This is a genomic window from Streptomyces sp. NPDC012935, assembly GCF_042900345.1.
Classification (GTDB): domain Bacteria; phylum Actinomycetota; class Actinomycetes; order Streptomycetales; family Streptomycetaceae; genus Streptomyces.
The window spans coordinates 976050-1032393 of sequence record NZ_JBIBBC010000001.1 but is presented as its reverse complement, the minus strand read 5'-3'; the positions used below and the strand labels follow the sequence as shown (position 1 = coordinate 1032393).

Genomic DNA, 56344 nt, shown 5'->3' with positions numbered 1-56344 from the left:
GGTCGGCGCCGGGCACGCGCGTGTGCCGCCCCCAGGCCAGCACGCGTGCGTGCTCCTCGTTCTCCGGTTGCTCCCCGCGGGCCAGCCGCTCGGCGAGCGCGTGGTCCCCGGTGGCGTGCAGGAGCACGGTGTGCGCGTCCACGCAGAACGGGCACTTGTTGGCGAGCGACACCCCGAGAGCCGCCAGTTCCTTGCCGGTCCGGCTGCCGGCCCCCGCGATCAGCGACTCGCGCATCAACGCCCAGGTGGGGGCGAGAAGTTCGGGCGCGGAGGACAGGACCACGAAGGTGACGGGTTCGGTGATGCCGAAGTCCAGGGCGATCTGCGCGTACACCTCGGCGACGGCGCCGGTGGCCGACTTGGGCGGGAGGGGCTCGGTGTGACGGAAAGGTGTGGGCATGGGCAGTAGCCTGCGCCGCCGGGCTGGGCCGGGTCGTCGTACCGGCGGTGGCAGTCGGCGCTGCGACGCTGGGGCGGGCCGGTGGCGGGCACTACTGCGTGGGGAGTAGTCACAGAGCCGTCCACAGGGGTGACGTCGCTGTCGGTGGCGCCGTCTAGTGTGCGTGCATGAGCGAGCACCGGGTCACACGTGAGCGGCTCGTCGACGGGGCCGTCGGGGTCGTGGTCGGCGTGATCGTGCTGCTCGTCGCCGTGGCGGACGACCGTGCGGGGCTCCTCGACTGCGCGCTGATCGCGGTCGGTTCACTGGCCCTGGCCGCGCACCGCATCGCCCCGCGCGTGGTCCTCGCCGTCACCACCGGTGCTCTGCTCGCCGAAGTGCTCCATGCCGGGCCCGCCGCCACGCTGGCCATCCCCGTCGTGGGCGCGGTGCACACGGCGTCGCGGACCGGACACCGGGGCACAGCGGCGGCGACCGCCGCGCTGTTCCTCGGCGGCTATGTGGCGGCGGGCTCGGCGGGCTCAGCCATCGCTCAGGAAGCGCTGCTGCTGGCCGGCTGGTTCCTGTGCGCGGTGGTGACGGGCCTCGCCGACCGCAACTGGCAGGCCTATCTGCGCCAGACGGAACAGCGCGCCCTGGAGGCCGAACGCACCCGGGAGGAGGCGGCGTTGCGCAGGGCGGGTGAGGAACGCCTGCGGATCGCGAGGGAGTTGCACGACTCGCTCACGCACAGCATCTCGATCGTCAAGCTCCAGGCCGGTGTGGCCGTGCACCTCGCCCGCAAGCGTCGCGAGGAGGTGCCGCCCGCGCTGCTCGCCATCCAGGAGGCGAGCGGCGAGGCCATGCGCGAGTTGCGCGCCACGCTGGAGGTGCTGCGCACCGACGAGTCGACCGGCACACCGGCGCTCCTCGTGGAGCGGGCGCGGGCGGCGGGGCTCGCGGTCGACCTGACGGTGACCGGAGCGGAACGGCCACTGCCGGCGACGGTCGACCGGGCCATGTACCGCATCGTCCAGGAGGCGCTGACGAACGCCGCCCGGCACGCGGGACCGGCGAAGGTGAGCGTACAACTTGTCTACGCGGACGGCGACTTGACGATATGCGTCGAGGACGACGGCGCCGCCGACCCGTCCCGTCCACCCACCCCCGGCATCGGCCTGACCGGAATGCGCGAACGAGTCACGGCTCTCGGCGGCACTCTGGATGCCGCCCCGCGCGAGGAGGGCGGATTCGCGGTGCGGGCACGGCTGCCAGTGGGGGAGACGGGATGACGGACGGTGTGATCAGGGTGGTGCTCGTCGACGACCAGGCGCTGATGCGGGCCGGTTTCCGGGCCCTGCTGGACGCCGAGGACGGCATCGAGGTGGTCGGCGAGGCGGCGGACGGTGAGCTGGGTCTGGCGCTGATTCGCGCGCAGGTGCCCGACATCGCGCTGATCGACGTACAGATGCCGGTGATGACGGGCATCGAGGCGACCCGCCACATCGCCGCCGACCCGGCGCTGCGGGGAGTCCGAGTCGTGATCCTCACCAACTACGGCCACGACGAGTACGTCTTCGAGGCGCTGCGTGCCGGTGCGAGCGGGTTCCTGCTGAAGGACACCGAACCCGCCGACCTGCTCCAGGCGATCGAGGTGGTGGCGGGCGGGGAGGCACTGCTGTCGCCGTCCGTGACCCGCGCCCTGATCGGTGAGTTCGTCTCGCGTCCTCCCGACCGGGCCACGGCGCCCGGCCTGGAGTGCCTGACCCGCCGCGAGCGTGAAGTGACGGCGTTGGCGGCGCGTGGGCTCACCAACGAGGAGATCGCCGCGCACATGGTGATCAGTCCGTTCACGGCGAAGACCCACATCAGCAGGGCGATGACGAAGCTCGGGGCGCGGGACCGGGCCCAACTCGTCGTGTTCGCCTACGAGTCGGGGCTGGTGACTCCGCGGGGTTCCGACGCCTCGGCCTGCTGAGCCGCCGGGCCCGCCGGGCGGTCCGCCGGTGCGGCCTCGAACGCCGCGAGGATCCGCTCGGCGGCCAGCGTTGCCGTCAACTCGCCGTTTCTGACCTGCTGCTCCAGCGTCGGCGCGAGCGCCCGGACCGCCGGGTCGGCGTGCAGGCGGCCGAGGAGTTCGTCGCGGACCATGGTCCACGTCCAGTCGACCTGCTGGTCACGGCGCTTGGCGGCGAGGCGGCCCGTGGAGTCGAGCAGGGTACGGTGCTGTTCGAGGCGGTCCCACACGCCGTCCAGGCCTATCGACTCGCGTCCGCTGCAGTGCAGGACGGGCGGTGTCCAGGCGGCGTCCTTGCCGTGCATCAGCCTGAGGGCGCCCGCCAGTTCGCGCGCGGCGGCCCGGGCGTCGCGCTCGTGCGGGCCGTCCGCCTTGTTGACGGCGAGCACGTCGGCCAGTTCCAGGACGCCCTTCTTGATGCCCTGCAGCTGGTCGCCCGTGCGGGCCAGCGTGAGCAGCAGGAAGGAGTCGACCATGTTCGCGACCGCGGTCTCGGACTGGCCGACCCCGACCGTCTCGACCAGCACCACGTCGTAGCCCGCGGCCTCCATCACCACGATCGACTCACGGGTGGCCTTGGCGACGCCGCCCAGCGTGCCCGCCGTGGGGGAGGGGCGGATGAAGGCGGCAGGGTCGACCGACAGACGCTCCATCCTCGTCTTGTCGCCCAGGATCGACCCGCCCGTGCGACTGGACGACGGGTCGACGGCCAGCACCGCGACCCGGTGGCCGAGCGCGGTGAGCATCGTGCCGAACGCGTCGATGAACGTCGACTTCCCGACCCCCGGCACCCCGCTGACCCCGATCCGCCGGGCCCGCCCGCTGTGCGGCAGCAGCTCGGTCAGCAACTGCTGGGCCAGCACCCGGTGCTGGGGGCGGGTGGACTCGACGAGCGTGATGGCGCGCGCGACGATCGCCCGCTTCCCGTCGAGGACACCCTTCACATACGTGTCGAGATCGATCACAGCTCGTGCCCGAGGTCGGCCGCCAGCCGCCGCACCAGGTCGTAGGCCGCGTCCGGAATCACCGTCCCGGGCGGGAAGACGGCCGCCGCGCCCATCTCCAGCAGCGTCGCGACGTCCTGCGGCGGGATCACCCCGCCGACCACGATCATGATGTCCTCGCGGCCCTCCTCCGCCAGCGCCTCCTTGAGCGCCGGTACGAGGGTGAGGTGACCGGCGGCCAGGGACGACACCCCGACGATGTGCACGTCCGCCTCGACGGCCTGGCGGGCCACCTCGGCCGGGGTCTGGAACAGCGGGCCGACGTCGACGTCGAAGCCGAGGTCGGCGAAGGCGGTGGCGATCACCTTCTGGCCGCGGTCGTGGCCGTCCTGGCCCATCTTGGCGACCAGGATGCGCGGGCGGCGGCCCTCGGCCTCCTCGAAGTCGGACACGAGGGTGCGGGTGCGGTCCACGGACGGCGACTCCCCGGCTTCGTTGCGGTACACGCCGGTGATGGTACGGATCTGGCTCGCGTGCCGGCCGTACACCTTCTCCAGCGCGTCCGAGATCTCCCCGACGGTGGCCTTCGCGCGGGCCGCGTTCACCGCCAGCTCCAACAGGTTGCCCTCGCCGCCGGCGGCCCGGGTGAGCGCGTCCAGGGCGCCCTGGCAGGCCGTCTCGTCCCGCTCAGCCCGCAGCCGCCGCAGCTTCTCGATCTGCTGGGCGCGCACGGAGGAGTTGTCGACCTTGAGCACGTCGATCTGCTCGTCGCTGTCGACGCGGTACTTGTTGACACCGATGACCGGCTGGCGCCCGGAGTCGATACGGGCCTGCGTACGCGCCGCGGCCTCCTCGATGCGCAGCTTCGGGATGCCGGCGTCGATCGCCTTGGCCATGCCGCCCGCCTGCTCGACCTCCTGGATGTGCTGCCAGGCACGACGGGCGAGGTCGTACGTCAGCTTCTCCACATAGGCACTGCCGCCCCACGGATCGATGACCCGGGTCGTGCCCGACTCCTGCTGGATCATCAGCTGCGTGTTGCGCGCGATGCGGGCCGAGAAGTCGGTCGGCAGCGCCAGCGCCTCGTCGAGGGCGTTGGTGTGCAGCGACTGCGTGTGGCCCTGCGTCGCGGCCATCGCCTCGACACATGTGCGCGTGACGTTGTTGAACACGTCCTGCGCGGTCAGCGACCAGCCCGAGGTCTGCGAATGGGTGCGCAGGGACAGCGACTTGGAGTTCTGCGGGTCGAACTGCTTCACCAGCTTCGCCCACAGCAGCCGCGCCGCACGCAGCTTGGCGACCTCCATGAAGAAGTTCATGCCGATCGCCCAGAAGAACGACAGCCGGGGCGCGAACGCGTCCACGTCCAGGCCGGCCTCACGGCCCGCGCGGATGTACTCGACGCCGTCCGCGAGCGTGTACGCCAGCTCCAGGTCGGCCGTGGCACCGGCCTCCTGGATGTGGTAGCCGGAGATGGAGATGGAGTTGTAGCGCGGCATCCGCTGCGAGGTGAAGGCGAAGATGTCGGAGATGATCCGCATCGACGGCTTCGGCGGATAGATGTAGGTGTTGCGGACCATGAACTCCTTGAGGATGTCGTTCTGAATGGTCCCGGCCAGCTTCTCGGGCGGTACGCCCTGCTCCTCGGCTGCGACGATGTACAGCGCCAGCACCGGCAGCACGGCGCCGTTCATCGTCATCGACACGGTCATCCTGTCGAGCGGGATGCCGTCGAAGAGCTGCCGCATGTCGTAGATCGAGTCGATCGCCACGCCCGCCATGCCGACGTCACCCGTCACGCGCGGGTGGTCGCTGTCGTAGCCGCGGTGGGTCGGCAGGTCGAAGGCGACCGACAGGCCCTTCTGACCGGCGGCGAGGTTGCGTCGGTAGAACGCGTTGGACTCCTCGGCGGTGGAGAAGCCCGCGTACTGGCGGATCGTCCAGGGCTGGTTGACGTACATCGTCGGGTACGGGCCGCGCAGATACGGCGCCATGCCCGGGTAGGTGCCCAGGAAGTCCAGCCCCTCCAGGTCACGGCCGGTGTACAGCGGCTTGACCGCGATCCCTTCCGGGGTCTCCCACAGGGGTTCGTCCCCGCCTGTGGCCTGCTTGACGGCCGTGCGCCACTCGTCGGCGCCGCCCGCGGCGGCCGGGGTCCCCAGCTCGATCCCGGAGAAGTCGGGGATTCCCATCAGGACACTCCCATGCGGTCGAGGGCGGCGGACAGCACGGCGACCGCGTCGCAGCCCGCGAAGACGTAACTGTCGACATCGGTGTACTGCCCGGGGCGGCCCGCGAGGAACACGTGCGCGGCGCCCGCCGACCTGAACTCGGCGGCCACCGTCTCGGCCCGCTCCTCGTAGAGGGCGTCACTGGAGCACAGGCACACCTCCGTGGCACCGCTCTCCTCGAAGGTGCCCTCGGTGACCGGCTCGACGCCGCCCGCCTGGAAGAGGTTCGAGGCGAAGGTGAGGCGCGCGGTGTGGGCGGCGGCCGGGCCGAGCGCGGCCAGGAAGATCCGCGGCCGGGAGCCGGTGGCGGCCAGGTGGGCGTCGGAGCGGGCGCGCAGGGCCTCGTACGCCTCGTCGCGGCGGACCCGCGGGAGGCCCCCCGACCTGGGCTCGGGCGCGGGCGCACGCTCCACGGGCGGCTCGGTGAGGTTCGGGAACTCGCTGACGCCGGTGATCGGTTCGCGCCGCTTGGCGAGCTTGCCGGTACGCGCCTGCCACGTCTCGGCCAGGTCCTGGCCCAGCTGCCCGGAGCGCAACGCGGCCGCCTGGCCGCCCGCCTGCTCGATCCGCTGGAAGAACGCCCAGCCCGCCCGGGCCAGTTCGTCGGTGAGGGTCTCCACGTACCAGGAGCCGCCCGCCGGGTCGATCACCCGGGCGAGGTGCGACTCCTCGATGAGGATGGTCGAGGTGTTGCGGGCGATGCGGCGCGCGAACGCGTCCGGCAGGCCGAGCGCGTGGTCGAAGGGCAGCACGGTCACCGCGTCGGCGCCGCCGACCCCGGCGGCCAGCGTGGCGACCGTCGTGCGCAGCATGTTCACCCAGGGGTCCCGGCGCGTCATCATCACCGGCGAGGTGACGGCATGCTGCACCTGCGCGCTGGGCGCCCCGCAGACCTCGGTCACCCGCGCCCACAGCCGACGCGCGGCCCGCAGCTTGGCGATCGTCAGGAACTGGTCGGCGGTGGCCGCGTAGCGGAACTCCAGCTGGGCGCATGCCGCTTCCGCCGTCAGCCCCGCCTCGGTGAGCTCACGCAGATACGCGACGCCGGTCGCAAGCGAGGAGCCCAGCTCCTGCGCGGCCGAGCCGCCGGCCTCGTGGTACGGCAGCGCGTCCACGGTCAGCGCCCGTAGCCCCGGGTACTCCCCGGCGCACAGCCGCGCCAGCGAGGCGACCGGCGCGAACTGCGAGGACGTGCCCGTACGGGCTTCATGGCCGAGCGGATCGGCGCCGAGATTGCCGCGCGCGGCCTCCTTGGCGACGCCCCGCTCCTCGTACTGCCGCAGCAGCTCCCGCGCGGCGGGCTCCACGTCGGCTCCGGCGTCGAGGACGACAGGGGCCAGGTCGAGGTAGACGCCCTCCAGAGCCCGGCCGAGCGACGACACCGGGAGGCCGCCCTCGCCGAGGACCAGCCAGAGCGAGGTGACGCCGTTCTCCAGATCCGCGAGCACCAGGCCGTCCGTGAGGGCCGTGTGCCGCTGCCGCAGGTCCCAGCCGCCGGCCGTGTTGCCCTCGGCGCGACCGCCACGGACGAACGGGGCGAATCCGGGCAGACCGGGATCGGGTGCGGCTTCGCGCGAGGTGTACAGGGGGCGGGTGCGCAGCCCGTCCTCCAACGCAGTGGACAGGGCGTCTTCCGCCGCCGGGCCCGAGACGTCCTTGCCCGACTTGCGCAGCACGCCTTCCACCAGGCGTTGCCATTGCTCATGGGTTGCGTCAGGGAACTCGGCGGCCAGCGAGAGCCCGTCGTCAGGCAGGACCGTCATGCTCGGATGCTAGGTCAGATCATCAAAGGAGCAGCAGAGGGCACGGCTGTGACCTTGCCCTCTTCCAAGTTGTGACGTGGGTCTCCGCGCCCTGCCGGGCCCCCGGGATGCCCGCTCGAACGCCCCCGCCGCAAGCTGGGCTTGATAGCCTCCGAGGGCCAGTCGAGCCACACCCGAGGCCAGGGAATCCGGTGCGAATCCGGAACTGACGCGCAGCGGTGAGGGGGACCGGCGGGGCACAGACGCACGCCACTGGGAGACCGGGAAGGCGCCCCGTCGGGACGAACCCGAGTCCGAAGACCTGCTGGCACTCCACGCCCGCGCGTGGAGGACGTCCGTAGGCCAGGCTCCGCGTACGAGCCCCGACAACCGAGGCACGCCTGTGTACCGTTTTGCCCTCCGTCCCGCCGCCCTGCTGCTGGCGCCCGCCCTCCTGCTCACCGCGTGCGGCGGCTCGGGAAGCGGCAGTACCGACGACACCGGGAAGTCCGCCGCCGCGGGCTACCCGCTCACCCTCGACAACTGCGGCCACCAGGTCACCCTGAAGTCGCCCCCGAAGCGGGCCGTCTCCCTCAACCAGGGCACCACGGAGATCCTGCTCTCCCTCGGCCTCGCCGACCGGGTGGCCGGCACGGCGACCTGGACCGACCCGGTCATGAAGGGACTGCAGAAGGCGAACGCCTCCGTGCCGCGGCTCGCGGACAACGCGCCCTCCTTCGAGAAGGTCCTGGACGCCGAGCCCGACTTCGTGACCTCCTCCTTCGTCTCCACCCTCGGCAAGGGCGGTGTCGCCACCCGCGAGCAGTTCGAGAAGCTGGGCGTGCCCACCTACGTCTCGCCCTCCGACTGCTCGGCGGGCAAGGACAACGGCAGCGGCGGCGACGGCTCGCGTTCCACCCCGCTCACCCTCGACACCGTGTACGGCGAGATACGCGATCTGGCCCGTGCGTTCGGCGCCGCCGAGCGCGGCGAGAAGCTGGTCGCCGAGCTGAAGGAGCGGGTGCACAAGTCCACCGCAGGGCCCGCCGCCTCCGATGTCACCCTGATGTACTGGTTCGCCAACTCCCAGTCGCCCTACCTCGCCGGCTGCTGCGGCGCGCCGGGTGCCATCACCCGCGCCGTCGGCGCCCGGAACGTCTTCTCCGACACCCACGACGAGTGGCCCCAGATCGGCTGGGAGACCGTCGCCGACCGAGACCCCGACGTCATCGTGATCGGCGACCTCACACGCAAGCAGCAGACCGCGGAGAGCGCCGAGGCCAAGATCCGCTTCCTGGAGACCGACCCCGCCACCCGCAACCTGACCGCCGTGAAGAAGAAGCGGTACGTCCTGCTCAGCGGTCAGGCGATGAACCCGTCCATCCGCACGGTCGAAGGGATCGAGAAGGTCGCCGCGGGCCTGCGCGACTTCGGGCTCGCCGGGCCCGCGGGACTCGCCAAGTGAGCGTCCGTACGCCGCTGCTGACCCTCGGCGGCCTGGCGGCGCTGCTCGCGTCGGTCGCCGTCGCCGTGACGATCGGGCCGGCCGACATCTCCACGGCGGACGTGTGGGCGTCCGTGGCCGCCCATCTGGGCCTCGGCGAGGGCACGTTGGCGCCGCTGCGCGACGGCATCGTCTGGAACCTGCGCATGCCGCGCACGCTGCTCGCCGCGGTGTGCGGGGCCGGACTCGCCGTGTGCGGGGCGGTCATGCAGTCGCTGTTGCGCAATCCGCTGGCCGATCCGTTCGTCCTCGGGGTGTCCTCCGGCGCGTCCACGGGAGCGGTCGCAGTGGTCGTGCTCGGGGTCGGCGGGGGAGTGGTGTCGCTGTCGGCGGGAGCCTTCCTCGGCGCGCTGGCCTCCTTCGCCATGGTGCTGCTGCTCAGTCACGTCCTCGGCGGCAGCACGGACCGGGTCGTGCTGTCCGGGGTCGCGGCCATGCAGCTGTTCTCCGCGCTGACCTCGTTCATCGTGCTGACCTCCGCCGACGCCGACACCACCCGTGCCGTGCTGTTCTGGCTGCTGGGCTCGCTCACCGGCGCCGACTGGGGACAGGTGCTGCTGTGCACCGCCGTACTGGCCGTCGTCCTCGCCGTCTGCCTTGGGCACGCCCGCACCCTGGACGCCTTCGCCTTCGGGGACGACGCCGCCGCCGGGCTCGGCGTCCGCGTCGCCCGCACCCGGCTGGTCCTGCTCTGCGCGACCGCGCTGCTCACCGCCGCCCTGGTCAGCTGCGCCGGCGCGATCGGCTTCGTCGGCCTGGTCCTGCCGCACGCCACCCGCGCCCTCACCGGCTCCGGTCACGCCCGCCTGCTGCCGGTCACGGCACTGACCGGAGCCGTCTTCCTGGTGTGGGTGGACACCGCCGCCCGCACCGTCCTCGACCCCCAGGAGGTCCCCGTGGGCGTCGTCACGTCCCTCATCGGCGTACCTGCCTTCGTCGCCGTGCTCTACCGGGGACGGAGGACGGCGGCATGACCAGCCTGCGCACGGACCGTGTCGTACGGCGCCTCGCCGACAAGGTCGTCGTCGACGGCGTCACCCTCACCCTGAGTCCCGGCGAGACCGTCGGCCTGCTCGGCCCCAACGGCTCCGGCAAGTCGACCCTGTTGAGACTCCTCGCCGGGGTCCTCGCCCCCTCCGCCGGGGTCGTCACCCTGGACGGGCGCCCGCTGCCCGAGGTCGGCCGCCGCGCCACCGCCCGGCGTGTAGCCACCGTCGAACAGCACGCCCACACCCAGACCGAGCTGACCGTCCGCGACGTCGTCGCCCTCGGCCGCATCCCGCACCGCCGTGCCTGGACGCCGCCGACGGCGGCCGACGGCGAGGCCGTCACCGCGGCCCTCGCCCGCACCGGGCTCACCGAGCGGGCCGCCCAGTCCTGGCACACCCTCTCCGGCGGCGAACGCCAACGCACCCAGATCGCCCGCGCCCTCGCCCAGGAACCCCGCGAGCTGCTCCTCGACGAACCCACCAACCATCTCGACATCCAGCACCAACTCGACCTGCTGGCCCTCGTCGCAAGCCTCCCGGTCACCACCGTGATCGCCCTGCACGACCTCAATCTCGCCGCGATGTACTGCGACCGCCTGCTCGTGCTGCGCGCCGGCCGCGCCGTCGCCGAGGGCACCCCGGCCGAGGTCCTGACACCGGCGCTCATCGAGCAGGTCTACGGCGTGCGCGCCGAGGTCACCGACGACCCCGGCCACCCCGTGATCCGCTTCCTGAGGCCGGCCGGCGGGCGGTGCTGACGTGCGGACACCCTCCAAACAGCCGGTACCCAGCCGGATCGTGGTGTGCCGGGACTGCTGCTGCGGGACCCCGAAGGTGCCCGGAGTCGATCACGCGCAGCAGACCGCGCGACTCGCCGAGAACGCGCCGGTGCGCATCTCCGACTGCCTCGGCGTGTGCGCACACGCCAATGTGATCGTCGTCCAGCCCTCCGCCGCGGGCCGCGCCGCGGGCGGCCGCCCCGTCTGGCTCGGCCTCGTCAACGACCCCGAAGCCACCGAGGACATCATCACCTGGGTCCGGGCCGGCGGCCCCGGCGTCGCACCCTGCCCCGACGTGCTCGACCTCTACACGTTCACCCCGCCCGGGCGCGCACGATGAGGGGGAGGGCCGCTCGGGTCACTCACCGCGCACACCGAAACGCCTCCAGCCCGAAGGCTGCCCTCCGAACGGGCCCGCCCTACTTCGTTGCCTGGAAGCCGCCGATCCTCTGCTCAAGCAACTCGGCCAGCCGCAGCGGGGTGCGGTCCTCGAGCATCGGACCGATGAGCTGCACTCCCACCGGCAGACCCTCGGGCGACCGGCCCGCTGGTACAGCGGTGGCGGGCAGACCGGGCATAGTGGCCAGACCGGCCCAGACGAGCTGGTCGAAGTACGGATACTCGACGCCGTCGATGTCGATCCGACGTTTCATCAGGTCAGGGTTGTGGTCGTGCGGGAACGCGGGAGTGGGCGTGATGGGACACACCACGGCGTCGAACTCGGCGAAGAACTGCCGCCAGCCATGGCGGTGGAGCTCGCGAAGGCTGTTCGCCTCGATCCAGTCGCGGTGGCTGAACACCATGCCGCGCAGCCGCGCCGCATCGAGACTCCGGTCGTCTGCGCTCAGTCCGGCGGCGCGGGCCCGCAACTGCTCGTACCCTTCGATGGGAAAACGTGCAACGGAGCCCGAGAACAGGAACTGCGTGTAGAGCACCGCGGCTTCGGTCAGATCGGGCAGCAGCGGACTGTCCCGCTCGACGCGGGCACCGCCGTCGACAAGCGCGTCGGCCACGCGGCCCACGCCCGTCCGCACGGCGGACCCGGTCGGAATGAGGGGATGCTCGTCCAGGACCAGGACCCGGAAGTCGCGCAGCCGTTCGTGGCGCGCGGGCGGCAGCGTCAGGTGGTACGCCAAACCGCGCGTCAGTGGGTCCGGTCCGGCCATGACGTCGAGCAGGAGCGTGAGGTCGCGAGCGGTGCGCGCCATCGGACCGACGACGGCGAGTTCGTGCTCGACCGGCAGGGCCGGCCCGGGCGGCGCGACCATGCCGCGGCTCGCCGCCAGCCCGAGTGTCGGCTTGTGCGCGTAAACGCCGCAGAAATGCGCGGGGGTGCGCAACGAACCGGCGAGGTCGGAGCCGATGGACAGCGCCCCGAATCCGCAGGCCAGGGCCGCCGCCGAGCCGCCGGAGGATCCGCCCGACGTACGACGGTGGTCCCACGGGTTGTTGGTGGTGCCGTAGATCTCGTTGAAGGTTTGCACGTCCTGCAGCCCCACGGGCACATTGGTCTTGCCGAGCACCACCGCGCCCGCGGCCTTGAGCCGCGACACCTGCACCGCGTCCTCGGCCGGCACGAAGTTCCGGTGCGGCGACATACCCCAGGTCGTGGGCAGCCCCGCAATGTCGTACGACTCCTTGACCGTCACCGGAATGCCCAGCAAGGGCCGGTCCTCCCCGCGGGCACGCGCCCGGTCGGCACCGCGCGCGGCGGCCCGTGCACGGTCGAAGTCGGGCACACAGATCGCGTTGACCGCATCGTCGTCCCGCTCAATATGGGCGATCGCCTCGTCAGTCAGTTCCGCCGAGGTCACTTCACCGGCACGCAAGGCAGCCGCGAGTTCTTCGGCCGTCGGAAAATTCCACTCCATGAAATCAGACGGTACGAGTGCCTGAGAGAGGCCACGAAACGGCGCCTCGTGCAACGGGGTTGGAAAGATCCCGGAAAGACTGGCCAACGTGCCCGAGGGCATGCCAACGTAGACGACCTTGCAAGAAACCCCAGTTCAGAGAGGTCGAGGAAGAAGAGGCCCAGGGCGATCGACAGCCTCCTGAGGGAACGGGAGCAGCAGACGCCGGGCCGATACATGCAAACAGCGAGGTGAGAGGCTCCGTGTTCACGACCCGACCGACCCTCCAGGGCACCTTTGGCATGGTGTCCTCCACCCACTGGCTCGCCTCGCAGTCGGCGATGGCCGTGCTGGAGGGCGGGGGCAACGCGTATGACGCCGCCGTGGCGGGCGCGTTCGTGCTGCATGTCGTGGAGCCGCATCTCAACGGCCCGGCCGGTGAGGTGCCGATTTTGATCGCACCGGCGGGCGGCGAGGTGCGCGTGGTGTGCGGGCAGGGCGTGGCGCCCGCCGGTGCGACCGTCGCGCACTACCGGGGGCTCGGGCTGGACCTCGTACCCGGGACCGGCCCGCTCGCCGCCGCCGTGCCCGGCGCGTTCGACGCCTGGATGCTGCTGCTGCGGGACCACGGCACCAAGACGCTCGCCGATGTGCTCAAGTACGCCATCGGCTACGCCGAACACGGGCACGCGCCCGTCGAGCGGGTCGGCGAGACGGTCGAGACCGTCCGGGAGCTGTTCGAGACGCAGTGGCCGTCGTCCGCCGAGGTGTACCTGCGGAACGGGCAGGCCCCCCGGCCCGGGGAGCTGCTGCGCAATCCCGCCCTCGCTGCCACCTGGAAGCGGCTGCTCGACGAGGTCTCCGAAGCCGGGGACCGGGTCGCGCAGATCGAGGCCGCGCGGGAGGTGTGGCGGACCGGCTTCATCGCGGAGGCCCTCGTACGGCAGGCCGGGCGCCCCACCATGGACACCAGCGGCGAGCGGCACTCCGGCACGCTCGACGCCGCCGACCTCGCCGACTGGTCCGCGACCTATGAGGCGCCGGCGACGTACGACTGGAACGGCTGGACCGTGTGCAAGGCCGGCCCCTGGAGCCAGGGCCCGGTCCTGCTCCAGCAGCTCGCGCTGCTCCCGCCCGAGCTGCCCCGGTACGGGTCCGCCGAGTACGTCCATCTGCTGATCGAGGGCTGCAAACTGGCCATGGCCGACCGGGAGGCCTGGTACGGCGACGCGGCCGACGTACCGCTCGCCGAGCTGCTGTCGGACCGGTACAACGCGGACCGGCGGGAGCTGGTCGGCGAGAAGGCCTCCCACGAGCTGCGGCCCGGCAGTCCGGGCGGCCGCGTCCCGCGACTGTGCGCGCACGCGCGCGTGGCAGCCGCCGAAGGGCCCGGCATCGACGCGCTGGGCGGCGGGGAACCGACGGTCGCCAAGCGACCGACCTCACCGGTGCCGGGCGAGCCCGAGGTCGCCACCGACGGAGGCACCCGAGGCGACACCTGCCACCTCGACGTCGTCGACCGCTGGGGCAACATGATCGCGGCCACGCCCAGCGGTGGCTGGCTCCAGTCCAACCCCGTCGTGCCCGAACTGGGCTTCCCGCTCGGCACCCGGCTGCAGATGACCTGGCTGGAGGAGGGCCTGCCGAACTCGCTGACCCCGGGCCGCCGGCCCCGCACCACCCTCACGCCCTCCATCGCCCTGCGCGACGGCGTGCCGGTCATGGCCTTCGGCACGCCCGGCGGGGACCAGCAGGACCAGTGGCAGCTGCACTTCCTCCTCGCGGTCGCGCTGCGCGCCCCGGTCCGCGGCAGCCTCGACCTCCAAGGCGCGATCGATGCCCCCAACTGGCACAACGACAGCTTCCCCGGCTCCTTCTACCCGCGTGGGATGCGACCGGGGAGCGTCACGGTCGAGTCCCGGACGGACGCCGAGGTGGTGGAGGAGCTGCGGCGTCGTGGCCACGTGGTGACGGTCGGTGATGACTGGTCGGAGGGCCGGCTGTGCGCCGTCGCCAGGGACCCGGAGACCGGCGTCCTGTCGGCGGCGGCGAATCCACGGGGGATGCAGGGGTACGCAGTCGGCCGCTGAGGACGTGCCCGCGCCGCCGAGCCGCCCGAGAACAGGCCTCTGACCTGCCGATACCGGCACCACGAGTTCACGTCGATGCCATCCCGTGTCCACCCGGCAGGCGGGGGTTGTCAGAGGGACGTGCTCTTATGGAGGGGTGATCGAAAACAACGAAACCATCGACGAGTTTCTCGCACAGCACGCGGCAGACGTGGAAGAAGCGGTCCGCAAGGCGGCCGCGACCGAGATCATGCCCCGCTTCCGGCAGCTCGCCGCACACGAGGTCGACCAGAAGAACGGACCGCACGACCTGGTGACCGACGCCGACCGGCTCGCCGAGCAGTACCTCACCGAGACACTCGGCGCGCTCCTGCCCGGCTCGGTCGTGGTCGGCGAGGAGGCGGTGCACGCGAACCCGGCGTCGTACGACGCGATACGCGGTGACGCCCCGGTCTGGATCGTCGACCCCGTCGACGGCACCCGCCAGTTCGTGCACGGGGACGACGGCTTCTGCACCCTGGTCGCGCTCGTCCGGCACGGCGTCCTGCTCGCCTCCTGGACCTACGCCCCGGCCCGCGAGCAACTGGCCACGGCGGTAAGGGGCAAGGGCGCCTTCCTCGACGGCGAGCGACTGCACGCCGGCACGCCGGATCCCGGCCGCGACCTGCGGGTGGCCACATCCCACCCGGACTACACGACCGACGAGCAGAAGCAGGCGCTGCTCGCCCTGTGGACCGAGGGCGTGCGGCCCCGCGCCTGCGGTTCGGCGGGGCTGGAGTATCTCGCCGTCGCCCGGGGCGAGTTGGACGCGACCGCGTTCAGCTGGGAGGCCGCCTGGGACCACGCGGCGGGCATCCTCCTGGTCGAGGAGGCGGGCGGCGCCCACCTGACCCGCACGGGCGAACCGTTCCGCATCACGGGCGGCAACGCGCTGCCGTTCACCGCGGCCCGTGACGCGGCCACGGCGCGCCGGGTGGCGGGCCTGCTCTCGGCGGAAATCTGATCGTCCCAGCGCTCGGCCGGCCGCACTTCGATCAGCCCGGCGCCCCCGGGTGGGGCACCGCGCCCTGCTGTGTCAGTGCCCCGGCATATCCTGATCCTTCAAGGCCATCGGCTGACGAAGGAGTCCGAAGGTGCCGTCGATGCTCGATGCGGTCGTGGTGGGTGCGGGGCCGAACGGACTGACCGCTGCCGTGGAGCTGGCCCGTCGCGGCTTCTCCGTGGCCGTGTTCGAGGCACGTGACACGGTCGGCGGAGGGGCCCGCACCGAGGAGCTGACCCTCCCCGGCTTCCGGCACGACCCGTGCTCCGCCGCACACCCTCTCGGTATCAACTCGCCCGTGTTCCGGACCATGCCGCTCGACCGCTACGGCCTCGAGTGGCTGCACGCCGAGCTGCCCATGGCCCACCCCTTCGCCGACGGCACCGCGGCCGTGCTGGCACGCTCCGTCGCCGAGACGGCCGCCTCCTTCGGCCCGCGCGACGCGGGCGCGTATCGCAGGCTGGTGGATCCGTTCCTGAGCAAGTGGGACACCCTGGCCCGCGACTTCATGTCCCTGCCCCTCACCGCGCTCCCCAGGGACCCGGTCACGCTCGCCCGGTTCGGCCTGGTCGGACTGCCGCCGTCGACATGGCTCATGCGGCGCTTTCACGACGAGCGGGCCAGGACCCTGTTCGCCGGCCTCGTCGCGCACGTCATGGCGCCACTGGGCGGCTTCGCCACCGGCGCCATCGGCCTGGTCTTCGCCCTCGCCGCACACGCCCGCGGCTGGCCCCTGGCCCGCGGCGGCTCCCAGTCCATCTCCGACGCCCTCACCGCCTATCTCAAGGACCTCGGCGGCGCCGTCCACACCGACTACGAGGTCAAGCGGCTCGACGATCTGCCGCCCGCGCGCGCCTACGTCTTCGACACCTCCCCCACGGCCCTGGCGCGCATCGCCGGCTTCGGCCGCTACTACGAGGGCTACCGCTACGGCCCCGGCGTCTTCAAGATCGACTACGCGCTGGACGGCCCGGTGCCGTGGACCTCGCCGGAGGCCCGCCGCGCCGGCACCGTACAGATCGGCGGGAACAGCGCGGAGATCGCCACCGCTCTGCGCGCCGCGTCCCGGGAGGGCCGGGCGCCCGGCAAACCGTTCATGATCACGGTGCAGCCCAGCGTCGTCGACCCCACCCGGGCCCCCGCGGGCCAGCAGGTCTTCTGGGCGTACGGACACGTGCCGAACGGCTGGACCGGAGACCTCACGGACGCCCTCGAGCGTCAACTGGAGCGCTTCGCCCCGGGGTTCCGCGACCGCGTCCTCGCCCGCGCGACGGCCGGCCCGGCCGAACTCGTCGCCCGCAACGCCAACTACGTCGGCGGCGACATCGGCTCCGGAGCGGCCTCCGGACTCCAACTCCTGCTCCGGCCCAAGCTGTCGCTCTTCCCCTACCGCACCCCGCACCCGGCGGTCTTCATCTGCTCGTCGGCGACCCCGCCCGGTCCCGGCGTGCACGGCATGTCCGGGCACAACGCGGCCAAGGCCGTGTGGCGGCGGCTGCGGCAGGAGCCCTGAGGCCGATCCTGCTCAAACGACCCACCTTTACCGGTAGTTCGGGCCGTGCAGTAAGAGAAATCCGTGTTCTCTTTGTCACTTCTCCTACCGGGGGGTAGGTACCTGAATGGTCAACAGCCCCCGAGTAGGGTGCGGCCATGAAAGATCGGAAAGCGGTTGTCCGCTTCGGATCCCGGTCTGCCGTGCACCTCACCGACCTCGCGCAGCTTGTCAGGGCGCCGGCCGCGCTGAGTGTCCCCGGTGACGTGATCGCGGGAGCGACAGCCGCCGGACGTCCGCTGGACGCCCGTACGTTCGGCGTGATGGGTTCCTCCGTCTGCCTCTACTGGGCCGGCATGGCCCTCAACGACTACGCCGACGCCACGGTCGACTCCGTCGAGAGGCCCGAACGACCGGTGCCGTCGGGTCGGATTCCCCGGCGTACGGCCCTCGCCGTGGCCGGCGGTCTCACCGCGGCGGGGCTCGGTCTTGCGGCTGCCGCGGGAGGTCGTCGCAGCGTGGGCGCTGCGCTGCCGTTGGCCGGGCTGATCTGGGCGTATGACCTGAAGCTCAAGTCCACGTCGGCGCGCGGCGTCGTGATGGCGGGGGCTCGGGTTCTGGACGTTCTGGCGGGAGCGGTTGTGCCCGGGGCCGGTGCGGAATCGGTCGGCGTCGCGCTTCGTCGGGCCGCCGTGCCTGCCGGGCTGGTCGGCGTTCATACCGGCACGTTGATGGCGCTCAGCCGGCACGAGATCGGTGGTGCGCCCGTGCGGGTTCCGGTCGGGACGCTTGCGGTGTCAGCGGCTGCGGCCATCGCAACGGCTGTTCCGGTTGCCCGAGTCGCCACGGGAAGTGCCGCGAAGGGGCGGCAGGCGTCTGCTGCGCCGTTGGGGCTGGTCGCGCAGTTCCCCGCGCCCCTGGGGGGCGTTGCGCTTGCCGCCCGCTCCGGGAAGCTCCGTACTGCTGTCGCCGCCGCCGGGTCCCTCGCTTACCTCGGCACATACGGCACCGCCCAGGCCCGTGCCGTGCAAAAACCCTCGGCCGAGAACGTACGGCGGGCCGTCGGAGCCGGGATCATCGGGCTGATGCCCCTGCAGGCGGCGCTGACCGCGCGCGCCGGGGCACCGGCCGTCGCCGCGGCGCTCGGCGTCGTCCACCCCCTCGCGCGACGGCTCGCCCGACGCATATCCCCCACCTGAGACCCACCACCTCCGTGTGAGGAACCCGCACCATGAGACGTCCCCCCACTTCTCCCCCCACTCCTCTCAAGTTCGGCTACGGCACCAACGGCTTCACCCACCACCGGCTGACCGACGTCCTCGTCGTCCTCGCCGACCTCGGCTACGACGGCGTCGCCCTCACCCTCGACCACGGTCACCTCGACCCGTACGCCGACGATCTGCCCCGGCGTGTCACCGCCCTCGCGCGGCAGCTCGCGCGGCACGGCCTGGAGGTGACGGTGGAGACCGGTGCGCCGTACTTCCTCGACCCCTGGGGCAAGCACCTGCCCACGCTGATGTCGGACGGCTCCGAGCTCAGGATCGACCTGCTGCGCCGCGCCCTGCGCATCGCCGCCGACCTCGGCTCGCCCACGGTCCACCTGTGCAGCGGCCCGGCACCCGGGGGACTGCCGGAGCGGGACGCGTGGAAGCGGCTCGCGGGCGGTGTCGAGACCGTGCTGGAGACGGCGCAGAAGTACGGGGTGGCGCTGGCTTTCGAGCCGGAGCCGTACATGTTCGTCGACACCGTGGAACGCTGTCTGCACCTCGCCCGACTGGTGGGCGGGCACGAACTGTTCGGCATCACGCTCGACGTCGGCCACGCGCACTGCGTGGAGGAACCTTCCGTGCTCGACTGCGTGCACCAGGCGGCACCGCTCCTGCGCAACGTGCAGATCGAGGACATGCGGCGTGGCGTCCACCAGCACCTCGAATTCGGCGCCGGGGAGATCGACTTCCCGCCCGTACTGGATGCCCTGCGCGATCTGAACCACCGCGGTCTGGTCTCCGTGGAGATCCAGGGCGGCTCGCTCGACGCGCCCGAGGTCGCCCGCCGCTCCGTCGAGTTCCTGCGCGCGGCCGAACGGGCCGGCACGCGCGTCTAGCCCCCTCCCCGCCGCTCCTTGCTCGACTCGCCTCACCCTCCCGGAAGTTGTTCCCCCCATGGTTGTCATAGCCGGATCCTTCACGACCCCCGCGGACCCCCACCCCGCCCTGACCGACGTACTCGACCCCACGGCCCGCACCTGGCTGGACGACAGCGTCGCCGAGGTCGCCGCCGAACCCACCGCCGTACGGCGACTCTTCCCCGCCGCCCGAAGGCGCTGCGGACACGGGCGCCTCACCGGCTACTGGACCGTCGACGAGGCCGCCCGGGCCGTCCTGCTCACCGCACTGCCCCAGCGCGGCCAGGCCCTCGCCGACGAGGTCACCCGCCTCCACCGGCACGGTGACCCGGCGGAGCAGCGCGCCATCCTGCGCACCCTGCCCCTGCTCGACCTGGGCGACCTCGCGCTGCCCATCGTGAGGGAAACCCTGCGCGGCAACGACACCACCCTGATCGAGGCCGCCGTCGGCCCCTACGCCGCCGCTCACCTTCCGGACGCCGAGTACCGCCAGGCCGTACTGAAGTGCGTCTTCTGCGAGATCCCGCTCGCCCGCGTCGCCGGCCTCGGCGCACGTGCGGACCGTGAACTGGCCCGTATGCTCGCCGACTTCGCCCACGAGCGGATCGTCGCGGGGCGGGACGTACCCCAGGACATCCTGCCCGTCGTCGGTGCCTTCCAGGACGTCATCGGCGCGGAACTCAACCAGGCACTCAAGGAAGCGGAACTCAACCAGGCACTCAAGGAAGAGGGCTGACCGTGCGCATCTTCGACCCCCATATCCACATGACCTCCCGGACGACCGACGACTACGAGGCGATGTACGCCGCCGGGGTGCGCGCGGTCGTCGAGCCCGCCTTCTGGCTGGGCCAGCCCCGCACCTCGCCCGAGAGCTTCTACGACTACTTCGACGGGCTGCTGGGCTGGGAGCCGCACCGCGCCGCGCAGTTCGGCATCCAGCACTTCTGCACCATCGCGCTCAACCCGAAGGAGGCGAACGACCCCCGGTGCCTCCCGGTCCTCGACGAACTGGACCGATACCTCGCCAAGGACCGGGTCGTCGCCGTCGGCGAGATCGGCTACGACTCGATGACCCCGCAGGAGGACGAGGCGCTCGCCCGGCAGCTCCAGCTCGCCGTCGAGCACGAGCTGCCCGCCCTCGTGCACACCCCGCACCGCGACAAGGCCACCGGCACCAGGCGCACCCTGGACGTCGTACGGGAGTCGGGCATCGACCCCGAACTCGTCGTCCTCGACCACCTCAACGAGCTCACCGTCGGCATGGTCCTCGACAGCGGCTGCTGGGCCGGGTTCTCGATCTACCCGAAGACCAAGATGAGCGAGCACCGGATGGTCGAGATCCTCAAGGAGCACGGGACGCGCCGGATGCTGGTCAACTCGGCCGCGGACTGGGGGCGTTCGGACCCACTGAAGACCCGGAAGACCGCCGATGCCATGCTCGCCGCGGGGTTCGACGACGACGCCGTGGACGAGGTGCTGTGGCGCAACCCCGTCGCCTTCTACGGCCGGAGCGGGCGGCTGGAGCTGGAGGAGCCCAAGCCGGACGAGGCGGCCACCTTCCAGGGCAACTCCATACGCCGCGGGGGAGCGTGAGCATCGCATGCGCTTCCTGCATCCGGACGGCACGACCGTCCACCTCGGCTACTGCAGCAACGTCCACCAGGCGGAGGACCTCCAGGGCGTGATCGCCCAGCTCGCGCAGTACGCCGAGCCCGTGCGTGAGCGCCTGGGCGCCGACCGGCTCGGGATCGGGCTGTGGCTGGCGCGCCCCGTGGTCACCGAACTCGCCGACGACGAGGCGGCGTTGGAGCGGCTGAAGGCAGAGCTGCGGACACGCGGCCTGGAGACCGTCACCCTCAACGCCTTCCCCTACGCCGGTTTCCACCGCGAGGTCGTCAAGAAGGACGTCTACCTGCCCGACTGGGCCGACGAGGCCCGGCTGAAGTACACCCTGGACTGCGCCCGCGTCCTCGCCGCCCTCCTCCCGGACGACGTCGGACACGGCAGCGTCTCCACCCTGCCGCTGGCGTGGCGCACACCGTGGACGCCACCCTGTGCCGACGAGGCCCGGCACGCCCTGGACCGACTGGCCACCGGGCTCGCCGCGCTGGAGGCGTGGACGGGCCGCCGTGTCCGCGTCGGCTTCGAACCGGAACCCGGGTGCGTCGTCGAGACCACCACCCAGGCGGTACGGGAACTGGGCGGGCTGGACCCCGACCGGCTCGGCATCTGCCTCGACGCCTGCCATCTCGCCGTGCAGTTCGAGGAGCCGGCCGAGGCGCTGCGGCGGCTCGCGGAGGCCGGGCTGCCCGTGGTGAAGCTCCAGGCGTCCTGTGCCGTGGAGGCGGAGCACCCGGCCGACCCGGCCGCCCGAGCGGCCCTGCACCGGCTCGCCGAACCCCGGTTCCTGCACCAGACCCGCACGCCGGCCGACGGCGACGTCCTGGCCGTCGACGACCTCCCGGACGCCCTCGGCGGTGACCTACCCGACGGCGGCGGGCCCTGGCGGGTCCACTTCCACGCCCCGCTGCACACCGAGCCCGAACCCCCGCTGCGCACCACCGCCGACCAGCTCGACCAGGTCCTCGCCGGGCTGCTGGGCGGGGCCTCGGCCGGCTGCGACCACATCGAGGTCGAGACCTACACCTGGTCCGTCCTCCCCGAACCCCCCACCGACCTGCCCGGCGGCATCGCCGCCGAACTCGCCTGGGCCCGGGACCGGTTGACCGGCCTCGGCCTCAAGGAGGACCCCTCATGACCGCACCGGCGAACCGCGTGGTCGTACTCGACATCGTCGGCCTGACCCCGAATCTCCTCAAGCACATGCCCGCCGTCGCAGCCCTCGGTGAGCGCGGCTTCCAGTCCCGCCTCGACACCGTGCTCCCCGCGGTGACCTGCACCGTCCAGTCCACCCTGCTCACCGGCGAACCCCCGGCCACGCACGGCGCCGTGGCCAACGGCTGGTACTTCCGCGACCTCGGCGAAGTCATGCTGTGGCGCCAGCACAACGCGCTCGTCGGCGGCGAGAAGATCTGGGAGACGGCCCGTAAGGCCAACCCGGACTACAAGGTCGCCAACATCTGCTGGTGGTACGCGATGGGCGCCGACGTCGACTGGACGGTCACCCCGCGTCCCGTCTACTACTCCGACGGCCGCAAGGAACCCGACTGCTACACCTGGCCGCCGTCCCTGCACGACGAACTCACCGACCGGCTCGGCCCGTTCCCCCTCTTCACCTACTGGGGCCCGAACGCGGGCATGCCCTCCACCCAGTGGATCCTGGCCGCCGCCCGCCAGGTCTTCGACGAACACCGCCCCGACCTCACGCTCGTCTACATCCCGCAGATGGACTACGAGCCCCAGCGCTCCGGCCCCGACTCACCCGCCACCATCGCCGCGGCCCATCAACTGGACGACGCCCTGCGCCCGTTGATCGACCGCTTCCTGAGCGAGGGCGCCACCGTCGTCGCGCTCAGCGAGTACGGCATCACGCCCGTCTCCCGCCCGGTCGACATCAACCGCGCCCTGCGCCGGGCAGGCCTGCTGGAGGTGTACACGCAGGACGGCATGGAGTACCTCGACCCCTGGACCTCGCGCGCCTTCGCGGTCGCCGACCACCAGGTCGCCCACGTCTACGTCCGCGACCCGGCCGACATCGACGCGGTCGCCAAGCTGGTCGCTGAAGTCGACGGTGTGGAGCAGGTGCTGGACGCCGACGGCAAGGCGGCCCACGGCCTGGACCACGAGCGCTCCGGCGAACTCGTCGCACTCGCCGACCCCGACGCCTGGTTCACGTACTACTACTGGCTGGACGACGATCGCGCCCCCGACTTCGCCCGCCAGGTCGAGATCCACCGCAAGCCCGGCTACGACCCGGCCGAGCTGCTGTACGACGAGACCGTCCCGGCGGTGAAGCTGCGCGCCGTCGGGCAGGTCGCCCGCAAGAAGCTCGGCTTCCGCTACCGGCTCAAGACCGTCCCGCTGAACCCGTCCGGCGTCCGCGGCAGCCACGGCCGCCTGCCCGCCGACCCGGACCACGGCCCCGTACTGCTGTGTTCGGAGCCGGACGGAGCGAGGGAGGCGTACGCGGCGACGGAGGTCAAGTCGCTGCTGCTGGGCCTCGCGGGCCTGCCCACGGAAGGAACGCAGAAGTGACGATCCACCCGCCGCTCCCCACCACCCGCCCGCTGCTCGACCCCGCCCCCGAATACGCCAAGTGGCAGTCCGAGGAGCCGATCCGCCGGGTCACGATCTGGGGCGACAACAGCCCCTGGCTGATCACCCGGTACGAGGACGCCCGTACGGTGCTGGCCGACGAGCGTTTCAGCGCGGACGCCAACCACCCCGACTTCCCCCACACTCGCCCCGGTGTCCCGCCGCAGGCCCCCGGCCTCTTCCACCAGATGGACCCGCCGGACCACACCCGGCTGCGCCGCATGCTCATCCCGGACTTCACCTTCCGGCGCGTCGAGCAGCTGGACGGCGCCATCCAGCGGATCTGCGACGACCTCCTGGACACGATGACCGGCGGCGGCGCGACGGAGGCGGACCTGGTCGCCTCGTACGCCCTGCCCCTGCCCACCCTGGCCATCTGCGAATTGCTCGGCGTCCCCTACGAGGACCACGGCTTCTTCCGCGAGAAGTCCAACGCCCTCACCAGCGTCGCCGGCGACCCGGCCGAGGCCATGGCAGCCCGCATAGCGCTCTACGGCTATCTGCGCGGCCTCATCGAGCGGCGCACGCACGACCCCGCCGACGACCTGGTCTCCCGCCTGGCCACCGAGCGCGTCGCGACCGGCGAGGCCACCCTCGACGAGGCGACGGGCATGGTCTCCCTGCTCCTCCTGGCCGGCCACGAGACGACGGCGAACATGTTCCCGCTGGCCGTGATCGCCCTGCTCCACAATCCCGCCGGGCTGGACGCCCTGCGCGCCGACGACTCCCTGTGGCCGGGCGCGGTGGAGGAACTCCTGCGCCACCTGACCGTCATCCACTCCGGGATACGGCGGGTCGCCACGCAGGACGTCGACGTGTCCGGCGTCCGTATCCGCGCGGGAGAGGGGGTGGTAGTGGCATTGCAGTCCGCCAACCGCGACCCGTCCGTGTACGCCGACCCCGACGCCCTCGACGTCAGCCGCGACGCGAGCGGCCACGTCGCCTTCGGACACGGCCTGCACCAGTGCCTCGGCCAGTCGCTGGCCCGCGCCGAACTCCGCCTCGGCCTGTCCACCCTGTTCAACAGGCTCCCGAACCTGCGCATGACGTCCCCGACCGAGTCGCTCGCCCTCTCGACGAGCACGGTCCACGGGGTGCGCTCGCTGCCGGTCGCCTGGTCGTGACCGGCGGCCGGCGGCCGTGGCTGCTATAGAGACAGTCATGACCAGCATCACGCTCGTGCAGGGCGACATCACGCGAGAGTCCGTCGACGCGATCGTCAACGCCGCGAACTCCTCCCTCCTCGGCGGGGGAGGAGTCGACGGCGCGATCCACCGCCGCGGCGGCCCGGCCATCCTCGACGAGTGCCGCAAGCTACGCGCCTCCCGGTACGGCAAGGGCCTGCCGACCGGGCAGGCGGTCGCCACGACGGCGGGGCAACTGGACGCGCAATGGGTGATCCACACGGTGGGCCCCGTCTGGGCGGCCACCGAGGACCGCTCGGAGCTGCTCGCCTCCTGCTACCGGGAGTCGCTGCGGGTCGCCGACGAGCTGGGCGCTCGCACGGTCGCCTTCCCCGCCATCTCCACCGGCATCTACGGCTGGCCCATGGACGACGGGGCCAGGATCGCGGTGGCTACCGTGCGGGCCGCGCAGACCTCAGTCGAGGAGGTCAGGTTCGTCCTCTTCGACAAGGCGGCCCACGAGGAGTTCGCCCGGCAGGTCGGGTGAGCGCGCGTCGTCAGAGGTCCAGCAGATCCCGCGTCCGTACCGGCAGGCCCGTCTCGAGGGAGCGGTTCGCGGCGAGGCCGGTGACCAGGGAGCGGGCGCCGTCGGCCGCGTCCGCGGCGCGGTTCAGGGGGTCCGGGGCCCGGGTGCCGAAGAGGTCCTCCAGCATGCGTACGTCACCGCCGCCGTGCCCGCCCTCGCCTGTGGCCACCTTGATCTCGCGCGGCTTCTCCCAGAAGCGGCGCAGCAGCAGCTCGGTGCGTCCGGCGGTGTCCTCCACTTCGGCGCCGTGCAGGACGGGGTCGGAGGTGTCCGTGCGCGGCTGGGGGCGGGTCCACGTCGACTCCTCCACCAGCAGCTCCAGGCGTCCTTCGCTGCCGTTGAAGGCGATCCGGTAGCCCTCCCAGGGGGAGTACGCGGTCAGGTGGTAGGTCAGGGTGGCACCGGTGGCGTAGCGGACCAGGACCGCCATGTCGTCCTCGATGCTCACGCCGGGCCCGAACACGTTCCGGTCGCGCTGGTAGCCGTCCTCCGCCTCCGCGTCCAGGTACAGGGCACTGAGCAGGGGCGAGTCGGCCAGGTGCACGGCGAAGGGGTCTGTCCGGGCGGCGGGGGAGCCGTGGGCGCGATCGTAGTCGCGGGCGAGACCGCGGCGCCGGCCGGCCTCGTCGCCGTAGAAGAACAGGCCGCCCTGTGCGTGGACGGTCTCGGGCCGGGTGGCCAGCCACCAGTTGACCAGGTCGAAGTGGTGCGTGGACTTGTGCACGATCAGGCCGCCGGAGTTGGCCTTGTCGCGGTGCCAGCGGCGGAAGTAGTCGGCGCCGTGCCGCAGATCGAGCAGCCACTCGAAGTGCACCGAGCCGACCTCGCCGATCTCTCCGGACGCGACGATCTCCCGTACGGCCGAATGCACCGGGTTGTAACGGTAGTTGAACGCGACCCGGACCTCACGGCCGGTGCGCTGCCGTGAGTCCAGGATGCGGCGCGCCTTGTCGGCGTCCGTGGTCATCGGCTTCTCGGTGACCACATCGCAGCCCGCCTCGAGAGCCCGCACGATGTAGTCGTCGTGGGTGTGGTCCACCGTGCACACCACGACCAGGTCGATCCGTTCGCGCCGCAGCATCTCGTCGAAGTCCTCGGCGCCGTACGACGGTACGGGCGCCCGGTCCGGGTGCGCCTCCGCGAGCCAGGCGTTGTGGACGGCCATGCGCCGGGAGTTGACGTCGCAGAATCCGGCCAGTTCGAACCGGTCCGCGTAGGGACCGGCCAGGGCCTCGGTGAACAGCCGGGCACGGGCACCCAGACCGACCACGGCGGCGCGGCGGTGTGCGGTGTCGGACGACATGCAGGTCTCCGTTCGACAGGGTCGGTATTTCGTACACCGTGCGTAACTTCGACCAGAAGATAGGGGTGAGCGCTGACCCCGTCAATGAAACCGTCAGGCTGTCTGTCTACCGTGGACCCATGACGGCATCGCTGGACGTGCTGGTGGTCGGCGCAGGGCCCACGGGGCTCGCGCTCGCCGCGCAACTGCGCTCCTACGGGGCCAAGTTCCGCATCGTCGACCGCTCCCTCGACCGGGTGCGCGAGTCCAGGGCTCTCGGCATCCAGCCCCGTACCCTGGAGGCGCTGGCGGGGTTCGGTGTGACCGACCGGCTCGTGGCCCGGGGCAATCCGGCGGTGCGGCTGAGCCTGCACCTGACCCGGCGCACGGTGTCGGTGCCGCTCTTCGACATCGGGGTGACCGACACGCCGTACCCCTTCCTGCTGTTCCTCTCTCAGGCCGAGACGGAGAGCGTGCTCGGCGAGCACCTGGCGGCGGGGGAGGTGTCCATCGAGCGCGGCACCGAGCTGGTCCGGCTGGAGCGACAGGGTTCCCGCGTCCTCTGCCGCCTGCGCGCCCGGGACGGTACGGAGGAAGTCGTGACGGCGCGTTACGTCGTGGGCTGCGACGGCGCCCACAGCACGGTGCGCGCGCAGGCGGGCATCGGCTTCGAGGGCTACGCCTATCCGCAGACGTATCTGCTCGCCGACCTGGAGGTGGACGGGCTGGAGCCGGGTTCCGTGCACTCGTACATGACCGGGGGCGGGATGGTGTTCTTCTTCCCGCTGGTCACGCCGGCGTCCTGGCGGATGCTCGCCGTGCGGCCGGCCGACGCAGCGGACGCCGAGGTGACGGTGCCGCTGCTGCAGCGGATCGCCGAGCGGTACGGCGCCCACGGGCTGGTTCTGCGGGATCCCGTCTGGATGACCGACTTCCGGCTCCACAACCGCGGCGCCACCCACTACCGTTCCGGACCCTTCTTCCTGGCGGGCGACGCCGCCCACATCCACAGTCCGGCCGGGGCGCAGGGCATGAACACCGGCATTCAGGACGCCCTCAACCTGGGCTGGAAGCTCGCCCTGGTGTGCCGGGGCGCCGCGCCGCAGGAGCTGCTGGAGACGTACGCGAGCGAGCGTGCCCCGGTCGGCCGCGAGGTGCGGCGGTTCACCGACCGCGCCTTCGTGATCGGCACCAGCCCTCATCCCGTCCTGAGGTTCGCCCGCGAGCAACTCGTCCCGCGCCTCGCCCCCTTGGCCGTACGGGCGACGATGCCCCGCCGCCGGATGTTCCGTACCGTCTCCGAACTCGGCATCCACTACCGCCGCAGCCCCGCCTCGGCGACGGGCCCCCGATCGCCCCGCCGCGGCCCGCGGGCCGGGGACCGGCTGCCCGACCGGCCGCACGGGCTCCAGGCCCGGGTCGCCGCTCCCGGCTGGCATCTGCTGCTGACCGGACCCCCGCACCTCTGGCCGGACCAGCGGCTCGCCCCGCTCCTGGACGGCCGGGCCGACCTGATCACCGTGCACCGCCTGGGCGATCGGAGCCCCTGGCCGGGTGTGGCCCAGGCGCTCGTACGCCCTGACGGCCACCTCGGCTACGTCGCGCGCGGCGCCGAGCCGGCGGGGCTGCAGGCCTACGTCGCCCGCTGGCTGCCGATCGCCACCGTGTGACACCACAGGTGAACGGCTCGCGGCGTTGATCCGTACCACTCTTCGCGCCGCCACACCGAGGAAGCACCGAGGAAGCACCGAGAAGCACCGGGGAAGAATCGTGCAGTCACACCGAGGAAGCATGGGCCGTATCGCGACGGTCGGCAGTCTGGCCCTCCTGCTCCTGACCACTGCGTGCGGCGGAGGTGAGGACGACGGAGCCGCCGCCGCGAAGAGCACTCCGGCGAACGTCTCCGCCACCGTCGCCGGAGTCGTGGCACCGGCAAAGGTCGAGGTGATCGCCGGCCTGACGGGCTGCAAGGTCAGGATCCGGACCGAGGCGGACGAACTGCGCGAGGGTGTCTGCCGCACCAAGAAGGGTGACTACCTCATCACCACGTTCCCGCAGGAGAAGTTCAAGCTCACCTGGCTGGACGCGGCCGCTGTCTATGGCGGCAAGTACCTTGTGGGCACCCGCTGGGTGGTCAGCGCGAAGCCGGAGGTGCTGGACCGGCTGCGGCCCCAACTGGGCGGAAAGATCCAGCAGTTGCGGGGCGTGGGCCCGACACCCGCCCCCAGCGCGTCGTAGCGCCGCCACCGGCGGAGGCTGCCCCGGCCCGGCCGGTGCGGGTCACTCCGCCGCGTCGCTGATGCCCAGGCGCAGATGCTCCACGTGGTACACGGCCTGGTCGAGCAGCTCGGCGACATGGTGGTCGTGCAGCGCGTAGACGACCGAACGACCGCGCCGCTCGCCCACCACCAGCCCCAGGTTGCGCAGCAGCCGCAGCTGGTGCGAGCAGGCGCTCTGCTCCATGCCCACCTCCGCCGCCAGCTCCGTGGCGGGCAGCGGACCCTCGCGCAGTCGCGCCAGGATCAGCAGACGCGAGGGGGTGGAGAGGGCCTGGAGGGTGGTGGCCACCTTGGCGACGTTGGCCGCGTCCAGGCGTACGCGCTCGGCGGCGTCCTGCGCGGCGGTGACGGCTCCATGACCCATGGCGGGTATCTTACTCATCGTACATGAACACATGAATGCTTCTTCATGTGTCTCGGAACCGGCCCGGCCCGACCGGCTCGGGCGATCCGGCGGCTCCCAGCCCAGCCGAGGTCGATGTCGGATTCTCGCCAGCCCGCCCCGCCCGCGTGGACGATGCTGGACACATGCAGAAGGGGATGCACACCGACACCGAGCGCTGCGTGCGCGCCGTCCAGTCCAAGGACGCCCGCTTCGACGGGTGGTTCTTCACCGCGGTCGTCACGACCGGTATCTACTGCCGGCCCAGTTGCCCCGTGGTCCCGCCCAAGCCGGAGAACATGCGCTTCCACCCGAGCGCCGCCGCCTGCCAGCAGGCCGGTTTCCGGGCGTGCAAACGCTGCCGACCGGACACCAGCCCCGGCTCCCCGGAATGGAACCAGCGCGCCGACCTCGTGGCCCGTGCGATGCGACTGATCGCCGACGGAGTCGTGGACCGCGAGGGCGTCCCCGGCCTCGCCGCCCGGCTCGGCTACAGCACCCGGCAGATCGAACGGCAGCTCCTCGCCGAACTGGGCGCCGGCCCGCTCGCCCTGGCGCGGGCCCAGCGCGCCCAGGCGGCCCGCCTCCTCATCGAGACGACGCCCCTGCCCATGGCGGACATCGCCTTCGCGTCGGGGTTCGCGTCCATCCGTACCTTCAACGACACCGTGCGCGAGGTCTACGCCCTGGCCCCGACCGACCTGCGCACCCGGGCGGCCCCGGCACCGCGCAGCAGCCCGGTGACTTCGGGAACCTCGCGGATCACGGAAGTCGCGGCGAGCACCGCCGGCGTCCTGACGCTGCGCCTGCCGTTCCGCACTCCCCTCAACCCCGACAACCTCTTCGGCCACCTCGCGGCGACCGCCGTCCCCGGCGTCGAGGAGTGGCGCGACGGCGCGTACCGGCGCACGCTCAGGCTGCCGTACGGCCGCGGCATCGTGTCCCTGACCCCGCGGCCCGACCACATCGCCTGCCGCCTCACCCTCAGCGACCTGCGCGATCTGACCGTCGCGATCAGCCGGTGCCGGCGCATGCTGGACCTGGACGCCGATCCGGTCGCGATCGACGACCAGTTGCGCACGGATCCGCTGCTGGCGCCCCTGGTCGACAAGGCGCCCGGCCGACGGGTGCCGCGCACGGTCGACGAGGCGGAGTTCGCCGTACGGGCCGTGCTCGGCCAGCAGGTCTCCACGGCGGCGGCCCGCACCCACGCGGCCCGCCTGGTCACCGCCCACGGCGAGCAGGTCGACGACCCCGAGGGCGGCCTCACCCACCTCTTCCCGGCCCCTGAGGCACTGGCCGAGGTGGACCCGGAGTCACTGGCGATGCCCCGCTCGCGCCGTACGACGTTCACCACCCTGGTCCGCCAACTCGCCGACGGTGACGTCCGCCTGGGCCCGGACAGCGACTGGCCGCAGACCCGGGCCCGGCTCCTGGCCCTCCCCGGCTTCGGCCCCTGGACGGTCGACGTCATCGCGATGCGCGCCCTCGGCGACCCCGACGCCTTCCTCCCCACCGACCTCGGCATCCGCCGCGCCGCCCAGGAGTTGGGCCTGCCGTCCACTCCCGCGGCTCTCACGGCCCGGGCGGCCGCGTGGCGCCCCTGGCGGGCGTACGCCGTCCAGTACCTGTGGGCGACGGACAGCCACCCGATCAACTTCCTCCCCGTGTAAGCACGTCAAAGGAACGCGTGATGAAGCAGCACACCCTCGTCGACAGCCCGTACGGCCCCCTCACGCTCGTCGCCGAGGAGGGCGTCCTGTGCGGGCTCTACATGACTGATCAACGCCACCGACCGGCCGAGGAGACCTTCGGCGCCCGCGACGAGTCCCTTTTCCGGGAGGCCGAGGATCAGCTGAAGGCCTACTTCGCGGGTGAGTTGAAGGAGTTCACCCTCGAACTGCGCCTGAGCGGAACCCCGTTCCAGCGCAGCGTCTGGGAGCAACTGCGCAACATCCCGTACGGCGAGACCCGCTCCTACGGCGAACTCGCCGACACCCTCGGCAACTCCGGCGCCTCCCGCGCGGTCGGCCTCGCCAACGGAGAATCCGATCGGCATCATCGTCCCCTGCCACCGAGTCGTCGGCGCGAACGGCAGCCTCACCGGATACGGCGGCGGCCTGGACCGCAAGCAGCGCCTGCTGGACTTCGAGAACGGAGCGGCCCTGTTCTGAACGGCCTTGTTTCAAACGGCCCTGTTCTGGAGGGGAATGGTCAGACGGGGCCTAGACCGCCCCCGCCTCACCGGCCCGCTCCGCGGCCCCGCGCTCCACACAGAACTCGTTGCCTTCCGGATCGGCGAGGACCGCCCAGCCCCGGCCCTCCGGTGTACGGCGGTCGTCGACCAGGGTGGCGCCGAGGGACAGCAGCCGCTCGACCTCCTCGTCACGGGTGCGGTCCTGCGGCTGAAGGTCCAGATGCACCCGGTTCTTGAGGGTCTTGCGCTCCGGGACGGTGACGAACAGCAGCCCCGCGCCCTCGATCAGCACCTCCTCGTCCCCGGGCTCGTCGTCCTCGTGCACGGGCAGGCCGAGCACCTGGGACCAGAAGCCGGCGAGGGCGAAGGCGTCGGCGGAGTCGATCGTCACATGGCGTATCCGAGAAGTCATGATCGTATTCTGGGTTACTCGGCCAACCCGCGCAGCAGCTTCGGCAGCGCCGTGCCGATCGGCTCGCGGATCACCTCGTCGGCGCGGTCGTCGTACGGCGTCGGCTCGGCGTTGACGATGACGAGCCGGGCGCCGTGGTCGGCGGCGACGCCGGCGAGGCCGGCGGCGGGCTGCACCTGGAGGGTGGTGCCGACGGCGATGAACACCTGACACGCCTTCGTGATCGCGACCGCCTCACCGAGGACCACGGGGTCGAGCCGCTCGCCGAACATCACGGTTGCCGACTTGAGGACGCCGCCGCACTCCAGGCACGGCGGATCGTCCTCCCCCGCCTCGACGCGCGCTATCGCGTCCTCCATCGGCCCGCGGGCATGGCACTTCGTGCAGACCACGCTCCGGGCGCTGCCGTGCAGTTCGAGCACCTTGCGGGTGGGCATCCCGGCGAGCTGGTGCAGCCCGTCCACGTTCTGCGTGATCACCCGCACCGGCACCCCGGACCGCTCCAGCTCGGCCACCGCCCGGTGTGCGGCGTTGGGCTCGGCCTTCAGCGTCCGGTTCTTGCGCCGCATCTGCCACGAGCGCCGCCGGATCTCCGGGTCGCCCATGTAGTACTCGTACGTCACGAGCTTCTCGGCCTCGGGATCGCGGCGCCACAGCCCGTTCGGCCCGCGGTAGTCGGGGATGCCGGAGTCGGTCGAGATGCCGGCGCCGCTGAGGAGGGCGACGAGGGGCTTGGTCATGCTGCCGAGGGTAGGACGAGCGTCGCACGGGCGGCGAATGGATATTCGAGCCGGCGAGCCCGTCGCCGGCCGACCGATCCGGTGGCCCGTCCCTGGCCGACCGATCCGGTGGCCCGTAGTCGGCCGACTGATCCGGTGGCCCGTCCCTGGCCGACTGATCCGGTGGCCCGTCGCCGGTCAGCCCACCCGGTGGCCGGTCGCCGGTCAGCCCACCCGGTGGCCGGTCGCCGGTCAGCCCACCCGGTGGCCGGTCGCCGGTCAGCCCACCCGGTGGCCCGTGGCCGGTCAGCCCACCCGGTGGCCGTTCTCCAGCTCCGCAGTTCCGCCGCCGTCCGCGAGCACCTCCAGTGCGGCCAGGACGCGGCGGCCCAGGGCGCCCGGCAGATGAGCGGTGATCTCCTCGCGCGGCACCAGACGCCAGGACAGCAGCTCCTCCTCCTGCAGGCGGATCGCCTTGAAGTCGTCCTCGCCGAGGACCCCGCCGTCGTACAGGTACGCCACCAGCGGTGGCCGCCCCGTGCCGTGCACCCAGTCCACCGCGAGGAGCCGGCCCAGGTCACGGTCCAGACCGATCTCCTCCGCCGTCTCCCGGCGCGCGCCCTGGCGGGGCGTCTCGCCGTCGTCGGACTCGATCGTGCCGCCCGGAAGCGCCCAGCCCTCACGGTAGTTGGGCTCGACGAGCAGTACCCGGCCCTCGGCGTCCCGGAACAGGGCGGCGGCACCGGCGAGGACGCGCGGCAGACTTGCGATGTACGCGGCGAAGTCAGGCGTGGTGGTCATTGGGGAAGCGTAACCAGCCTGGGAACCCGGCCCCGCCGCCCCGTCCCCCGGCCGGACCGGCTAGACGTCCGCCTCCGCCTCCACCTCCGCCTCCGCGAGCCGCACCGTCCGCTCCGCCAGCTCACTGATCCGCATCCCGTCGAACCCGAACACCGCACTGCGGACCGTGTCCTCCAGCGGCCCCGTCCACTGGTCCGGGATCGCCTCCGCCCCGGTCAGCACTCCCGCCACCGAGCCGGCCGTCGCCCCGTTCGAGTCGGTGTCCAGGCCGCCGCGCACGGTCAGCGTGATGCTGCGGGTGAAGTCGCCGTCGCCGTACAGCAGCCCGGCGGTGAGCACGGCCGCGTTCGGGACGGTGTGGATCCAGCCGAGCCCGGCGGTCTCCTCGGCGACCGTGGTGAGCGTGTCCTCCCAGGTCATCCGGGTGTCATGGAGCGAGACGACGCGGCGTACGGTGCGGGCGAGTCGGCTGCTCGCCGGGATGACGGCGAGCGCCTGGTCGACCGCGTGGCGGACCGTGGCCGCCGTGAACGCCGCCGCGACCAGCGCCGCCGCCCACATCGCGCCGTACACCCCGTTGCCGGTGTGCGACAGCACCGCGTCCCGGCGGGCGAGGGCGGCCGCGCGGCGCGGGTCACCGGGGCAGGTCCAGCCGTAGATGTCGGCGCGGATGAGGGCACCGATCCACTCCTGGTAGGGGTTGTCGTACGTGGCGGTGAGCGGCGGTTTCAGACCGTTCGCGAGGTTGCGGTACGCGGCCCGCTCCGCCGTGAAGGTCTGCAGGTACGGCAGCCGCAGCAGCCACAGGTCGCCGACCTGCTCGGTGCTGAAGCCGAAGCCGTGGGTCTCCAGCAGGTCGAGGCCGAGGATGGCGTAGTCGACGTCGTCGTCACGGCAGCTGCCGTGGATACGGCCTCGCACGCACTGGCGCCACTCGGGGCGCAGCTCGAAGCCGTCGTCCTCGCTGATCGGCTCGGGGAGGTAGTCGGTGAGGGGCAGGGCTGCGGCCTGCCGCAGATAGCGGTCGATTCGGTCCCGCGTCCACAGGTCGCCCTGCTCGACCGGCTTGCCGAGCATGTTGCCCGCGATCCGGCCGAGCCAGCCCCCGAGGACGCGGTCGGCGAGCTCTGGTTCGGTGCCCACAGGGGTCATAGGACCGGTTTACCCAATTCCGGGGGCGTCCGCTCCGGGTTCGGCCGGTACGCACAGCGGGCTCGCAGGGCCTTCTCAGGCTCCGGGCAGGGCATGACGTCACGGGCCTCCTCCGGTTAAGGTCGCAACGGCGCGACTGGCCTTGACGTGCGCGAGGCCCGGAGAGCAAGGGGAAAACTGGTGACACAGCGCGTGCTCATCGCCGCGGACAAGTTCAAGGGGTCGCTGACGGCCGTGCAGGTCGCCGAGCGGGTGACGGCCGGTCTGCGCCGGGTCGTGCCGGGCGCCCAGGTCGAGGCCATGCCCGTGGCCGACGGCGGCGACGGGACCGTGGACGCGGCGGTCGCGGCCGGGTTCGAGCGCCGGGAGGTACGGGTCGCCGGGCCCCTCGGGCACGAGGTGACGGCGGCGTTCGCGCTGCGCGGCGACACGGCGGTCGTGGAGATGGCCGAGGCGAGCGGCCTGCAGCGGCTGCCCGCGGGCGTCTTCGCGCCGCTCACGGCGTCCACGTACGGCTCCGGTGAGCTGCTGCGGGCCGCGCTGGACGCGGGCGCCCGCACGATCGTGTTCGGCGTCGGCGGCAGCGCCACCACGGACGGCGGCGCCGGAATGCTGAGCGCGCTGGGCGCGCGGTTCCTGGACGCGGACGGGGAGCCGGTGACGCCGGGCGGCGGAGGCCTGGGCGACCTGGCCACCGCGGACCTCTCCGGCCTGGACCCGAGGCTCGCCTCGGTCGAACTGGTGCTCGCCAGCGACGTCGACAATCCGCTGACCGGTCCGAAGGGTGCACCGGCGGTGTACGGCCCGCAGAAGGGCGCCTCGCCGGACGACGTGGCGACGCTGGACGCGGCGCTCGCGCACTTCGCGAAGGTGCTGGAGGAGTCGGTCGGCGCCAAGGCCGCCGAGCACGCCGCGGCACCGGGCGCCGGCGCGGCCGGTGGCATCGGCTACGGCGCCCTCCTCCTCGGCGCCCGCTTCCGCCCCGGCATCGAGGTCATGCTCGACGTCCTGGGCTTCGCGCCCGCGCTGGAACGGGCGGACCTCGTCATCACCGGCGAGGGCTCCCTGGACGAGCAGACCCTCCACGGCAAGGCCCCGGCGGGGGTCGCGGCGGCGGCCCGCGCCCGCGGCATCGAGGTCGTCGCGGTCTGCGGCCGTCTGGCCCTCCCCCCGGATGCCCTGGGCCGCGCGGGCATCCGCCGCGCGTACGCCTTGTCGGCGCTCGAACCGGACCCGGCGAAGTCCATGGCCCAGGCGGGTCCTCTCCTGGAGCGCGCGGCGGAGTCGATCGCGCGGGACTTCCTGACCTGACCGTCGGCGGGACGGCAGACCCGGAGACCGCCGTCCCGCACCGGACCCCGCCCCTTCCCCGGGGGGCCTGGCGTGTGCGACGAGTGAGGCCCGGATGCGGAAGGCATCCGGGCCTCGACACGATCGAGACGGTCGTGAGCGCACCGAACGAGGACACGCGGCGCAGGACACGGACGCGACGCGCCGGGCGGCGTTCGGTCGTGCCCCGGTCAGGAGGCGCAGGCGGCCGACTGGGCCCGAACACTCGGTTCCGCCACGCGGCCGTCGCGTGCTCGGCACACAGCGGCAGGGCATCGAGAGTGCCGCCGGCGGGAAAACCTGAGGGGCCCGGACCGAATCACGATTCGGTCCGGGCCCCTCAGGCAACGTACAAGCCGAGCTACGGGATCTGCGCCGCCCGCGCCTCGCGGCTCTCGCGCCGGTTGTCACGGAAGGTGTTCACCCGGCGCGCCGTGGCGAACAGCGGGATCGTCGCCGCCATCACGATCTGCAGCGCGCAGCCCATCTGCAGCAGCACCTGGCCACCCGGCGCGTCGAACGCCCACGCCGCCAGCATGCCCATGGCCGACACGATCCAGCCGAGCATCGCCACCGCGAGGATGCCCCGCGGCTTCGGGTACTCGACCCGGCTCACCATCAGCCACGCGGTACCGACAACCGCCAGCAGTGTCGCCTCGAACGGCAGCTCGAGCAGCACGATCGAGACGACTGTGAGTGCACCGAACGGCGAGGGCATGCCCTGGAACGTGCCGTCCTTCACGGTGACGCATGAGAAGCGGGCAAGCCGCAGCACCACCGCCAACAGCACAACGATCGCGCCCACCGCCGCGACCCGCTCATGCGCGTCCCTCGCGACCATGCCGTACACGAGCACGAAGTACGCGGGCGCCAGGCCGAAGCTGATCAGGTCGGAGAGATTGTCCAGCTCCGCACCCATCGGCGACGACCGCAGCTTGCGGGCGACGAGGCCGTCGAACAGGTCGAAGACAGCCGCGCACAGCATGAGTATGACGGCCGTGGCCGCGCTGTTGCGGGCCATGCCCAAGTCGTCGCCCGAGAGGTGCGGGATCAGGATGCCGGTGGTGGTGAAGTACACCGCCATGAAGCCGCACGTGGCGTTGCCGAGGGTGAGGGTGTCCGCTATCGACAGGCGGAGAGAAAGAGGCATCTCCTCCTCTTCGTCGACCTCGTCGGCCTCGGGCACCCAGCCCGGCTGTGTCTCAGGATCAATCACGGTCAATGCGAGTCACCCCAGCCACGGTCTTCTGCCCGACCTCGACCGCGACCTCCACGCCCTCCGGCAGGTAGATGTCGACACGCGAGCCGAAGCGGATCAGACCGATACGGTCACCCTGCTCGACCTTCGTGCCCTGCGGGATGTAGGGGACGATGCGACGGGCCACCGCGCCGGCGATCTGGATCATCTCGATGTCGCCGAGTTCGGTGTCGAAATGCCAGACTACGCGCTCGTTGTTCTCGCTCTCCTTGTTGAACGCCGGAACGAACCCGCCAGGGATGTGCTCCACGGACGTGACCGTGCCGGAGAGTGGCGCACGGTTGACGTGGACGTTGAGCGGGCTCATGAAGATCGCGACGCGGGTGCGGCCGTCCTTCCACGGCATGATGCTCTGCACCACACCGTCGGCGGGAGAGATGACCCGGCCCTGCGCGATCTCGCGCTCGGGGTCGCGGAAGAACCACAGCATGCCCGCCGCGAGCGCGGTGGCGGGAACGGCCACGGCCTTGGCGACGCCGGAGCGGCGTGCGCGGGCCAGGCTGAGGGCTGCGGTGGCGACGGTCGGGAGAAGCCACGGCGATGCTCCGCGCGCGAGGCGTACGCCGGCCCGGCTGTCGCGAGGTGCAGAGGTTTGGCTGTGGGGCATGGATGACCTTCGTAGCGGATGATGCCGCGCTTCGACGGGGGACGGCGGCTTTCCGGGGATCGTACCGGGCGCGGGCCACAACTGGGCAAGCCAGGAAGCCGAGTCGGCGGCTGAAGAGTGTTGACGGGGTGTGATCTTCTTCTCGAAGAAAACACCCCGAACCCGTACATCTATCCCTGGAACCGATACTCTTCGAGCAGCCTGCGACCGATGATCATTTTCTGGATCTCGGCGGTACCTTCACCGATAAGCAGCATCGGAGCCTCTCGGTAGAGGCGCTCGATCTCGTACTCCTTGGAGAAGCCGTAGCCGCCGTGGATCCGGAAGGCATCTTCGACGACCTCCTTGCAGTACTCGGAGGCGAGGTACTTCGCCATCCCAGCCTCGAGGTCGTTACGCTCCCCGGAATCCTTTTTGCGTGCTGCGTTCACCATCATGGCATGCGCCGCCTCGACCTTGGTAGCCATCTCGGCCAGCTTGAACTGGATGGCCTGGTGCTGGGCGATCGGCTTGCCGAAGGTGTGACGCTGCTGGGCGTACTGGACACCGAGTTCGAAGGCACGCTGAGCGACGCCACAGCCACGCGCCGCCACGTTGACGCGGCCGACCTCGACGCCGTCCATCATTTGGTAAAAACCTCGGCCGGTGACGCCGCCGAGCACCCGATTGGCCGGAATCCGCAGGCCGTCCATGATGAGCTCGGTCGTGTCGACGCCCTTGTAGCCCATCTTGTCGATCTTGCCGGGGATGGTGAGGCCCGGGCGGACCTCTCCGAAGCCGGGCTCCTTCTCGACGAGGAAGGTCGTCATCGACTTGTGGGGCGCGGTGCCCTCGGGGTGTCCTTCGTCACTTCGGACCAGAACGGCGACCAGGGAGGACGTTCCGCCGTTCGTCAGCCACATCTTCTGGCCGTTGAGGACGTACTCCTCGCCGTCCTTCACCGCCTTCGATGTGATGGCCGACACATCGGAACCCAGGGCCGGCTCCGACATCGAGAAGGCGCCGCGGATGTCGCCGGCCGCCATGCGCGGCAGGAAGTGGTCCTTCTGTTCCTGCGTGCCGTGCTGCTTGAGCATGTACGCCACGATGAAGTGGGTGTTGATGATGCCGGACACCGACATCCAGCCGCGGGCGATCTCCTCGACGCACAGCGCGTACGTCAGGAGCGACTCGCCCAGACCGCCGTACTCCTCGGGAATCATCAGGCCGAACAGGCCCAACTCCTTCAGACCGTCGACGATCGCCTGGGGGTACTCGTCGCGGTGCTCCAGCTCGGTGGCGACCGGGATGATCTCCTTGTCCACGAAGTCGCGGACGGTGGAGAGGATCTCCTGCTGGATGTCGGTCAGACCGGCGGTCTGGGCGAGTCGCGCCATGGCTACTTCTCCTGCTCCTTGAGCTCGGGGCGGCCCGGCTGCTCGCCGCCGCGCTCCTTGATGTACGTCTCGGTCGGCACCATCACCTTGCGGCGGAACACGCACACGAGCGTGCCGTCCTGCTTGTAGCCCTTGGTCTCGACGTAGACGATGCCGCGGTCGTTCTTCGACTTCGACGGCCACTTGTCGAGCACCGTCGTCTGGCCGTAGATCGTGTCGCCGTGGAAGGTCGGCGCCACGTGCCTGAGCGACTCGATCTCCAGGTTGGCGATGGCCTTGCCGGAGATGTCCGGGACCGACATGCCGAGCAGGAGGGAGTAGATGTAGTTGCCGACGACGACGTTCTTGCCGAAGTCCGTCGTCTTCTCCGCATAGTTGGTGTCCATGTGGAGCGGGTGGTGGTTCATGGTGAGGAGACAGAACAGGTGGTCGTCGTACTCCGTGACCGTCTTTCCCGGCCAGTGCTTGTACGTCGCCCCGATCTCGAACTCCTCGTAGGTGCGTCCGAACTGCATCGCGCTCAGGCCTCCGGGATCTCGAACTTGCTGGTGCGCTGCATGCCGGCCGCGCGGCCCTTGCCGGAGATGACCAGCGCCATCTTGCGGCTGGCCTCGTCGATCATCTCGTCGCCGAGCATCGCGGAGCCCTTCTTGCCGCCCGCCTCGGACGTGTAGTAGTCGTACGCGTCCAGGATCAGCTCGGCGTGGTCGTAGTCCTCCTGCGAGGGCGAGAAGATCTCGTTGGACGCCTCGACCTGGCCCGGGTGCAGCACCCACTTGCCGTCGAAGCCGAGGGCCGCGGCGCGCTGGGCGACCTCGCGGTAGCCGTCGATGTTGCGGATCTGGAGGTAGGGGCCGTCGATCGCCTGGAGGTTGTTGGCGCGGGCGGCCATCAGGATCTTCATCAGGATGTAGTGGTAGGCGTCCGCCGGGTAGCCGGGCGGCTGCTCGCCCACGACCAGCGACTTCATGTTGATGGACGCCATGAAGTCGGCCGGGCCGAAGATGATGGTCTCGACGCGCTGGGACGCCGTCGCGATCTCGTTGACGTTGTTCAGGCCCTGGGCGTTCTCGATCTGCGCCTCGATGCCGATCTTGCCGACCTCGAAGCCCATCGTCTTCTCGATCTGGGTCAGCAGCAGGTCCAGCGCGACGACCTGCTGGGCGGTCTGCACCTTGGGCAGCATGATGCAGTCGAGGTTCTGGCCGGCGCCCTCGACGACGGTGACGACATCGCGGTACGTCCACTCGGTCGTCCAGTCGTTGACGCGCACGACCCTCGTCTTGCCCGTCCAGTCGCCCTCGTTGAGGAACTTGACGATGGTGTGGCGCGCCTCGGGCTTGGCGAGCGGGGCGCACGCGTCCTCCAGGTCGAGGAAGACCTGGTCCGCCGGGAGGCCCTGCGCCTTCTCCAGGAAGCGCGGGTTGCTTCCCGGCACCGCGAGACAGGAGCGGCGGGGACGCAGACGGTTGACGGTCATGCGGGGACCTCCAGGGGGTCGAGCTTGTTCGCTTTCCGGATCTCCTCGACGATGCGGCCGATGATTCCGGTGATGTCGAAGTCCTTCGGGGTGAAGACGGCGGCCACACCCGCGGCCCTCAGCTGCTCGGCGTCGCCATTGGGGATGATCCCACCGGCGATGACAGGTATCTCTGTGGCACCGGCCACACGGAGGCGCTCCAGCACGTCGGGCACGAGCTGGGCGTGCGAGCCGGACAGGATGGACAGGCCGACCGCGTGCACGTCCTCCGCGAGGGCCGCGTCCACGATCTGTTCGGGCGTCAGACGGATGCCCTGGTAGACCACCTCGAAGCCGGCGTCACGCGCCCGCACGGCGATCTGCTCGGCGCCGTTGGAGTGCCCGTCCAGGCCCGGCTTGCCGACCAGGAACCGCAGCTTGCCGACGCCCAGGTCCTTCGCCGTCAGGTCGACCCTGCGGCGGACGTCGGCCATGGCCGAGCCCTCCTCCGCGGGGACGGCAACCGGCGCCGACGACACGCCCGTCGGCGCCCGGAACTCCCCGAACACCTCGCGCAGGGCCCCGGCCCACTCGCCGGTCGTGACACCGGCGCGGGCGCACTCCAGGGTGGCCTCCATGAGGTTGGCGGTGCCCTTGGCGGCCTCCTTCAGCCGGTCCAGCGCCTTGCACGGACGCGGGTGGTTGAAGGGCGGCTGGTAGCGGGTGTCGCGCCAGTGCTCGAGACCCGCGATGACCCGGGCCTCGACCGCCGGGTCGACCGTCTGGATCGCGGTGTCCAGGTCGGCCGTCAGCGGGTTCGGCTCGGTCGTCTCGAAGATGTTGACGCCGATGATCTTCTCCTGCCCGGACTCGATCCGGGCCCGGCGCTCGGCGTGCGAGGAGACCAGCTGCGACTTGAGGTAGCCGGACTCGACGGCGGCCATCGCGCCGCCCATCTCCTGGATCCGCTCGATCTCCGCGAGGGACTCCTCGACGAGCTTGCTCACCTTCGCCTCGATGACGTGCGAGCCCTCGAAGATGTCCTCGTACTCCAGCAGATCGCTCTCGTGCGCCAGCACCTGCTGGATGCGCAGCGACCACTGCTGGTCCCAGGGCCGGGGCAGACCCAGCGCCTCGTTCCAGGCGGGCAGCTGCACGGCACGCGCGCGTGCGTCCTTCGAGAGGGTCACGGCCAGCATCTCCAGGACGATCCGCTGGACGTTGTTCTCCGGCTGCGCCTCGGTCAGACCGAGGGAGTTGACCTGGACGCCGTACCGGAAGCGGCGCTGCTTGGGGTTCTCGATGCCGTAGCGCTCGCGCGTGACCTGGTCCCAGATCCGCCCGAACGCCCGCATCTTGCACATCTCCTCGATGAAGCGGACGCCCGCGTTCACGAAGAAGGAGATACGGGCCACGACGTCCCCGAACTTCTCGGCGGGGACCTGCCCTGAATCGCGTACGGCATCGAGAACCGCTATCGCGGTGGACATCGCGTACGCGATCTCCTGGACCGGCGTGGCGCCCGCCTCCTGCAGGTGGTAGCTGCAGATGTTGATCGGGTTCCACTTCGGGATGTGGGAGACCGTGTACGTGATCATGTCCGTCGTCAGCCGGAGTGAGGGCCCCGGCGGGAAGACATGGGTCCCCCGCGACAGGTACTCCTTGACGATGTCGTTCTGGGTCGTGCCCTGGAGCTTGGTGATGTCCGCGCCCTGCTCCTCGGCGACGACCTGGTAGAGCGCCAGCAGCCACATGGCGGTGGCGTTGATCGTCATCGAGGTGTTCATCTGCTCCAGGGGGATGTCCTGGAACAGCCGGCGCATGTCACCGAGATGGGCCACCGGTACACCGACCCGGCCGACCTCGCCGCGGGCGAGGATGTGGTCGGAGTCGTAGCCGGTCTGCGTCGGCAGGTCGAACGCGACCGACAGACCGGTCTGGCCCTTGGCGAGGTTGCGCCGGTACAACTCGTTGGACGCCTCGGCCGTGGAGTGACCGGCGTACGTGCGCATGAGCCACGGCCGGTCCTTCTCCCGCTTGCCTTCGGCGGGCTGACGCTCAGTCATCTATGACCTCGGGTGTCTCAGATGTTGCGGAAGCGGTTGATGGCGTCGATGTGCTTGGCGCGCATCTCCTCGTCGCGCACGCCGAGGCCCTCCTCGGGGGCCAGGCACAGGACGCCGACCTTGCCCTGGTGGAGGTTGCGGTGCACGTCGTAGGCCGCCTGGCCGGTGTCCTCCAGGGAGTACACCTTCGACAGCGTCGGGTGGATCTTGCCCTTCGCGATGAGCCGGTTGGCCTCCCAGGCCTCGCGGTAGTTGGCGAAGTGCGAGCCGATGATCCGCTTCAGGGACATCCACAGGTAGCGGTTGTCGTACTCGTGCATGTAGCCCGAGGTGGAGGCGCAGGTGGTGATGGTGCCGCCCTTGCGGGTGACGTAGACGGACGCGCCGAAGGTCTCGCGGCCGGGGTGCTCGAAGACGATGTCGATGTCCTCGCCGCCGGTGAATTCGCGGATGCGCTTGCCGAAGCGCTTCCACTCCTTCGGGTCCTGGGTCTGCTCGTCCTTCCAGAACTTGTAGCCCTCGGCGCTGCGGTCGATGATCGCCTCGGCGCCCATCGAGCGGCAGATGTCCGCCTTCTGCTCGCTGGAGACGACGCAGATCGGGTTGGCGCCACCGGCCAGCGCGAACTGCGTGGCGTAGGAGCCGAGTCCGCCGCTCGCGCCCCAGATCAGGACGTTGTCGCCCTGCTTCATACCGGCGCCGTTGCGGGAGACCAGCTGGCGGTACGCGGTGGAGTTGACCAGGCCCGGAGCGGCGGCCTCCTCCCAGCTCAGGTGGCCCGGCTTGGGCATGAGCTGGTTGGACTTGACCAGCGCGATCTCGGCGAGGCCGCCGAAGTTCGTCTCGAAGCCCCAGATGCGCTGCTCGGGGTCGAGCATCGTGTCGTTGTGGCCGTCGCTGGACTCCAGCTCGACGGACAGACAGTGCGCGACGACCTCGTCACCGGGCTTCCAGGAGTTGACGCCCGGGCCGGTGCGCAGGACGACGCCCGCGAGGTCGGAACCGATGATGTGGTACGGCAGGTCGTGGCGCTTGGTCAGCTCGGAGAGCCGGCCGTAGCGCTCCAGGAACCCGAAGGTCGACAGCGGCTCGAAGATCGACGTCCACACCGAGTTGTAGTTGACCGAGGAGGCCATGACGGCCACCAGGGCCTCACCCGGGCCGAGCTCGGGCAGCGCCACGTCGTCGAGGTGGATCGACTTGCGCGGGTCCTTGTCACGGGTCTCCAGGCCCGCGAACATCTCCGTCTCGTCCTTGTGCACGGTGATCGCGCGGTACGAGTCGGGGAGCGGCATGGCGGCGAAGTCGGCGGGCGTGGAGTCCGGCGACTGGATCGCGTCGAGGATGTCCTTCACGGTCACGGTGTTGCCTCCGGCGATACGCACCCTGAGGGAGGGGTGCTGAGGGTTACGTCGGTGCTGCTGAGGGTTTTGGTGGTTGCCGTCGGTTCGGCTGTTGTGCTGTTCGGCAGCGCTTTGTGGCGCGGGAGGTTGCCTGTGACGCAGGCGCCCGGGCGCGCAGGCCCCGGGAGGAGCTTGCGGGGACAGCCGACGTACGAAAGGTCTCTGCACGCCGGCCGCCCGGACTCTTTCAACGTATGGCACGGCGTGTCATCCGGCAAGGCACTGGGTGCCAGAACTTGCTCTCAGATGAAATCTTTACGTAACAAATGAGCGATGATCGATCAAAGCTACCGACGAGTAGGTGTTAATCGGGCGCTATCGGTCACCAGTCGTCGGCTCGTTCTCCGTCGTCCGGTCCTCTACGCATCGGCCATCAGTGGTGCAGGAGGGTGTTGCGGTGGACGGCGAGGCGCTCGGCGGTCCGGACGTGCCCACGGCCCCGCGGCTCCAGCCGTGGCCCGGCACGCAGTGCCGGCACGGCGTCCCGGTACGAGTCGTGCGGGCCGGCGATGCCTCGGCCCGGCTCCTCGTCGCACCGCTCGGCACGACGGCGGGTCGGGGAGCGGGCATCCTGTCCGCGTACCCGTCGTACCAGGAGGCCGGGCTCCCGGTGGAGCGTCAACGGGCCGTGGACCCTGGGCAGTTCGTGGCCGGGCGCGACGGGGCCGAGCTGGTCGAGGGCGCGCGGGTGACGGCGATGCGGGGGGCCGCGGATTGCGTCGTCCGTACAACTCGGGATCTTGCCCTCCGGACGTGATGGCCACTGAGAAGTGGGGCCGCACCCGATGCCCCCTGACGGCCTGCCCCTGATCGGCCCGGTACCGGGTCGCCCCCGGATCCCGCTCGCACCGGCCACAACATGGCGGCCCCCGCCGATGGGACGGCTGGTGGTGGGGCTGCTCACGGGAGGCGGTGCGAGGTGCGCGCCCCGGGCCCGTCGGTCCGGCGCCGGGGACAGGGGCCTGTCTGGCGGATCATGCCGCCGTCGTGAGGCCTGGCACGCCCGCCCCGAGCCGCCGTCGCTCAGGGCCGACCCGATCCGCCGGACAGGCGCTACGCGCCCAGACCGAGCAGGGCCACCTGCAGAGGGAGCGCCGGCTCCTCGGGGAGGGCGGGCGGCTCCTCGCCGCGGCCCGTGTGCGTGGGCGGGACGGCGCGCAGGCCCTTGATGCCGTCGGCGGCCCACTTCGCGTCCGTCGCGGGGAGGGACAGGGTCATGCGCCGCCCGTCGGCCAGCGTGGCCTGGAGCCTGTTCGGGTCGTTCGTCTGCATGGCAACCCTCTTCCGTCGCACACCGTCAAGCACCATCAAGATCGTGCTTCGCCATGGAGGACGGACGGGTCGGTGAATTGGTTCCCGTGGAGGACCTCACCAGGAGGCGCCCGGAGCCCGCGACGCTCTAGGCCCGCTCCTTCAGCGCCTGTTCGATGGTCCGCATCACCTCGTCGAGCGGCGCGTCGGTCCGTGCCACGGTCACGAGCACCTCGCCCTGACTGGCCACGGAGGCCGGCACCGTACGCGGCGCGGTCTCCCGGCCCGCCCCGATCCCCGTCCCGAACGTCCGCCGCACGATCGCGAAGGCGTGGTCGAGCTGTGCCTCCACGTCGCCCTGTGCGCCGGCGCGCAGCCAGCGCCGCAGGACGTGGTTGTGCGCGGTGACCACGGCGGACGCGGCGACCTCCGCCAGCAGCGGGTCGTCGTTGGCGTCGTCGTCGTGTGCGTGCTCGTCGAAGTGGCCGAGGAGATAGCGGGTGAACAGGCGCTCGTAGCGGGCCACCGACGCGATCTCCGCCTCACGCAGGGTGGGCACCTCGCGCGTGAGCTTGTAGCGGGCCACCGAGATCTCCGGGCGAGCCGCGTACATCTTCATGACTTCCTTGATGCCCCGGCACACGGTGTCGAGCGGGTGCTCGTGCGCGGGCGCCGCGTTGAGCACAGCCTCCGCGCGGATCAGCGTGTCGTCGTGGTCGGGGAAGATCGCCTCTTCCTTGGAGCGGAAGTGGCGGAAGAACGTGCGGCGGGCGACCCCGGCCTGCGCCGCGATCTCGTCGACGGTGGTTGCCTCGTACCCCTTGGTCGCGAACAGCTCCATGGCCGCGGCAGCCAGTTCGCGGCGCATCTTGAGCCGCTGGGCGGCCGCGCGACTGCCTGCGGCACTTTCCGGCGCGTCGGGCGTGACTGGTGTACGTGAGGACTTGGCGGGCTGGGGCATGACCCGAACGTACTGCATGTGCGCAGCTTGATGCGCATGTACGGGGTTTCCCCCGCCCTCGGCGGGCGGGGGAGCGCAGGGCCCGTCGGGCGGGGCCGAGCCGCGCCGGGTGGCCGGGGGAGAGCCGCCGGGGTCCAGCAGCCCGCCCCACTCCTGACCCGCTCCGAACCAGTCCCCGGGCCGCTCAGCGCCGGGCATATTCGCGGAAGCCACGGCCCGTCTTGCGGCCGAGGCAGCCCGCGGCCACCAGGTGCTCCAGCAGCGGCGCCGGAGCCAGGCCCGGGTCGCGGAACTCGCGGTGCAGGACCTTCTCGATCGCGAGGGACACGTCGAGCCCGACGACGTCCAGCAGTTCGAACGGCCCCATCGGGTAGCCGCCGCCCAGCTTCATAGCCGCGTCGATGTCGTCGAGCGTCGCGTAGTGCTCCTGCACCATCTTGATCGCGTTGTTCAGGTACGGGAACAGCAGCGCGTTGACGATGAATCCGGCCCGGTCGCCGCAGTCCACGGCGTGCTTCCTGATCCTGCCGCAGACCTCACGGACCGTCGCGTGGACGTCGTCGGACGTCAGCACCGTGCGGACGACCTCGACCAGCTTCATGGCCGGCGCCGGATTGAAGAAGTGCATGCCGATCACGTCCTGCGGACGCGAGGTGGCGCGGGCACAGGCGACGACGGGCAGCGACGAGGTGGTGGTGGCCAGCACCGCGCCCGGCTTGCAGACCTTGTCCAGCGTCGCGAACAGCTGCCGCTTGATCTCCAGGTCCTCGGCGACGGCCTCGACGGCCAGATCGACGTCCGCGAACGCGTCGTACGAACCCGCCGCGGTGATCCGGTCCAGGGTCTGCGCGGCGGCCTCGGCGGTCATCCGTCCCTTGTCGACAGACCGAGAAAGGGACTTGCCGATACGGGCCTTCGCGGTCTGCGCCTTCTCCTCGCTGCGGGCGGCGAGCACGACGTCGTACCCGGCCTTGGCGAAGACCTCCGCGATGCCGGACGCCATGGTGCCGGAGCCCGCGACACCGACGGAGCGGACCTCGCGTCCCGGCGTGAGGGCGGCGCCGTCCAGCGGGGTCAGCGCGTCCCGCACGACGGTGGCGCTGCCCGGCGCCTCGTACGTGTAGAAGCCGCGGCCCGACTTACGGCCCGTCAGGCCCGCCTCGCTGAGCTGCTTGAGGATCGGCGCGGGGGCGTGCAGCCGGTCGCGGGACTCGGCGTACATGGCCTCCAGGACCTTGCGCGCGGTGTCGATGCCGATCAGGTCGAGCAGTGCCAGCGGGCCCATCGGCAGTCCGCAGCCCAGCCGCATCGCGGCGTCGATGTCCTCGCGGGAGGCGTACTTCGCCTCGTACATCGCGGCCGCCTGGTTGAGGTAGCCGAACAGCAGCCCGTCGGCGACGAATCCGGGCCGGTCGCCCACCGCGACGGGCTCCTTGCCGAGGTCCAGGGCGAGGTTGGTGACCGCGGAGACGGCGGTCGGCGCGGTCAGCACCGAGGAGACGACCTCGACCAGCCGCATCGCCGGCGCCGGGTTGAAGAAGTGCAGACCGAGAAGCCGCTCCGGGCGGGCCGAGTCGGCGGCCAGCCGCGTGACCGAGAGGGCGTTGGTGCCCGTCGCCAGAATCGTCTCGGGACGCACGATTCCGTCCAGCTCGCGGAAGATCTGCTGCTTGATCTCGTACGACTCCGGCGCCACCTCGATGACCAGGTCGGCGTCGGCCGCGGCGCGCAGGTCGGTGGAGGTGCGGACACGGGCGAGAGCGTCCGCGCGCTCGTCCTTCGTGAGCTTGCCCCGCTCCACGGCGCGGGCGGTCGAGGACTCCAGGGCGGCGACGGCCTTGGCGGTCGCGGCCTCGCTGATGTCGATGCCGATGACGTCGCGGCCGGCCTTGGCGAGGACCTCGGCGATGCCGGTGCCCATGGTGCCGAGGCCGACGACGGCAACGGTCTTCAGCGGGGACAGAGGGGTGTCGGACAGGGGAGTGGCCATCGCGGGACTCCAGGAATGAGGGTGACGACTGGGAGCGCGCCCGGGTGCGCCGGAGCCCGGCCCCATCGGGGCCGAACCGAGAGCGCACCGGGTGCGGAGAGAAGTGAGTGCGGGTGTTGCCGGGCTTCTGGCGCACACGCCCGGTGCCGTCGCCCAGGGGCGTGCACACGCCCCGGGGAACGGAGGATCCGACCGGCCCTGTCCCGGAGCCGAGTCGTATTGAGGTACTCGAAGTACCGAACCGACCTGCACTCGCTGCGGCTGCGTCACCAGGCCGCTGCAAGCAAATCTGCGAGTGGGTGACTCGCTCGTATGAGCTTAACCGGTGGGTAACGAGCACGCCAGCCCCCGTCTTTGTGATGTAGGTCCCGAGAAGCGGGCCGCTTGCATACGCTCGCCTCCATGGACGAAGAGTTGCGATCACTCACGGAGCGCTTACGGCAGGAGTCCGGCGCGTCGGCCGCGTACGACCGCCTCGTGACGACCGAGGACCTGGGTGAACTGGCAGACGTGCTCACCGCGCCGGGGCAGCCGCTGTGGGCCAGGGAGTTGGCCGCGTTCCGGCTGGGCATCGCCGGGGACCGGCGGGCCTTCGAGTCCCTCGTCCTGCTTCTCAACCACCGCGATCCGCAGCGCTGCGCCTCCGCCGCGCACGCCCTCGCCCGCCTCGGCGACCCGCGCACCGCCCGCGCGGCCGCCGCCCTCGCCACCAACGAACTGCGCGTCGCCTACGCCCTGCACCCGGTCCGGCTCCTGGTCGAACTGCGCGCCCCCGAGGCCGTGCCCGCCCTGATCACCACCCTGGAGCGACGCCTGCGCCCGCACGACCCGTACCGCCGCGTGGCCCTGGCCTGTGTGGACGGCCTCGGCACCCTCGGCGACACCCGGGCCAGACGCATCCTCAACGAGGCCCTGGCCCACCCGACCCTCGCGGAGGCGGCGGTACGGGCGCTCGCACGTATTCCTCACCAGCGGTGAGGCGGCCGGCGGGCGGCAGGGCGCAAGAACGGACGGCAGCGTGCAATAGGGGCGCTCCTGTCAGCCGGACCCCAGCGCCCGCGCATACCGCACCTCGGGCACCTCGACGCCGTCCACCTCGAAGGGTTCCTCGGCCCCGTCCGCGCGGAAGCCGCACCGTTCATAGAAGCGCCGGGCGTGGGCGTTGTCCTTGAGGACCCACAGGAGCATGCGGGCATGTCCGGCGGCCGTACACCGGCGTACCGACTCCTGGAGCAGGGAGCGCCCGATGCCGGTGCCGTACTGCCCGGGGTCCACGTAGATGGCGTACAACTCGGCGTCGTCGGTGCGCACTTCGCCGTCACGGTACGGGCCGTGGCAGGCCCAGCCGGCGATCCGGCCGCCCCGCTCGGCGACCAGGTCGACCACGCCGGCGCCGGACTGCGAGAAGTAGGCGCGGCGGCGTCCGGCGTCCTGGGCCACATCCAGGGCGTCCAGGTACGACTGCGGGATCAGGCCCTGGTAGGCGGTCTGCCAGCCGCCGATGCGGATCTCGGCGACGCGGTCGCAGTCGGCCAGGGTCATGGGGCGGATCCGTATGCCGTCGTCTTCCATGGCGGCACCGTAGCCACTCTCCACCCGGCCCCGCCCCCGGTTAACCCGGCAGCACCGCGAACGCCTCGACCTCCATCAGGAACTCCGGTCGCACCAGCCCGGCGACCTGCACCGCAGACGCGGCCGGCAGGCGCTCGTCCGGTATGTGCTCGGCGCGGGCGGTGCGGAGGGCGGGCATGTGGGCCATGTCCGTGACGAAGTAGGTGAGCTTGACGACGTCGTCGAAGGTCGCGCCGGCCGCGGTGAGGCAGCGCTTCAGGTTCTCGAAGACCTGGCGGGCCTGGGCCGCGGGGTCGCCCTCGCCGACCAGCTTGCCGTCCTCGTCGAGGGCGAGCTGGCCGGAGACGGCGACGAAGCGGCCGGTGCCGAGCACGACATGCGTGTACTGGGTGGCGGGGGCGACTCCGTCGGGGGCGGGAATCCTGGTCAGCTCACTCATTCGTCCATGGTGGACCATGGGTCTGACAACGCCCCCGACGGGCCGTCAGGCGATCGGTGACCGGTGACCGGTGACCAGTGACCGGTGACCGGCGCTCCAGCGCTCAGTGGCGGAAGCCGACCAGCCGGTGCAGTTCGGCGCCCCGCGCCGCCGACGCCACCTTGGAGCTCAGCGGCTTCGGGTCGGGCCGCGCCTCGCACACCGCGTCGACCTCACCCGCGCCGCGCGGCACCGTTCCGTCGGCGAGGTAGGCCGCGAGGTGCCTGTCCAGGCAGGAGTTCCCGCCCAGCGTGACGGCGTGGTTCCCACCGCCCCTCTCGACCACCAGGCTGGAGCGGGCCAGCTGCCGGTGCACCGTGACGGCGCCCTGGTACGGGGTGGCCGCGTCGTCGGTCGACTGGAACAGCAGCACCGGTGGCACCTTGCCGTTGGTGATGCTCACCGACGGGAGCGGGTCCTGCGGCCAGAACGCGCACGGCGCGTTGTACCAGGCGTTGTTCCAGGTCATGAACGGTGCCTTCGCGTGCACGGACCAGTTGTCCGTGCGCCACTGCTGCCAGTCGCGGGACCAGGCGGCGTCCCGGCACTGCACGGAGGCATAGATGCTGTAGCTGTTCTCGTCGGAAGCGTTGGCGGCGCCGAACTTCTCGTACGCCTCGACCAACGGGTCGGCGTTCTTGTCGTTCACATACGAGGCGAACGCCTCGGCGAGGTAGGGCCAGTAGCCGTTGTAATAACCGCCGGGCAGGAAGGTGTCCTCCAGCTCGGCGGCGCCCACCTTCTCGCCGGCCGGCGTCCTGGCCAGGGCCGCCCGCATCCGGTACCACGCAGCCTCGACCCGCGACGGATCGGTGCCGAGCCCGTATGTCCGGTCGTACTTGGCGACCCACGCCAGGAACGCGCGGTGCCGGTCGTTGAAGGCGACGTCCTGCGCGAGGTTGGCGTCGTACCAGACGCCGGTGGGGTCGACGACCGAGTCGAGGGCCGCGCGCCGCACCCGCTGCGGGAAGAGCTTGGCGTAGACAGCGCCGAGATAGGTGCCGTACGAGTAACCGAAGTAGTTGATCTGCTGCGCCCCGAGCGCCGCGCGGATCCGGTCCATGTCGCGCACGGCGCTGACGGTGTTGAGGTGCGGCAGCACGTCCGCGTACTTCTTGCCACAGGCCCGCGCGAAGGACTTGGCGCGCAGCAGGTTGGCCCGCTCGATCCACGGCGTGTTCGGTACGGAGTTCGGGCGCACCGGGGCGAAGTGGCCGGGCTTGCAGTTGACAGCGGGCTTGCTCCTGCCGACGCCGCGCGGGTCGAAGCCGATGACGTCGTACTGTGCCGCCACCGCCTTGGGCAGTGCGGAGGCGACGAATCCGGCGAGCGTGAGACCGCTGCCGCCGGGGCCGCCGGGGTTGACCAGCAGCGGGCCCTGATACCTCTTCGCCGTGTGCGGGACGCGGGACAGCGCGAGGGTGATCTGCCGGCCGTGCGGTTCGGTGTGGTCGAGCGGCACGTCGAGGGACGCGCACTGCAGCGTCGGGTACTTCGTGGTGGCGCACTTCTTCCAGGTCAGGGGTGCGGACTTGAACGTGTCCGCGGTGTTCGTGGCGCTCGCTCCGGCGGGGACGGCCGTCACGGTTGCGGCCATGACGACGGCGGCGCCGCACAGCACGGCTGCGCGTCTTCCCATGGGGTCCTCCCAGGACGGAGGGTGCGGGACCGCGAAGGCCACGATCCCGGCCGCATTCATCCCGGAACGGGCGCCTGGAAGAACTGGTTCTCGCAAGACTTGACCCTATTGGGCCGAGAGATGCGCTCCAATGCCCCGCCAGGGCACTCAGATCAGCGAGAGCTGGGTCGGTTCGGACGGCGTGTGCTCGGCCGGGGCCGGCTCCGGCTCGCGGAGCCGCACGGGCATCCCCGCGCGCGTGGGGCCTATCCCGTATTCCTGCGCGAGGTCGTGCACCTGACGGGTGATCCGGCGCTGGTACCACTTCGGCGCGTAGGCGCCGTCCGCGTACAGCCGCTCGTACCGGCGCACCAGATACGGGTGCTCCCGGCCGAGCCAGGCCATGAACCACTCGCGTGCCCCGGGCCGCAGATGCAGCACCAGGGGCGTGACCGAGGTGGCACCGGAGGCGGCGATCGCCCGCACGGTGGCCCGCAGTTGGGCCGGGTGATCGCTGAGGAACGGAATCACCGGCGCCATCAGCACCCCGCACCCGAGCCCGTGCTCGGTCAGCGTCCGTACGACGTCCAGGCGGCGTTCCGGAGCGGGTGTGCCCGGCTCCACGGTGCGCCACAGCTCGGGGTCGGTGAAGCCGACGGAGACGGAGACCCCGACGTCCGTCACCTCGGCGGACTGCTTGAGCAGCTCCAGGTCGCGCAGGATCAGCGTGCCCTTGGTGAGGATCGAGTAGGGGTTGGCGTGGTCGCGCAGGGCGGCGAGGATCCCCGGCATCAGGCGGTAGCGCCCTTCGGCCCGCTGGTAGCAGTCGACGTTCGTGCCCATCGCTATGTGATCGCCCTGCCAGCGGCGCGAGCCGAGCTGGCGGCGCAGCAGCTCCGGCGCGTTCACCTTGACCACGATCTGGGAGTCGAAGCCCAGGCCCGTGTCCAGGTCCAGATAGCTGTGGGTCTTGCGGGCGAAGCAGTACACGCACGCGTGCGAGCAGCCCCGATAGGGGTTGACCGTCCACTCGAAGGGCATGCGCGAGGCGCCCGGCACCCGGTTGAGGATCGAGCGGGCCCGGATCTCATGGAAGGTGATCCCGGCGAACTCGGGCGTGTCGAAGGTGCGGGTGACCACCGCGTCCGCGCCGAACAGCGCGGAGTCGGCACGGCTGTGGTCGGACTCCAGGGTGAGGTTCTCCCAGCGCATGAGGCCTCCTCGGTAGCACTGCCCCCAGAATAGAACACATGTTCCCTTGATCGTGCGACCTATCTCCGGGCTTCGTTTTCGATCAGCGTGCGATCGCTTCGGAGAGCTGATCGGGACCCCGATTTGGGCGGTCCGGCAGCGGGGTGGTTGGCTTGCTCCAACCCCCGAGAATTCAGGTCCTGGAGGAAGTCAATGGCGCAGGTCGAGGCCACTACGGAGCGGGTCGTCGCGGCGGACGCGGAGAAGGTGTTCGACGCCCTCGCCGACTACAGCGGCACGCGGCAGAAGCTGCTGCCCGGGCACTTCAGCGAGTACGAGGTGCGCGAGGGCGGCGACGGCGAGGGCACCCTCGTCCACTGGAAGCTCCAGGCCACCAGCAAGCGTGTGCGCGACTGCCTCCTGGAGGTCAGCGAGCCCACCGACGGCGAGCTCGTCGAGAAGGACCGCAACTCCTCCATGGTCACCACCTGGCGGGTCACCCCGGCCGGTGAGGGCAAGTCCCTCGTGGTCGTCACCACCACCTGGCAGGGCGCAGGCGGCATCGGCGGCTTCTTCGAGAAGACGTTCGCACCCAAGGGCCTCGGCAGGATCTACGACGAGCTGCTCGTCAAGCTCGCCACCGAGGTCGAGAAGTAAGTCCCAGGTGTCCGGGGGCCCTTGGCCCCCTCACCGGATCGAGTGGATCTCCGTCGTGTCCGGGACTGCGCCGTAACTCGCCGTGCTTGCTCGTAGTTGTCGCCTAATGCGGGAAATGTGAGCAGGTACGGCGAGGGGAGCGGTACGTGGGCGGCACGACTCTGGTGCAGGACGAAACCGTCACCGCACCCCCTCCACAGGCTCCGCCCCAAGGCGCCGAGAACCGACTGAGCCCGCGCCGGGTGCGGTTGGTCTTCTTCGCACTGATGCTCGCGCTGCTGCTGGCCGCGCTGGAGCAGATGATCGTCGCGACCGCGCTGCCGAAGATCGTCGGCGAGCTGCACGGCCTGGACAAGATGTCCTGGGCGATCACCGCCTACCTGCTCACGGCCACCGTCGGACTGCCGATCTACGGCAAGCTCGGCGACCTCCTCGGCCGCAAGGGCGTCTTCCAGTTCGCGATCGTCGTCTTCGTCGTCGGCTCCGCGCTCGCCGGGCGGGCCGAGACCATGGACCAGCTCATCGCCTACCGCGCGGTGCAGGGCGTCGGCGCGGGCGGCCTCATGATCGGCGTCCAGGCGATCATCGCGGACATCGTGCCGGCCAGGGAGCGCGGCCGCTTCATGGGGCTGATCGGCGCCGCGTTCGGCCTCGCCTCGGTCGCCGGCCCCCTGCTGGGCGGCTACTTCACGGACCACGTCTCCTGGCGCTGGTGCTTCTACATCAACGTGCCCTTCGGCCTCGTCACCCTGGCCGTGGTGGCCGTCGTACTGAAGCTGCCGAAGCCTAAGGCCAGGGCCCGGCTGGACGTCCTCGGTTCCCTGCTGCTCGCCGCCGCCTCCACCTGCCTGGTCCTGCTGACCAGTTGGGGCGGCATCGAGTACGCCTGGGACTCCCGCGTCATCCTCGGCCTCGCCGGGGGAGCGGCCCTCGCCGCGGTTCTCTTCGTCGTCGCCGAGCACTTCGCCGCCGAACCCCTCATCCCGCTGCGGCTGTTCAGGGACTCCGTCTTCAACGTGACCGGCCTGGTAGGCCTGGTGATCGGCGTCGCCCTGTTCGGCGCGGCCAGCTATCTGCCGACCTACCTGCAGATGGTCGACGGGGCCACGGCCACCGAGTCGGGCCTGCTGATGCTGCCGATGATGGGCGGCATCGTCGGCGCCTCGATCGTGTGCGGCCAACTCATCAGCCTCACCGGCCGCTACAAGGTCTACACCGTGCTCGGCGGCGCACTCTCGGCCGTCGGCATGTGGCTGCTGTCCCGCCTCGAAGTCGACACGCCCCGGCTGCACTACAGCCTCTGGATGGCCGTGCTCGGCGCCGGCATCGGCATGGTGATGCCGGTCCTGATCCTCGCCGTGCAGAACTCCGTGCGCCCCGCCGACCTCGGCACCGCCACCAGCGCCAACAACTACTTCCGGCAGATCGGCGGCAGCGTCGGCGCCGCCGTCTTCGGCACCCTCTTCGCCGACCGGCTCGCCGACGCCCTGGCCGAACGGCTCCCCACGCGCGCGGGCGCCGGGCTGCCCGACCCCGAGTCGATCACCCCGCAGCTCGTCCACACCCTGCCCCCGGCGCTGCGCGACGACTACATCCAGGCCTACGCCGACGCCATGCCGAGGATCTTCCTCTACCTCGTGCCGGTGCTCGTACTGGGCCTGCTCATCGCCTTCTTCCTCAAGGAGAAACCGCTGGTGTCCCACAACGCCCAGGCCCCGGAGACGGAATCGGCGCCGGTGAACGCCCCGATCCCGCCCGCCCGTTCGCAGTACGCCACCGGAGTTCCCGTCTGCGGCCTGGTGCAGCATCCCGACGGGACCGCCGTACCGCGCGCGGCGCTCACCCTCATCGACATCGGCGGGCAGCAGGTCGGGCGCGGCGCGAGCGGCGGCGACGGGCGGTACGCGCTGGCGACACCGGGCCCGGGGTCGTACGTCATGATCGCCGCGGCGGGCGGCCACCAGCCGCAGGCCGTCACCGTGACCGTCGGCGACCGCCCCGTCGACCTGGACATCGTCTTGGGCGGCGCCGGACGCCTCGCCGGGAGAGTGCTCACACCGGACGGCACGCCCGTGGACGCCACGGTCACGCTCACCAACGTGCAGGGCGAGGTCGTCGCCACCACCCGCAGCGGACGCGAGGGCGGCTACGTCATCACCGAACTCGTCGCCGGCGAGTACACCCTCGCCGCGAGCGCCTCCGCCTTCCGCCCGGCCGCCGTCCCCGTCACCGTCAAGGCGGCCCGCGAGACCCGCCAGGACATCGAACTCGCCGGCGGCGCCCTGCTGCGGGGCACCGTGCGGGCAGGCGGCGGGCGCCCCGTCGAGGACGCGCGCGTGACACTGCTCGACGCCGCCGGCAACGTCATGGACACGCTCACCACGGGCCCCGACGGGACCTTCCGGTTCGTCGACCTGTCGACCGGCGAGTACACCGTCATCGCCACCGGTTACCCGCCGGTCGCCACCGTGCTCCAGGTCGCAGGCGGAGGCCGGACGGAACGGGATCTTCAGCTCGGGCACGAGGACTGAGCCTGCGTACCCGCACATGGGTTGTCCTGCGCGGACGCGACGCGGGCGGATCTTCCGGCCCCTGTGCGGGCCGTCTTGATCCCGTCATATCAATTCCCGTATTGCCGCACATCACCTCGGCCCGGAGCCGTACGGTGGTGTGGGCGCGCAGATCTTGCGGAGCCGTGGGGAGAGAGGGCCTGGGCCATGGACCGTGGCACCGAGAGGGACGGCGCGGTGACGGAACACGCCGCGTCCGGACGGATCCCACTGGCCGTGGTCGTTGTCGACCGCGAGGGCCTCGTC

At 71.3% G+C, this 56344-nt stretch carries 51 protein-coding genes, 1 pseudogene and 1 riboswitch (2 of these 53 only partly in view); of the genes and pseudogenes, 27 read left to right on the top strand and 25 right to left on the bottom strand.

The window, feature by feature from the left end:
- Window positions 1–400 carry the 5' end (the start) of a carboxymuconolactone decarboxylase family protein gene (locus ACFY5C_RS04515; RefSeq protein WP_389440238.1) on the bottom strand. It extends 629 nt beyond the left edge of the window, so only the first 400 of its 1029 coding nucleotides appear in the window; the start codon lies at window positions 398–400; its stop codon lies beyond the left edge, outside the window.
- A gap of 167 nt (window positions 401–567) precedes the next feature.
- On the opposite strand from ACFY5C_RS04515, the gene ACFY5C_RS04510 reads away from it, so the two are divergent.
- Both ACFY5C_RS04510 and ACFY5C_RS04505 read left to right on the top strand, forming a co-directional pair.
- Window positions 568–1671, top strand: coding sequence for a sensor histidine kinase (locus ACFY5C_RS04510; RefSeq protein ID WP_389440236.1), 1104 nt, complete (start codon window positions 568–570; stop codon window positions 1669–1671).
- Entirely contained in the window at window positions 1668–2357 is a 690-nt protein-coding gene (locus ACFY5C_RS04505; protein ID WP_389440234.1) for a response regulator, read from the top strand. The genes ACFY5C_RS04510 and ACFY5C_RS04505 overlap by 4 nt, the downstream gene beginning before the upstream one ends.
- Here the strand turns inward: ACFY5C_RS04505 and meaB are convergent.
- The 3 genes from meaB to ACFY5C_RS04490 are packed head-to-tail and all read right to left on the bottom strand — an operon-like array spanning window position 2306 to window position 7334.
- Entirely contained in the window at window positions 2306–3361 is a 1056-nt protein-coding gene (gene meaB / locus ACFY5C_RS04500; protein ID WP_389440232.1) for a methylmalonyl Co-A mutase-associated GTPase MeaB, read from the bottom strand. The two genes, ACFY5C_RS04505 and meaB, sit on opposite strands and share 52 nt — an antisense overlap.
- On the bottom strand, window positions 3358–5532 hold the full coding sequence (gene scpA, locus ACFY5C_RS04495; protein ID WP_389440230.1) for a methylmalonyl-CoA mutase: 2175 nt from the start codon (window positions 5530–5532) through the stop codon (window positions 3358–3360). The genes meaB and scpA overlap by 4 nt, the downstream gene beginning before the upstream one ends.
- Entirely contained in the window at window positions 5532–7334 is a 1803-nt protein-coding gene (locus ACFY5C_RS04490; protein ID WP_389440228.1) for a methylmalonyl-CoA mutase family protein, read from the bottom strand. Before ACFY5C_RS04490 ends, scpA begins: the two co-directional genes overlap by 1 nt.
- Window positions 7335–7476: 142 nt before the next feature.
- Window positions 7477–7658, top strand: a riboswitch (cobalamin riboswitch).
- Between the two features lie 58 nt (window positions 7659–7716).
- On the opposite strand from ACFY5C_RS04490, the gene ACFY5C_RS04485 reads away from it, so the two are divergent.
- The 4 genes from ACFY5C_RS04485 to ACFY5C_RS04470 are packed head-to-tail and all read left to right on the top strand — an operon-like array spanning window position 7717 to window position 10925.
- On the top strand, window positions 7717–8778 hold the full coding sequence (locus ACFY5C_RS04485) for an ABC transporter substrate-binding protein (RefSeq protein WP_389440226.1): 1062 nt from the start codon (window positions 7717–7719) through the stop codon (window positions 8776–8778).
- Entirely contained in the window at window positions 8775–9791 is a 1017-nt protein-coding gene (locus ACFY5C_RS04480; protein WP_389440224.1) for a FecCD family ABC transporter permease, read from the top strand. Before ACFY5C_RS04485 ends, ACFY5C_RS04480 begins: the two co-directional genes overlap by 4 nt.
- Complete coding sequence (locus ACFY5C_RS04475) at window positions 9788–10564, top strand: ABC transporter ATP-binding protein (RefSeq protein ID WP_389440222.1); 777 nt, start codon at window positions 9788–9790, stop codon at window positions 10562–10564. Before ACFY5C_RS04480 ends, ACFY5C_RS04475 begins: the two co-directional genes overlap by 4 nt.
- 1 nt (window position 10565) lies before the next feature.
- Complete coding sequence (locus ACFY5C_RS04470; protein ID WP_389440220.1) at window positions 10566–10925, top strand: (2Fe-2S) ferredoxin domain-containing protein; 360 nt, start codon at window positions 10566–10568, stop codon at window positions 10923–10925.
- 79 nt (window positions 10926–11004) lie between these two features.
- Here the strand turns inward: ACFY5C_RS04470 and ACFY5C_RS04465 are convergent, their stop codons facing one another.
- Entirely contained in the window at window positions 11005–12456 is a 1452-nt protein-coding gene (locus ACFY5C_RS04465) for an amidase (protein ID WP_389440718.1), read from the bottom strand.
- 242 nt (window positions 12457–12698) lie between these two features.
- Between ACFY5C_RS04465 and ACFY5C_RS04460 the strand changes: the two genes are divergently transcribed.
- The 11 genes from ACFY5C_RS04460 (at window position 12699) to ACFY5C_RS04410 (ending at window position 25049) form a co-directional block, all read left to right on the top strand.
- On the top strand, window positions 12699–14525 hold the full coding sequence (locus tag ACFY5C_RS04460) for a gamma-glutamyltransferase family protein (protein WP_389440218.1): 1827 nt from the start codon (window positions 12699–12701) through the stop codon (window positions 14523–14525).
- 136 nt (window positions 14526–14661) lie between these two features.
- Window positions 14662–15507 carry an inositol monophosphatase family protein gene (locus ACFY5C_RS04455; RefSeq protein WP_389440216.1) on the top strand — a complete coding sequence of 282 codons (846 nt, stop codon included), beginning with the start codon at window positions 14662–14664 and terminating at the stop codon, window positions 15505–15507.
- A gap of 139 nt (window positions 15508–15646) precedes the next feature.
- A complete protein-coding gene (locus tag ACFY5C_RS04450; RefSeq protein WP_389440214.1) occupies window positions 15647–17059 on the top strand; it encodes a phytoene desaturase family protein in 1413 nt (470 codons plus the stop codon).
- Window positions 17060–17196: 137 nt separating this feature from the next.
- A complete protein-coding gene (locus ACFY5C_RS04445) occupies window positions 17197–18237 on the top strand; it encodes an SCO3242 family prenyltransferase (protein ID WP_389440212.1) in 1041 nt (346 codons plus the stop codon).
- A 32-nt stretch (window positions 18238–18269) separates the two neighbouring features.
- The gene (locus tag ACFY5C_RS04440) at window positions 18270–19142 is read left to right on the top strand and encodes a sugar phosphate isomerase/epimerase family protein (RefSeq protein WP_389440210.1); all 873 of its coding nucleotides are present in this window, start codon (window positions 18270–18272) and stop codon (window positions 19140–19142) included.
- Between the two features lie 58 nt (window positions 19143–19200).
- Window positions 19201–19899: an EboA domain-containing protein gene (locus tag ACFY5C_RS04435; protein ID WP_389440208.1), complete on the top strand. Its 699-nt coding sequence runs from the start codon at window positions 19201–19203 to the stop codon at window positions 19897–19899.
- A 2-nt stretch (window positions 19900–19901) separates the two neighbouring features.
- Window positions 19902–20756, top strand: a complete 855-nt coding sequence (locus ACFY5C_RS04430; RefSeq protein WP_389440206.1) for a TatD family hydrolase — start codon at window positions 19902–19904, stop codon at window positions 20754–20756.
- A 7-nt stretch (window positions 20757–20763) separates the two neighbouring features.
- A complete protein-coding gene (gene eboE / locus ACFY5C_RS04425; protein ID WP_389440204.1) occupies window positions 20764–21921 on the top strand; it encodes a metabolite traffic protein EboE in 1158 nt (385 codons plus the stop codon).
- Entirely contained in the window at window positions 21918–23318 is a 1401-nt protein-coding gene (locus ACFY5C_RS04420; protein WP_389440202.1) for an alkaline phosphatase family protein, read from the top strand. The genes eboE and ACFY5C_RS04420 overlap by 4 nt, the downstream gene beginning before the upstream one ends.
- A complete protein-coding gene (locus ACFY5C_RS04415; RefSeq protein WP_389440200.1) occupies window positions 23315–24502 on the top strand; it encodes a cytochrome P450 in 1188 nt (395 codons plus the stop codon). Before ACFY5C_RS04420 ends, ACFY5C_RS04415 begins: the two co-directional genes overlap by 4 nt.
- A gap of 37 nt (window positions 24503–24539) precedes the next feature.
- A complete protein-coding gene (locus tag ACFY5C_RS04410; RefSeq protein ID WP_389440198.1) occupies window positions 24540–25049 on the top strand; it encodes an O-acetyl-ADP-ribose deacetylase in 510 nt (169 codons plus the stop codon).
- Window positions 25050–25059: 10 nt separating this feature from the next.
- Here the strand turns inward: ACFY5C_RS04410 and ACFY5C_RS04405 are convergent, their stop codons facing one another.
- A complete protein-coding gene (locus ACFY5C_RS04405) occupies window positions 25060–26391 on the bottom strand; it encodes a Gfo/Idh/MocA family protein (RefSeq protein WP_389440196.1) in 1332 nt (443 codons plus the stop codon).
- A gap of 119 nt (window positions 26392–26510) precedes the next feature.
- On the opposite strand from ACFY5C_RS04405, the gene ACFY5C_RS04400 reads away from it, so the two are divergent.
- Window positions 26511–28040, top strand: a complete 1530-nt coding sequence (locus tag ACFY5C_RS04400; protein WP_389440194.1) for an FAD-dependent monooxygenase — start codon at window positions 26511–26513, stop codon at window positions 28038–28040.
- A gap of 121 nt (window positions 28041–28161) precedes the next feature.
- Window positions 28162–28608 carry a hypothetical protein gene (locus ACFY5C_RS04395; RefSeq protein ID WP_389440192.1) on the top strand — a complete coding sequence of 149 codons (447 nt, stop codon included), beginning with the start codon at window positions 28162–28164 and terminating at the stop codon, window positions 28606–28608.
- Window positions 28609–28650: 42 nt separating this feature from the next.
- Here the strand turns inward: ACFY5C_RS04395 and ACFY5C_RS04390 are convergent, their stop codons facing one another.
- Entirely contained in the window at window positions 28651–29013 is a 363-nt protein-coding gene (locus tag ACFY5C_RS04390) for a metalloregulator ArsR/SmtB family transcription factor (protein WP_328878242.1), read from the bottom strand.
- Window positions 29014–29177: 164 nt separating this feature from the next.
- Here ACFY5C_RS04390 and ACFY5C_RS04385 point away from each other — a divergent pair, with 164 nt between their 5' ends.
- Both ACFY5C_RS04385 and ACFY5C_RS04380 read left to right on the top strand, forming a co-directional pair.
- Window positions 29178–30704, top strand: coding sequence for an AlkA N-terminal domain-containing protein (locus tag ACFY5C_RS04385; RefSeq protein ID WP_389440190.1), 1527 nt, complete (start codon window positions 29178–29180; stop codon window positions 30702–30704).
- Window positions 30705–30724: 20 nt separating this feature from the next.
- Window positions 30725–31205, top strand: a pseudogene (locus ACFY5C_RS04380) (methylated-DNA--[protein]-cysteine S-methyltransferase).
- A gap of 51 nt (window positions 31206–31256) precedes the next feature.
- On the opposite strand, the gene ACFY5C_RS04375 reads toward ACFY5C_RS04380, so the two are convergent.
- The 4 genes from ACFY5C_RS04375 to ACFY5C_RS04360 all read right to left on the bottom strand — a co-directional run bounded on the left by ACFY5C_RS04375 (window position 31257) and on the right by ACFY5C_RS04360 (window position 34312).
- On the bottom strand, window positions 31257–31640 hold the full coding sequence (locus ACFY5C_RS04375; RefSeq protein WP_389440188.1) for a VOC family protein: 384 nt from the start codon (window positions 31638–31640) through the stop codon (window positions 31257–31259).
- Between the two features lie 14 nt (window positions 31641–31654).
- Complete coding sequence (locus tag ACFY5C_RS04370) at window positions 31655–32380, bottom strand: NAD-dependent deacetylase (protein ID WP_389440186.1); 726 nt, start codon at window positions 32378–32380, stop codon at window positions 31655–31657.
- Window positions 32381–32665: 285 nt separating this feature from the next.
- Complete coding sequence (locus ACFY5C_RS04365; RefSeq protein ID WP_389440184.1) at window positions 32666–33160, bottom strand: NUDIX domain-containing protein; 495 nt, start codon at window positions 33158–33160, stop codon at window positions 32666–32668.
- 60 nt (window positions 33161–33220) lie between these two features.
- Window positions 33221–34312: an ADP-ribosylglycohydrolase family protein gene (locus tag ACFY5C_RS04360; protein ID WP_389440182.1), complete on the bottom strand. Its 1092-nt coding sequence runs from the start codon at window positions 34310–34312 to the stop codon at window positions 33221–33223.
- Between the two features lie 192 nt (window positions 34313–34504).
- On the opposite strand from ACFY5C_RS04360, the gene ACFY5C_RS04355 reads away from it, so the two are divergent.
- A complete protein-coding gene (locus ACFY5C_RS04355) occupies window positions 34505–35623 on the top strand; it encodes a glycerate kinase (protein WP_389440715.1) in 1119 nt (372 codons plus the stop codon).
- Between the two features lie 379 nt (window positions 35624–36002).
- Here the strand turns inward: ACFY5C_RS04355 and pssA are convergent, their stop codons facing one another.
- From pssA to ccrA, 7 genes are all read right to left on the bottom strand, one after another.
- Entirely contained in the window at window positions 36003–36863 is an 861-nt protein-coding gene (pssA, locus tag ACFY5C_RS04350) for a CDP-diacylglycerol--serine O-phosphatidyltransferase (RefSeq protein WP_328421450.1), read from the bottom strand.
- The gene (locus ACFY5C_RS04345) at window positions 36850–37506 is read right to left on the bottom strand and encodes a phosphatidylserine decarboxylase (protein ID WP_048579466.1); all 657 of its coding nucleotides are present in this window, start codon (window positions 37504–37506) and stop codon (window positions 36850–36852) included. The genes pssA and ACFY5C_RS04345 overlap by 14 nt, the downstream gene beginning before the upstream one ends.
- A gap of 170 nt (window positions 37507–37676) precedes the next feature.
- On the bottom strand, window positions 37677–38882 hold the full coding sequence (locus ACFY5C_RS04340; protein ID WP_389440180.1) for an acyl-CoA dehydrogenase family protein: 1206 nt from the start codon (window positions 38880–38882) through the stop codon (window positions 37677–37679).
- Window positions 38883–38884: 2 nt separating this feature from the next.
- Window positions 38885–39397, bottom strand: a complete 513-nt coding sequence (locus ACFY5C_RS04335; RefSeq protein WP_389440178.1) for a MaoC family dehydratase — start codon at window positions 39395–39397, stop codon at window positions 38885–38887.
- Between the two features lie 5 nt (window positions 39398–39402).
- Window positions 39403–40362: a CoA ester lyase gene (locus ACFY5C_RS04330; RefSeq protein WP_062716550.1), complete on the bottom strand. Its 960-nt coding sequence runs from the start codon at window positions 40360–40362 to the stop codon at window positions 39403–39405.
- A complete protein-coding gene (locus ACFY5C_RS04325; protein ID WP_389440176.1) occupies window positions 40359–42407 on the bottom strand; it encodes a protein meaA in 2049 nt (682 codons plus the stop codon). The genes ACFY5C_RS04330 and ACFY5C_RS04325 overlap by 4 nt, the downstream gene beginning before the upstream one ends.
- Before the next feature lie 17 nt (window positions 42408–42424).
- A complete protein-coding gene (gene ccrA, locus ACFY5C_RS04320; RefSeq protein ID WP_389440713.1) occupies window positions 42425–43762 on the bottom strand; it encodes a crotonyl-CoA carboxylase/reductase in 1338 nt (445 codons plus the stop codon).
- Window positions 43763–44207: 445 nt separating this feature from the next.
- Between ccrA and ACFY5C_RS04315 the strand changes: the two genes are divergently transcribed.
- Window positions 44208–44567: a hypothetical protein gene (locus ACFY5C_RS04315; protein WP_389440174.1), complete on the top strand. Its 360-nt coding sequence runs from the start codon at window positions 44208–44210 to the stop codon at window positions 44565–44567.
- A 296-nt stretch (window positions 44568–44863) separates the two neighbouring features.
- On the opposite strand, the gene ACFY5C_RS04310 is transcribed toward ACFY5C_RS04315, so the two are convergent.
- The 3 genes from ACFY5C_RS04310 to ACFY5C_RS04300 all read right to left on the bottom strand — a co-directional run bounded on the left by ACFY5C_RS04310 (window position 44864) and on the right by ACFY5C_RS04300 (window position 48012).
- Window positions 44864–45082 carry a hypothetical protein gene (locus ACFY5C_RS04310; RefSeq protein ID WP_389440172.1) on the bottom strand — a complete coding sequence of 73 codons (219 nt, stop codon included), beginning with the start codon at window positions 45080–45082 and terminating at the stop codon, window positions 44864–44866.
- 127 nt (window positions 45083–45209) lie between these two features.
- A complete protein-coding gene (locus ACFY5C_RS04305) occupies window positions 45210–46022 on the bottom strand; it encodes a TetR family transcriptional regulator (RefSeq protein WP_389440170.1) in 813 nt (270 codons plus the stop codon).
- 184 nt (window positions 46023–46206) lie between these two features.
- A complete protein-coding gene (locus tag ACFY5C_RS04300) occupies window positions 46207–48012 on the bottom strand; it encodes a 3-hydroxyacyl-CoA dehydrogenase family protein (RefSeq protein WP_389440168.1) in 1806 nt (601 codons plus the stop codon).
- Window positions 48013–48414: 402 nt separating this feature from the next.
- On the opposite strand from ACFY5C_RS04300, the gene ACFY5C_RS04295 reads away from it, so the two are divergent.
- Entirely contained in the window at window positions 48415–48990 is a 576-nt protein-coding gene (locus ACFY5C_RS04295) for an adenylosuccinate lyase (protein WP_328878229.1), read from the top strand.
- Window positions 48991–49050: 60 nt separating this feature from the next.
- On the opposite strand, the gene ACFY5C_RS04290 is transcribed toward ACFY5C_RS04295, so the two are convergent.
- The 4 genes from ACFY5C_RS04290 to ACFY5C_RS04275 all read right to left on the bottom strand — a co-directional run bounded on the left by ACFY5C_RS04290 (window position 49051) and on the right by ACFY5C_RS04275 (window position 52892).
- On the bottom strand, window positions 49051–49584 hold the full coding sequence (locus tag ACFY5C_RS04290; RefSeq protein ID WP_389440166.1) for a GNAT family N-acetyltransferase: 534 nt from the start codon (window positions 49582–49584) through the stop codon (window positions 49051–49053).
- Between the two features lie 40 nt (window positions 49585–49624).
- Window positions 49625–50023 carry a RidA family protein gene (locus tag ACFY5C_RS04285; protein ID WP_389440164.1) on the bottom strand — a complete coding sequence of 133 codons (399 nt, stop codon included), beginning with the start codon at window positions 50021–50023 and terminating at the stop codon, window positions 49625–49627.
- A gap of 103 nt (window positions 50024–50126) precedes the next feature.
- Window positions 50127–51701 (bottom strand): alpha/beta hydrolase, encoded by a 1575-nt coding sequence (locus tag ACFY5C_RS04280; protein ID WP_389440162.1) that lies wholly within the window; start codon window positions 51699–51701, stop codon window positions 50127–50129.
- A gap of 147 nt (window positions 51702–51848) precedes the next feature.
- Window positions 51849–52892 (bottom strand): Rv2578c family radical SAM protein, encoded by a 1044-nt coding sequence (locus ACFY5C_RS04275; protein WP_389440160.1) that lies wholly within the window; start codon window positions 52890–52892, stop codon window positions 51849–51851.
- Between the two features lie 192 nt (window positions 52893–53084).
- On the opposite strand from ACFY5C_RS04275, the gene ACFY5C_RS04270 reads away from it, so the two are divergent.
- The 3 genes from ACFY5C_RS04270 to ACFY5C_RS04260 form a co-directional block, all read left to right on the top strand.
- Window positions 53085–53528 carry an SRPBCC family protein gene (locus ACFY5C_RS04270; RefSeq protein WP_389440158.1) on the top strand — a complete coding sequence of 148 codons (444 nt, stop codon included), beginning with the start codon at window positions 53085–53087 and terminating at the stop codon, window positions 53526–53528.
- Window positions 53529–53674: 146 nt separating this feature from the next.
- Window positions 53675–56059, top strand: a complete 2385-nt coding sequence (locus ACFY5C_RS04265) for an MFS transporter (protein ID WP_389440157.1) — start codon at window positions 53675–53677, stop codon at window positions 56057–56059.
- A 186-nt stretch (window positions 56060–56245) separates the two neighbouring features.
- Window positions 56246–56344: the 5' portion of a SpoIIE family protein phosphatase gene (locus ACFY5C_RS04260; RefSeq protein ID WP_389440155.1), read on the top strand. The gene runs 2376 nt beyond the window's last position; 99 of the gene's 2475 nt are visible here — the first part of the coding sequence; it begins with the start codon at window positions 56246–56248; its stop codon lies beyond the right edge, outside the window.

What these genes read in the sequence shown, in the direction of transcription:
- ACFY5C_RS04510 (WP_389440236.1), top strand. Translation starts at nt 568, where the DNA reads ATGAGCGAGCACCGGGTCACACGTGAGCGGCTCGTCGACGGGGCCGTC.
- ACFY5C_RS04505 (WP_389440234.1), top strand. Translation starts at nt 1,668, where the DNA reads ATGACGGACGGTGTGATCAGGGTGGTGCTCGTCGACGACCAGGCGCTG.
- scpA (WP_389440230.1), bottom strand. Translation starts at nt 5,532, where the DNA reads ATGGGAATCCCCGACTTCTCCGGGATCGAGCTGGGGACCCCGGCCGCC.
- ACFY5C_RS04490 (WP_389440228.1), bottom strand. Translation starts at nt 7,334, where the DNA reads ATGACGGTCCTGCCTGACGACGGGCTCTCGCTGGCCGCCGAGTTCCCT.
- ACFY5C_RS04475 (WP_389440222.1), top strand. Translation starts at nt 9,788, where the DNA reads ATGACCAGCCTGCGCACGGACCGTGTCGTACGGCGCCTCGCCGACAAG.
- ACFY5C_RS04465 (WP_389440718.1), bottom strand. Translation starts at nt 12,456, where the DNA reads ATGGAGTGGAATTTTCCGACGGCCGAAGAACTCGCGGCTGCCTTGCGT.
- ACFY5C_RS04450 (WP_389440214.1), top strand. Translation starts at nt 15,647, where the DNA reads ATGCTCGATGCGGTCGTGGTGGGTGCGGGGCCGAACGGACTGACCGCT.
- ACFY5C_RS04445 (WP_389440212.1), top strand. Translation starts at nt 17,197, where the DNA reads ATGAAAGATCGGAAAGCGGTTGTCCGCTTCGGATCCCGGTCTGCCGTG.
- ACFY5C_RS04440 (WP_389440210.1), top strand. Translation starts at nt 18,270, where the DNA reads ATGAGACGTCCCCCCACTTCTCCCCCCACTCCTCTCAAGTTCGGCTAC.
- ACFY5C_RS04435 (WP_389440208.1), top strand. Translation starts at nt 19,201, where the DNA reads ATGGTTGTCATAGCCGGATCCTTCACGACCCCCGCGGACCCCCACCCC.
- eboE (WP_389440204.1), top strand. Translation starts at nt 20,764, where the DNA reads ATGCGCTTCCTGCATCCGGACGGCACGACCGTCCACCTCGGCTACTGC.
- ACFY5C_RS04420 (WP_389440202.1), top strand. Translation starts at nt 21,918, where the DNA reads ATGACCGCACCGGCGAACCGCGTGGTCGTACTCGACATCGTCGGCCTG.
- ACFY5C_RS04410 (WP_389440198.1), top strand. Translation starts at nt 24,540, where the DNA reads ATGACCAGCATCACGCTCGTGCAGGGCGACATCACGCGAGAGTCCGTC.
- ACFY5C_RS04405 (WP_389440196.1), bottom strand. Translation starts at nt 26,391, where the DNA reads ATGTCGTCCGACACCGCACACCGCCGCGCCGCCGTGGTCGGTCTGGGT.
- ACFY5C_RS04400 (WP_389440194.1), top strand. Translation starts at nt 26,511, where the DNA reads ATGACGGCATCGCTGGACGTGCTGGTGGTCGGCGCAGGGCCCACGGGG.
- ACFY5C_RS04395 (WP_389440192.1), top strand. Translation starts at nt 28,162, where the DNA reads ATGGGCCGTATCGCGACGGTCGGCAGTCTGGCCCTCCTGCTCCTGACC.
- ACFY5C_RS04390 (WP_328878242.1), bottom strand. Translation starts at nt 29,013, where the DNA reads ATGGGTCATGGAGCCGTCACCGCCGCGCAGGACGCCGCCGAGCGCGTA.
- ACFY5C_RS04385 (WP_389440190.1), top strand. Translation starts at nt 29,178, where the DNA reads ATGCAGAAGGGGATGCACACCGACACCGAGCGCTGCGTGCGCGCCGTC.
- ACFY5C_RS04375 (WP_389440188.1), bottom strand. Translation starts at nt 31,640, where the DNA reads ATGACTTCTCGGATACGCCATGTGACGATCGACTCCGCCGACGCCTTC.
- ACFY5C_RS04370 (WP_389440186.1), bottom strand. Translation starts at nt 32,380, where the DNA reads ATGACCAAGCCCCTCGTCGCCCTCCTCAGCGGCGCCGGCATCTCGACC.
- ACFY5C_RS04365 (WP_389440184.1), bottom strand. Translation starts at nt 33,160, where the DNA reads ATGACCACCACGCCTGACTTCGCCGCGTACATCGCAAGTCTGCCGCGC.
- ACFY5C_RS04360 (WP_389440182.1), bottom strand. Translation starts at nt 34,312, where the DNA reads ATGACCCCTGTGGGCACCGAACCAGAGCTCGCCGACCGCGTCCTCGGG.
- ACFY5C_RS04345 (WP_048579466.1), bottom strand. Translation starts at nt 37,506, where the DNA reads ATGCCCCACAGCCAAACCTCTGCACCTCGCGACAGCCGGGCCGGCGTA.
- ACFY5C_RS04340 (WP_389440180.1), bottom strand. Translation starts at nt 38,882, where the DNA reads ATGGCGCGACTCGCCCAGACCGCCGGTCTGACCGACATCCAGCAGGAG.
- ACFY5C_RS04335 (WP_389440178.1), bottom strand. Translation starts at nt 39,397, where the DNA reads ATGCAGTTCGGACGCACCTACGAGGAGTTCGAGATCGGGGCGACGTAC.
- ACFY5C_RS04330 (WP_062716550.1), bottom strand. Translation starts at nt 40,362, where the DNA reads ATGACCGTCAACCGTCTGCGTCCCCGCCGCTCCTGTCTCGCGGTGCCG.
- ACFY5C_RS04325 (WP_389440176.1), bottom strand. Translation starts at nt 42,407, where the DNA reads ATGACTGAGCGTCAGCCCGCCGAAGGCAAGCGGGAGAAGGACCGGCCG.
- ACFY5C_RS04310 (WP_389440172.1), bottom strand. Translation starts at nt 45,082, where the DNA reads ATGCAGACGAACGACCCGAACAGGCTCCAGGCCACGCTGGCCGACGGG.
- ACFY5C_RS04305 (WP_389440170.1), bottom strand. Translation starts at nt 46,022, where the DNA reads ATGCCCCAGCCCGCCAAGTCCTCACGTACACCAGTCACGCCCGACGCG.
- ACFY5C_RS04300 (WP_389440168.1), bottom strand. Translation starts at nt 48,012, where the DNA reads ATGGCCACTCCCCTGTCCGACACCCCTCTGTCCCCGCTGAAGACCGTT.
- ACFY5C_RS04295 (WP_328878229.1), top strand. Translation starts at nt 48,415, where the DNA reads ATGGACGAAGAGTTGCGATCACTCACGGAGCGCTTACGGCAGGAGTCC.
- ACFY5C_RS04290 (WP_389440166.1), bottom strand. Translation starts at nt 49,584, where the DNA reads ATGGAAGACGACGGCATACGGATCCGCCCCATGACCCTGGCCGACTGC.
- ACFY5C_RS04285 (WP_389440164.1), bottom strand. Translation starts at nt 50,023, where the DNA reads ATGAGTGAGCTGACCAGGATTCCCGCCCCCGACGGAGTCGCCCCCGCC.
- ACFY5C_RS04280 (WP_389440162.1), bottom strand. Translation starts at nt 51,701, where the DNA reads ATGGGAAGACGCGCAGCCGTGCTGTGCGGCGCCGCCGTCGTCATGGCC.
- ACFY5C_RS04275 (WP_389440160.1), bottom strand. Translation starts at nt 52,892, where the DNA reads ATGCGCTGGGAGAACCTCACCCTGGAGTCCGACCACAGCCGTGCCGAC.
- ACFY5C_RS04270 (WP_389440158.1), top strand. Translation starts at nt 53,085, where the DNA reads ATGGCGCAGGTCGAGGCCACTACGGAGCGGGTCGTCGCGGCGGACGCG.